This is a genomic window from Pseudomonas sp. 2725 (genome assembly GCF_050434585.1).
GTDB classification, from domain to species: Bacteria; Pseudomonadota; Gammaproteobacteria; order Pseudomonadales; family Pseudomonadaceae; genus Aquipseudomonas; species Aquipseudomonas jessenii.
The window spans coordinates 1-57,671 of sequence record NZ_JBNDIV010000008.1 but is presented as its reverse complement, the minus strand read 5'-3'; the positions used below and the strand labels follow the sequence as shown (position 1 = coordinate 57,671).

The following is a 57,671-nucleotide window of genomic DNA, read 5'->3' as shown; positions in this document are numbered from 1 at the left end:
ATTCGCTGTGTGGGGGCGATCAAGATGCGCAGTGTTTTCGTGCACCCTGACGCGAGCCTGGATCTGCCCGCCGAAACCCGGGCGGTGAGTGTTTCCGCGTTGCTGAGCGAGCTGATCAAGGTCTCGGTCGATTTCGACTTCGCCTGCAATCCGGACTCGCGGGAAGCCCGGGTGCTGCGGCTGATCCTGGATGAACTGACGATCCTGCCGACCTTGCCATTGAACCTGCCGCAGCCCGCCGACCAACGTATCAACCTGATCTGTAGTGCGTTGCAGCGTGACCCTGGGGATGGCTCGACGTTGTCGGACTGGAGCGCCCGGTTGAGCCTCGACGCCAAAACCATCCAGCGCAGGTTTCGCAAGGAAACCGGCATGACTTTCGGCCAATGGCGCCAGCAAGCGCGACTGCTGTTGGCGCTGGAACGGATAGCCGTCGGGGAGAAGATCATCGACATCGCCGGGGAGCTGGGATACGACAGCCCAAGCGCATTCACGACCATGTTCAAGAAGCAGTTCGGCAAGACGCCGAGCGATTTTTTCAAGTGAGGCGGCCGCCCGTGGGACGGCCGCTTGATGCCTGAATCAGGTCAGGATCCTTGCGGTGTTTCACCTCGTGCCAACCGGGCATTGATGTCTTCGATGACCGCCGGCAGATCGACGATGGTGTCGATCAGGTAGTGCGGGCGGGAGCCTTCGAACATCCTGACGATGCGGGCCCGCTCACTGTCCAGCCTGTCGGAGGGCAGGGCCTTGTATTGCTCGTAGGTCAAGCCCAGGGCGTTGCCGGAACAGGTCAGCGCCACCGTCCACATCCCGGCGGCACGGCCTTCGAGGATGCCGGGCCAGGTGTCGTCGACCTTGACACAGGCAGCGACATCGCTGATTCCCAGGGCAATCACGTTGGCCAAGGCCTGGGCCGGGTAGGGGCGGCCGTTCGGCACCTCGTCGGTGGCCACCACATGGTCTGCCACGTAGCCATTGTGCCGCGCCAGCTCGACCACTTTTTCCATGACCACGGCCGGGTAACCGGAGCAGGAACCGATTTTCAGGCCCTTGTCGCGCAAGGCATCGATGGTGTTCAGCGCGCCGGGAATCAGGGCCGAGTGCAGGGCGATTTTCTCGATCTGCAGTGGCATGAACCGCTCGTACAGTGCGGTGACATCATCATCGGTTGGCAGGCGGTCAAACACGGCACGGTAGCGTTCGGCGATCTGCGGTTGATTGCACAGGGTGCGGATGTGATCCCACTTGCCCATGCCCATCGGGCCTCGCGCTTCCTCCAGCGAGACGGCGACGCCGAACTCGGCGAAGGCTTCGACGAAAATCTGCGTGGGGGCGAAGGAGCCGAAATCGACGACGGTGCCGGCCCAGTCCAGAACCACGGCTTGCAGTTGGGTCGGTTGTTGGTAGTTCATGGTGTTTCTCCATTTTTTGTTGTGGGCAGGCCGTCCCTCCTGTCACCAGGAAGTAGGCCTATGGATTGCTCAAGGGTGAGACGAAATCAGGTGGCCGGTATCGGGCTCGAGTCGAACAGCTCCGCGATCATTGGGCGGTTTCGGCGAATGCCCAGGCAGCACAGGTGGTAGTCGATGGAAAACGGGTGATTGACGAAGGTGATCGGTTTGGTGCCTGGGGTTTCGGCGTACTCGACGGCCGAGACGAAACCGATGCCGATGCCCTTGGCGATGGCATGCACGATGGCTTCGCGGCTGTTCAACTGCATGACGCAGTTCAGTGCAACGCCCAGGTGCTTGCAGCTTTCCTCCACCAGTTGACGAGTGCGGGAGCTTTTTTCGCGCAGCACCCATTTCTCCTCGCTGATCTGCTCGACATGCACTTCTTTCTGCCGGGCCCATGGATGGTCGTCACGCACCACGGCAATGATCGGGTAACGCCGGTAAAGCTGCGTGTCAAAGCGTTGGTCGAATTCGGACAACGCCAGGATCGCCACATCGATATCGAAGTTGAACAGACGATCCAGGGTCTCTTTTTCCGGGGAGAACGAGGTTTCCAGCTCGATGTCCGGGTGCCGTTGCATCAGTTCGTAGGTCAGGTTCATGGCAATCGGCGGCGACACCGCGCCGAGGCGCAGCATGCCGGTCTTGCGTTGCTTGAAACTTTGCAGCAATTGCACGGCTTCATCCTCCTGGCCGAACAGGCCCTGGGTGATCGCGTAGAGCTGGTGCCCGGCGGCACTCATTTCGATAAAGCGGCCGCGGCGATGGAACAGCTCCACGGAAAACTTCTTTTCCAGGGCATTGACCTGCTCACTGACCGTGGGCTGGCCGACGCTCAAATACTCAGCGGCGAGGGTGAAGCTGCCGGTCTTCGCCACGGCATGAAATGAACGTAGCCACTTGTGGTACTGGTACATAGACGATCCTGTTCCTGAGCCGCTGTCTTCGATTCAATCTGCCTGGTCGGGCGATCAACGCCTGATGAACAACGCTACCGACGCGCTGCACAGGCAGGCGCTGGTGACCACGATGAAAATCAGCGAGGTGTTGCCGGTACTGTCGAGCATACTGCCGATCAGCGGTTCCGCCAGGCCGGCGAACAGGTAGGACGAGAAGTTCATCACCCCGGTCGCGGTGCCGGCGCGCTTGGCGCCCACCAGGTCCGGGCACAGCGCCCAGAAGCTGGAAGCGGGGCCGTACACGAAGAAACCGCAGAGGAACAAGGCCACAAGGCCGGTTGCGCTGTGGGGGGCAAGGGTCCACATCCACATACTGGTCGCCGCGCCGAGGAACATGTAGAGCATGATCGCCAGGTAGCGTTTGGAGCCGAACAGCTTGTCCGAGATCCAGCCGTTGCTCAGCGCACCGATGGCCATGCCGACGGGAAGGGCCACGGTGATCCATTTCGGATCGATCATGCTGTCGCCGCTTTTCCAGTTGGCACCCAGGAAGTGCACCGGCACCCAGACAATCAAACCGTAGCGGGCGGCGTTCTGGAAACCCAGGGACACGGCGGCGATGATCAGGCGGAAGTTTTTCAGCACAGCCTTGTAACGCTGCGCGGAGGTTTCGACTTCGCCCTGGGCCACTTCATGGCTTTTGTCCTCGGCATTGGCCACACCGGTGTCGGCAGGCGGCTCGAAACCCAGGTCTTGCGGACGCTCGCGGGCTACCAGGTAAAAGATGATGCCGCCCGCCAGCATGAGCAACACGGGCAGGCGGAAGATCCAGCGCCACTCCAGTTGCATCACTTCCAGCACGACGATCGAGGTCACGTAGGAAAGCACTGACGCGCAGCCGGCCGCGAACACATAGAAGCCATAGACCTTGCCGCGTTCGCCCGCGCTCCACCAGTTGGAGATCAGCCGACTGCCCGGTGCCCAGCCCAATGCCTGGAAGTAGCCATTGATCCCCCAGGGCAGGATCAGCCCGGCGAAACCGCTGGCGAAACTGGTCACCCAGTTGGCGCCGCAGGACAGTACGGCGCCCAGGGTCATGATGCGCCGGCCACCGAATTTGTCGGCGAGGTTGCCGTTGATGGCCTGGCCAATGGCGTAGGCCCAGAGCATCGCGGCCGAAACCCAGCCGAGGGTTTCCTTGGTCAGGCCGAATTCGGCCTGGATACCCGGGATGGCGAAACCGAAGGTCTGGCGTCCGGTGTAGAAAAACAGATAGCAAAACATCGCTGCCAGCAGCATCCGCCACTGGGCGACGCGAAACGATGCGGTGTGTACGGCGAGACCTGGCATGGTTTGGGCCCGATTCATGATCTTTTCCTTATTCTTGTTCGGTCCCTGCGAGTTGCATCGCAGGGTGCACTCTTTTTCAGGTGCAGCAGGAAATCGTCGCGGCTCGTTACGCCGCTGGCAGTGTAGTGTCTTTGGGGGCTGGCGAGCCCTAGGCCGCTCGTGAGCCGATGAAGTTCTTGCCGCGTGCGCCCTGCAGGGCGAAATCGATCATGGTTTGGGCCTCTTCGGCCGTTACGCCGTAGTCGGCGAACTCGGTTTTCACATCCAGGCTGTGCAGGAAGGCGCGCAATCGGGCCTGGGCTTGATCCAGGTCTGGCCCGAAAACCCGTTGCAGGGTCTTGTCGCGCGTTGCGTCGTGGCCCCAGGCAAGGCCCAGCACCAGTGGCAAGGTAAAGGAGCAGGCGATGCCGTGGGGCAGGCCGTAGCGCAAGGTCATCTCATAGGAAATGGAGTGGGCCAATGCAGTCTTGGTGTTGGAGAACGCCATGCCGGCCTTGAGGGCGGCGAGGGCCATCCGTGAACGCAGTTCCTGGCTGGACAGGTCACGCCGCAGCAAGGGCAGGCATTCGAGGATGTCCTCGATGGCAGAGATGGCGAAGGTGTCGGAAAGCGGGTTGGCGTTGATGTTCCAGATCGATTCCAGTGCGTGGGACAAGGCATCCAGGCCTGTGGACACGGTGACGCTGGCCGGCACGGTGAGCATCAATTGCGGATCGATGATGGCGACACTGGGCCAGGTGCAGTCCAGGTGCAGCGAGTACTTCTTGTGGTTGGCGGCATCCCAGATCGTCGCCCAGGGCGTGACTTCACTGCCGGTGCCTGCCGTGGTCGGAGCCGCGATCAGCTGTTTACCGCGAACCGGAACGAAGGGTTTGCCGCTTGCCAGCAATGCCAGCAGCTCATCGAAGCGGCCTGACTCGGTGCCGACAATCAGCGCCTTGGCGGTGTCGATCGCACTGCCGCCACCGACGGCAATCACCGCATGGCAATCTCCGGCCTCTTGCCAGAAGCGTTCATAGGTTGCGCGAAGTTGCGCGACATCGGGATTGGGCTGGACATCTTCGATCACGTAGACCAGGCGTTCGCCCAGCAACGCTTGAAGGCGGTCCACCAGCCCCAGACCACGGGCTTCGGGAAAGGTCACGACGGCAACGTTCTGGTGTTCGGTGATGGTGGCAAGCTCTTGCAGGCTGCCCCAGCCGAAACGGGTATCCACTGGGTTGTGAAATCGGGCGGTCATGGCGGGTCCTTGGTTTTTGTTGTTGGAAGTGACGCCATGCTCGCGGTCCACGGACCACTGCACAAATCGATAATTCGCAGGTTTGAATCGGCTGGGCCGATAACGGCGGATATGAAGGACGTGGCTGACGCTTCGCTTTCAATCGCTGTAAAGAAACTACCTACCGCCCTGCGGCAATCACCATGAGTGATGGTGATTACCTCAATATTCCGCCTGCGGGGGCTGCCCTAGGCTGTGTGGTTTTGGCAAACCGGTGGGCGGAGTTGTTATGCGTTTGTTTGAACTGATCACTTTTACCGTGCGGGTGCGCACGGTTGCGCAAGCGTTGGCGCAGATCGAAGCGGCGCTGGACGACCCGAAAGTCGGCGGCACGTTGATAGGCTGCTGGGCTTCGGAGATCGGCCAGTTGAACCAGATTGCCGTGTTGCGTGGCTACGCCGACGAACAGCTGAGGCAAGCCGAGCGCGAGCGTTTCCTGCTGGGGGGTGGGGCGTTTGGCATCAACGAGTTCATCTGCGATCTGCGCATCGAAAACTACACGCTGTTTCCCTTCCTCGAACCCTTGAGCGCAGGCCAGTACGGTCCGTTCTATGAACTGCGCGTCTACGACCTGATCAGCAGCGGCTTGCAGCCCACCCTCGACGGCTGGAGCAAAGCCATCGAAGCGCGAACCGCCGAACAGTATTCACCGGTGTACGCGGCGTTTTATGCCACTGACGGTTCGCTGCCGCGCTATTTGCACATCTGGCCGTGGACCACTTTGGAACAGCGCCTGCAAGTACGCACCCAAGCGGTTGCCGACGGCGTCTGGCCGCCGGAAAACTCCGGCCCGCAACTGGGTGACATGCGCTCGACGATCTACCTGCCCGCGAAGTTCTCGCCCTTGCAATGACCCGGGCTCGGCGCGACCGGGGTCCTCAGAAACGATCCAGCCTGTACGGCGCAGTCGCCGGCAGGCTGTAGGGCAGGGCTCCAGTCAAGGGCGAGGCCATTTGCGCGATCATTTCCGCCGTGACCGCCGCCTGGGTCAACCCCAGATGCTGATGACCGAAGGCGAGCAGGACCTTGCCGTCGCACACCCGGTCGATGATCGGCAGGGAGTCGGGCAAGGACGGCCGGAAACCCATCCACGGCGTGGCGGCTTCGGCACTCAGGTCGCGTTTGAACAGGCCTTTGCTCAGGCGGTGCAACTGCCAGGCGCGTTCCATGGTCGGTGGGCAGTCGAGACCGGCGAACTCGACGGTGCCTGCCAGGCGCAGCCCATCGGCCATCGGCGTCATGATGAACTTGCGCTCCAGTGAGGTGACGGCAAACGGCAAGCGTTCGTGCTCGTGGGGCAGCATCAGGTGATAGCCGCGCTCGGTGTCCAGCGGTACCTTCTTGCCGGTCAATGCAGCGGTGAGTTTGGCGGAATGGGCGCCACAGGCAACCAGCACGTGTCGACTGCTGACGCGTCCTTGATTGGTGATCAACGACACGCCGCTTTCATTCAATTGCCCACCCTCGACCCGCTGCTTGAGAAACTGCACGCCGCTGCTTTTGGCCGCGTGCACCAGTTCGCCGACCACCTGGAAGGGATCGAGAAAATGCCCGGTGCGCGGGAAGAACAAGCCGCCCCGGAGCTGCTCGCTGAGTTGCGGCGCCGCATCGCGTACCGCCTTGGCCCGCCAGAAATCCACCGGCACTTGCTGCTGGCGCATGCGCGCCTGTAGCGCTTCGATGGCCTGTTGCGAGTCGGCGCGCTCGAACACCAGCAACGAGCCGTCTTCCTTGAGCAACCCGGGGCGGTCGATAGTCTCCAGCAACCGGTGCCAGGCCCCCAGGCTGCTTTCATTGAGCGCGCGGATGCCGGCCACGGTGCGCTGGAACGGCGCCGGTCGCAGGTTGAGCAACAGGCGTGCGAACCAGGGCAGGGCCCGGGGCATGTATTTCCAATCCAGGCGCAGCGGGCCCATCGGGTCCATGAGCATGGCGGGCAGGCGTTTGAGGATCGACAGGTCGGCGATGGGGAACACCTGCTCGGTGGCCAGGTGCCCGGCATTGCCGAACGAGGCGCCACGACCGGGCTCCTGCTGATCGATGACCACCACCCGCCGGCCCTGGCGCGCCAGGCGCAGGGCGCAGGCGACGCCGATGATCCCGGCGCCGATCACGGCAACGTCCGCCACTGCATTGGGGCTGTTGAAAAGGGAGTCGTTGGACATGGCCTAGGCTTCTCTCTGGCCGTCGAGCAGGCGACGCAACTGCAATGGGTTACCGTGCTTGAGCGCGGCCGGCAACAAGGCGTCCGGGAAGTCCTGATAGCAGACCGGACGCAGGAAACGCAGGATGGCGGCGGTGCCGACCGAGGTGGTGCGCGCATCGGACGTCGCCGGGAACGGGCCGCCATGGACCATGGCATCGCACACCTCGACCCCGGTCGGCCAGCCATTGACCAACAGGCGCCCGGCCTTGCGCTCCAGAGTCGGCAGCAATGCCCTGGCGCTCTCCACGTCGGCATCGTCCAGGTGCAGGGTGGCAGTCAGTTGGCCCTCCAGGTGTTCGATGACCTGGCGGATTTCCTCGTCGCTGGCACATTGCACGATCAGCGAAGCGGCGCCGAACATTTCTGCCTGCAAGGCCGGGTCGGTGAGAAACTCGCTGGCCTGGGTGACGAACAGATGGGCCTGGCACTGGTTAGGCGTTTCGCCCCTCAGGCCGACGGCCACTGTGTCAGCGTGGGCATGCTCGAGCAGCGCACCGACGCCGGCCTCGTAGGCGTTGAAAATGCCGGGGGTGAGCATGGTCTGTGCCGGGTTGCGCTGGATCAGTTGCGCGGCCGACTGGATGAAGCGCTCAAGGGCCGGGCCTTGGCGGGCAATCACCAGGCCGGGGTTGGTGCAGAACTGGCCGGCGCCCTGGGTGAGGGAGGCGACGAAGCCTTGCGCCAGCGCTTCGGCTCGCGATTGCAGGGCCGCCGGGAACAGCAATACCGGATTGATCGAGCTCATTTCCGCGTACACCGGGATCGGTTCGGGACGCGCCTGGGCCGCCTTGCACAAGGCGATGCCACCGCTGCGCGAGCCGGTAAAGCCCACGGCCTTGATGCGCGGGTCGGTGACCAGGGCGATGCCCACTTCGCGGCCGGAGCCGAACAATAGCGAAAACACGCCTTCATGCAACCCGCAGAGTTTGACCGCACGGGCCAGCGCCCGGCCCACCAGCTCACTGGTGCCGGGGTGCGCGCCATGGGCCTTGACGATCACCGGGCAACCGGCGGCCAGCGCCGAAGCGGTGTCACCGCCGGCCACCGAGAAAGCCAGGGGAAAGTTGCTGGCGCCGAACACTGCCACCGGACCCAGCGGCACCTGACGCTGACGCAGGTCCGGGCGGGGCAGGGGCTGGCGTTCCGGCAGTGCGCTGTCGACCCGTACATCCAGCCATTCGCCAGCGCGTACGGTGCGGGCAAAGGTGCGCAGTTGCTGGCAGGTGCGGCCGCGTTCACCCTGGATACGCGGGCGTGGCAGGCCAGTCTCGGCCACGGCGCGGTCGATCAACGCATCGCCGAGGGCTTCGATTTCGCTGGCGATGGTTTCGAGGAATTCGGCGCGGGCGTCCAGGGACGTTTCGCGATAGCTGTCCAGGGCAGTCCACGCCAGGACGCAGGCTTGTTCGACGTGTTCGCCGCTGCCACCGAGATAGGCCGGTTCAAGAGGTAGATCCGTGGCGGGATCGATGCCGCGGATCGCTTTGCGGTTGCCGGCGATGGCCTGCTGGCCGATCAACATGTTGCCTGTCAGAGTCATGGTCTTTCCTGAAACAAAGAGGGGGGGGCGTTGCGAAAAAAACGCCGTACCGCCGTGGGCGAAAATAAAGGCGGCGCACCTTGGCACGCCGCTGTACAGGCTGAATGTCAGGCGAAGTCCTGTTCGGCCGACCACTGCTCGTACCACTGGCGGAACAGCGCGTACTGGTTCTCGGCATAACGACGCTGGGCATCGCTGAGCGCATCGGTCTCGTTGAAGTGCAGGGTGTATTCCTTGTCGCCATTGAGCACCATCAGGTGCTTGTAGTAGAGCACCAGGTCGCAACCCTCATCGAAGGACGACAGCACCGCCAGTGCCGATTCCAGTTCCCGTGCCTGGCGACGTGCCTTGGCATCGCCCTTGGCCGCTTGTTTGCTCAAGGCCACCAGGCGCAACACTTCGCGCGGCAGCGCGTTGCCGATGCCGGTGATGGCGCCGGTGGCGTTGCAGTTGACGAAACCATGAACCACCTGGGTGTCGACACCGACCATCAGGGTCACGTCATCGTCCTTGGAGGTGATGTGTTCGGCGGCGTAGCGCAGGTCGGCGGCACCGCCGAACTCCTTGAAGCCGATCAGGTTCGGGTACTCGCGGCGCAGTTCGAAGAACAGGTCGGCGCGGGTGGCGAAGCCGTAGTAAGGGCTGTTGTAGATCACCGCCGGCAAACCCGGGGCGGCTTTGAGGATCGCGGCGAAGTGGGCTTTTTGCGCGGTGGCCGAAGCGCCGCGAGACAGCACGCGCGGAATGACCATCAAGCCATGGGCGCCGACTTTGGCCGCGTGTGCCGCATGGGAAACCGCTTCGCGGCTGTTGACCGCACCGGTGCCGACGATGGTCGGAACGCCGGCGGCCACCAGGCGCGCCACGCCTTCCTGACGCTCGGCTTCGGTCAGCAGCGGCCAGTCGCCCATGGAACCGCAATACACCACCGCGCTCATGCCAATGTCGATCAGCTCGCGACCCTTGGCTACCAGCGCGTCGAAGTCCGGCTTGCGCTCGGCGGTGCATGGGGTCATCAGTGCAGGGATGCAGCCAGTGAAAATGTTGTCGCTCATTTTGTTGTCACTCCTTGAGGCGTTCATTCAGATTTGGTCAGGGAAAAGGCGTGGGGCTCAAATGCCCCACGCAAAGGGGTCCTGTTCGTCGATCAGCAAGGTGCTGTCGGCGGTCATGTAGGCGCGGCCGGTGATGAAAGGGATGATGTGTTCGCCTTCCCATTCGTAGCTGCCGACAAATTGGCTGGCGGTGATGCTGGCCTGGACCCAGCGTTCGCCGGCGGCCAGTGTTCCGTCAGCCGCCAGGCACGCTAGTTTTGCGCTGGTACCGGTCCCGCAGGGTGAGCGGTCGTAGGCCTTGCCCGGGCACATGACAAAGTTGCGGCTGTCGGCGTGATCGTCGTCGGCAAACAGTTCGATGTGGTCGATCAGCGCGTCGTCTTCACCGTGGATGCCCTGGGCCTCGAGGGCCTTGAGCATTGCCCAGGTGTACTCGGTGAGGAACTCGACGTTGTCCATCTGCAAGGCCTGACCGTGATCGGACACCAGGAAAAACCAGTTGCCGCCCCAGGCGATGTCGCCGTACACGCGGCCATGTCCTGGTACTTCGACCGGCACCTGTTGGCGGTAGCGGTGGGCGGGCACGTTGCGCAGGGTGACGTTGCCGTCCTCATGCAGCGTGGCGCTGACCGGGCCGACCGGCGTATCGATCTTGTGCTCGCCGGGCTGGATATGCCCCAGGTAATGCAGCGAGTTGACCAGGCCGATGGTGCCGTGACCGCACATGCCGAGGTAGCCGGCGTTGTTGAAGAAGATCACGCCACAAGTGGCATCCGGCGACACCGGTTCGCAATACAGCGCACCCACCAGCACATCGTTGCCACGGGGCTCCAGCAGGCAGGCGCGACGCCATTGGTCATGCTGCTCGCGCAGGGCATCGCGCTTCTCGGCCATGGTCCGGCCGGGCAACTGGGGCAGGCCCGACATCACCAGGCGAGTCGGCTCGCCGCCGGTGTGGGAATCAATGACATGTACTTTTTTCATAAACCTTTCCATTCAGAGGAACACACAGGCTTTGCTGGCCTGAATTTCAGCGAGAGGTCTGGGCGGATACACCGATCGGACGCTGGCCTGCGGTCGTGCCGGTGTGAACAGGATCGGCTTGGCTTTCACCGTCCTCGTCTTCCAGGCGAACCAGATGCGCCGGCACCCCGGTGGCCGCACCCCAGTAGTAGATGCCCATCGCGCAGGCCGCCACGACCACTGTGTCGAAGGGATGGGTGAGTACGCCCATGCCGCCGAAGCTGCCGAGCCAGGACAGCACGATAGTCACGGCGTAGAAGCCGATCAGCCATGCCGAAGAGCGCACTTGTTGGGCCAGGCTCAGGTGTTGGGTTGGCACGAAACGTCCGCACAGCAGGTACACCACGAACATCAGGATTTGCAGGCCGAGCAACCAGGACACGGTGCTCCAGCCAGACCAGTAGACGATCAGCGCGGCGATGATGAACGACACCGGGCCGAGGACACCCATGCGCTTGACCTTGAACGGGCGCGGCATGTCGGGTGCATTGCGGCGCAGGGCAGCCACGGACACTGGGGCCACGGCGTAGCTCAATACCAGCGCGGCGGAGACCACGTTGATCAGCGCTTCCCACGAAGGGAAAGGCAAGGTCCAGAACACCGACAGGGCAAAGGTCAGCCACAGCGCCGGACGCGGGATGCCGGACTTTTCGTCAATGCGCGTGAAGACCTTGAAGAAGGTGCCGGTCTGCGCCCAGCCGTAGATCACTCGCGGTGTTGCGTTCATGTAGATGTTGCCGCAACCGCTGGGGGAGATCACCGCGTCGGCCACCACCAGATAAGCCAGCCAGCCCACACCCAATGCCAGGGCGATGTCGCGGTAGGGCAGGGCCAGTTCCTTGGCCACGCCGGCCCAACCGTTGGCGAGCATTTCGGTAGGCACGCCGCCGAGGAATGCTACTTGCAACAACACATAGATGGCGGTGGACAGCAGTACGGAGAGGATCAGTGCAATCGGGATGGTGCGTTGTGGATTCTTCACTTCGCTGGCCACCGAGATGATCGGTGTCAGCCCCAGGTAGGCGAAGATAATGCCGCCGGCGGACACCGCCATCTCGACACCTGACAGCCCGAACGGCATGAAGCCCTGGGACTGGAAATTCTCTGGTTTGAAGAAGGTGAACAGCACGCCGATCACCAGCAGCGGCACGATGAACTTGAACATGCTGATCAAGTTGTTGGCCTTGGCGAACGTTTTCACGCTGTAGTAGTTGAGCATGAAGAACAGGCACAGCAGGCCGAACTGGACCAGCCAGCCAATCGCCGTTGGATTGCTGGAACCGGCCTGGGTCAATGCGGGAAACCACGCAGCGGCATACTGGCGCGCGGCGACCACCTCGATGGCCACCAGGCTGGAAAACGCGATCAGCGTGATGAAGCCCATCAGGTAACCCAGCAACGGGCCGTGGGAGTAAACCGGGTAGCGAACCACACCGCCGGCACGGGGCAGCGCTGCGCCGAGTTCACAGTAGACGATGCCCAGCAGCAGCACCGCAAAACCGCCCAGCAGCCAGGAAAAGATCCCCGCCGGCCCCGCGATGGCGGACACGTGACTGGCTGCGAACAACCAGCCGGAACCGAAGATGGCCCCCAGTCCGATAAACGTAAGGTCTATCAACGAAAGTTGTTTTTTGAACTTGCCTTGGCCTGACATGGCATCGCCTTCTTGTGAGTTATTGGATAGGCAGGTGTGCACTTCAAGACGCCCGGGTCGGTTTTGCCGAGGAGGGCGGTGGCCATAGAGTGAACTTGGCGGCGTGCCCGCGATTGATGTTTTCCTTGGGTGTCGATGACGAAATCAGCACAATGGGAAATGTCTGATTTTTGCGAGGGACCGGTTGATGACTCAGGATGCGTTTGCGCTGTTGTGCCAGGGCGACGACTCGAATCGCCCCGAATCCATCGAGCAACTGCTGGCAGGTGTCGCGCTTTTGCTGCCCATGCTGGATGTCATTCCGAATGCGGCGATCTTTATCAAGGATGTCCAGGCGCGCTATGTCATGGCCAACCGCACGCTGGTGCAACGCTGTGGCTTGAAGCAGCTCCAGCCGCTATTGGGAAAAACCAGCGCCGAGGTGTTCCCGGAGCAACTGGGGCCTGGTTACACCGAGCAGGACCGGCGGGTGCTGGAGCAGGGGCTGGTGCTGGAAGACCAGCTGGAGTTGCACCTGTACGGCAGCCGGGAACCCGGCTGGTGCCTGACCCATAAGCGCCCCTTGTATAACCGCCGCAATGAAATCATCGGTCTGGCGGGCATCTCGGTCGACCTGCAATCGGCCAGTGACACGCACCCGGCGTACCAGCGCCTGGCGGCAGTGGACGAGCACATTCGCGCGCATTTCAACCGTCGCGTCACCCTGGGCGAGTTGACGCGCATCGCCGGTATTTCCGTGGCGCAACTGGAACGCTACTGCAAGCGCGTGTTTCACCTGACGCCACGGCAGATGATCCAGAAGGTTCGCCTGGAACACGCGCATCGACTGCTCCACACCGATATGCCGATCACCGAGGTCGCCCTGCAATGCGGCTATACCGACCACAGTGCGTTCACCCGGCAGTTCAAGGCATTGACCGGTTTCACCCCGCGCCAGTACCGGCAGGCCACCGGTCACCAGCAGCCGTCCGGTCTGGATTAGCGACGCGCCGCCAATGGCCCTGTAAACTGGCCGCGCAAAAGGCGCCTGCCTCACCACCTCAAGCAAGAGAGTCCTCATGGCAAACCACGACCTGACCTTCACCCCTGATCCCGATGCGGATTCGATTTCCTCCGACGTTGTCGGTTTCGGCGGTGTGCTGGTCTCCACCCAGATCCCCACCCGCGCCGACGGCAGCCTGGAACTGGGCGACATCACCCTGCAAAGCGAATGCACCCTGCAAGCGCTGAAGGTCGCGCTGGAGCGAGCCGGCAGTTCCATGGACCGCGTGATGCACCTGACCATCTACCTCACCGACATGGCCGACCGCGCCGCGTTCAACGAAGTCTACAAGCGCTACTTCGCCAAGCCATGGCCAGTGCGCGCTGCTGTCGGGGTTGCCTCGTTGGCGGTCGAAGGCATGCGCGTGGAAGTGACCGCGATGGCGGCCAAGGCCTGACCGCAGCAACACACAAAACCTTGTGGGAGCAACTGTCTTCACCATGCCGCTCGTCACCTCCATTCGGTGCCGGCCTCTTCGCGGGCAAGCCCGCTCCCACAGGGGGTGTTGGGCATGGGCTGGATTTGTGACCGATGCCAAACAAATGTGGGAGATTCTATGTTGCAGGGCAACCCTGCAACTTCAGGCAGGGTTGATGCGCTCCGGCGGTCGCCACCCCCCCGCCTGCCACAATCCTGTCCACTGCCTGGGTCGCCGCGACCATGCCGAACGGCGCCGTTACCATCATCACCGCGCCAAAGCCGCTGGCGCAGTCGAGCTTCGCGCCGTCAAATCTGAGCGCTGACTTGCCATTGAAGGTGTCTTCAATAACGTGATCACCGCTATGACGTCGTGGTGCGAATTTTTTCGACTTCATTGTTGATAGTGCTCACATTTTAATACGGTGAGTCAAAAAAACGAGCACTCGTCGAAATCTTTTAAACACCGTAAGCTCTTGAAGCAGATTATAGATTTTTAATTTTTTAAAGCGCGCGCAAATCATCGGGGATTAATCCCACTATCACGTAGGAACAAACCCACATCCGTATGGGACGTTTCGTGGCGCCATTCGATTGCAAAATAAAATCCACCGAGTATTAATAACTCACTTGCACAAAGATATCGCTAGTGCTGAGTTCACCCATAAGTGCAACTCAGTAAATAGCAGAAGCAAAGGTAATCCTGGAAATGGCTTCCAGGTTTGGTGCAACACGCACCTCGACCAAACTGAATGGTTGTCCCTAATGAAGCAGATGTCCTTCGCAGATGCCGAGCATAGCGAAAATGTCGAATCATTGTATGGAACGACGATTTTGCACCAGTTTACAGGGCCGTCATCAAAAAAAGGTGGGTGCTTCAAGCGTCATCCACTGCTTGTTTTTCATCGACTTGAAGGGGCCATGAAAGATATGGAGTCCAAAGAAGAAACACGAGTAGGAAATGTCCTGGCTGGGTGGAATCATTTATCGATTGTCGGCCCAGTGCATATTAAAAATGCTTCCGGTGCGCGCGTTCAAGTCGCCACAGGGGAGTGGTACGACGATTATATAATGGGGTGGGGTTCGTGTCTTTTAGGGCACGACAGCACCATCATCAAAGAATCTATAACTCGTTCCTTATCACAAGGCTTTCTTCAACAATACGAAACGGATAAACATAGACTATTGAGTGAAAAGTTCTGCGCTGTTGTGCCATGCGCGGAGAAATTGCGTTTGGTAAATTCTGGCCTTGAAGCCACCATGTATGCCACTCGCATAGCCCGCGCTGTGACCGGCAAACGTATGATTCTTAAGTTCGAGGGGCACTTCCATGGTCTCAATGACTCTCTGACGTGGAATATCGATTCATCTCCACGCTCAGGTAAAGTGCTGGCCAGTGGCGAGTTGGAGCGGCTGTCAGGGACTGTCGGCATTCCTGATGAATACGGCATGCTGACTGTTCCGATTCCATGGAACGATACGCACGCCGTACAGAAGGCGTTTGAGCAATACAAGGGGGATGTAGCTGGAATCATTCTCGAACCTGTGGCTTTGAATATCGGCTGCATAAGACCGGACGAGGGATTCCTACAGGAGCTACGCGCACTTACGAGTCAACATGGCGCTTTACTGATCTTTGATGAAGTGTTGACCGGGTTTCGTGCCAACCTCGGCGGAGCTCAGAAAGACTTCGGTGTCGTCCCGGACATCGCCACCTATGGTAAAGCGTTTGGATGCGGCATGCCTATCGCCGGAATTGCCGGTAAAGCTGAATACATGGACATCATCGCGCCCCGAGGGCCTGTTCAGGTTAGCGGCACTAATACGGGGCGTTATCTCTCGGTGTCGGCTGCTCTGGCTATTATCGAGCACTTGGCGGACGGTGCTGTATTTCGATACATCACGGCGTTGGAGTCTCAGTTAAAAAAGGGTCTGTGGGATGTTTTCGACAAGCACGGAATACCCTGCTATCTCGACAGTTATGGCGGACGGATCGGCGTTCATATTGGCGCATACGAGCGCCCTCGCACAATGAAGGAAATCGAAAAACTATATCCAGTAGAGTTTGCAAAAAAATTATTCTACATGTTGTCCAATGAATACCGCCTGTACGGTTTCCTTATGCCTCTTAGTTATTGTCCAGAGCCCGTTACTTTGTCGGCCGCCCATACCCCCAGGATGATCGAGGATGCCTGTGAGCGCCTCGATTCTGCACTGAAGAGGTTGAGGTTTTCATGAGTAGTGAATATAAAAAAAATATTTGTATCCGCCCCTTCAATGAATCAGATATACCGGAAATGTTAAATTTAGTTGATCAAATCGTTTCGCTAGAGGATTTGACGAAATCTGCATGCATCCAATTTGCCAGCGAACTCACGGATACTACCCATGAAGGAATTCGCTTTGTCGCGATCGCGGATGGAATAGTCGTCGGAACTATGGGGTGCGCACTCGGCCCGATTCCATCCAAGCAGGCACTCTGGGCAGACTGGTTGATCGTTGATAGCGACTATCGACGTGATGGGATCGCCTCGTTGTTGTATTCGAAAATCGAAAGTTACGCCTTTGAACGTGGCAAGCGCTATTTATGCCTAGACATCGGAAATATAGATAAAGAGCGTGCGGCATATAAGTTTCACCTGAGTAATGGCTTTCAGGTTGTCGGGCAGTTGCCTGATTATTGGGGTGACTGCGAGCACTTGAACATAATGGCGAAATTTCTCCCTTCAAGGAAATGAAACTGTCATGGGCGTTCTAACTAATATCGCTGAGTTGCAGGACGTCGTGAGGCACTGCCGCATCAATGGTCTCGTCGTTGGACTTTGCCACGGTTGCTTTGACATAGTCCACCTTGGTCATATTTATCACCTCAAACGCGCCAGAACTATGGTCGACCGCTTGTTTGTGTCAGTTACGGCTGACAACTTTGTCAACAAGGGGCCAGATCGACCGGTTTTTCCTGACTGTAAACGGGCTGAGTTTCTTGCCTCCATCCGCTATTGCGATCATGTGATTGTCAACAATATGCCGACCGCCGAGTACATCATCAAAGCCTTACGACCTGATGTGTACTTCAAGGGGGCGGACTATAGCGACGGCTCTGACGTGAGACTACAGGCGGAAAAAGCTTTGGTTGAAAGTGTGGGCGGACGTATGGTCCTGACCGACAACAGGATATTCGATTCGACCTCGCGGATTGCGCGATTAATTATGTCAAAAAAAGTATGCAGCAGGGAGATTGAATAATGTCGACTCTTATATTAATAGATCTTGACGGGACACTGCTCAATACACCGCACTTCGAAGCCTGGCGCAATACCGCTTTCAAAATTGGAGGCATAGAACTGATCCATGAAGAGTACATCGATCATATTGCTGGGCGTCCCCGCATGGAAGGGGCTTCACGTCTCTTGGAGTTGAAAAGAGACGCTCAAGACCAAGGCGAGTTCCACTCATTGAATGCCAGTGAGTTGGCCGACTACAAGCAGAAGGAATTCCAGCGCCTGTGCGTCGGAACTGAACTTTTTAGCGACGCATTACACCTGTTGCAGCGCATTGACGACGCCCGATTGACGGTCATTTTCTATACGGCTTCGCAGAACGCATCCGACTTGTTCGATATTACCTTGCGTCAGTCGGCGTTATCGCTCAAACAAGCCAAGACAGTTTTTCAGCAATCAGCCAATCAAACGCGGGGAGAGTTGTTTCAGCAGTTGATCGGTACGCGGCCTGCGAAAGATATCCATCTTATCGACGATAGTCCGTACGCAGTTGATCTCGCGTGCAGCCTTGGAGTCCATGCTTGGCAGATTCGCCGTAACCAACGTGAACCTAGGGCCCGCGACCCACGTGTTTCAATACTCTCATCACTCGATGAGTTTATGTTGCCAAAGTAATCAACCAAGGGCGGGGTAGATATGAGTAATGCATCGATTGTTCTTGTAACAGGCGGGGCGGGCTACATCGGTTCCCGATTGGTTCCCAAACTGCTGGCCGCAGGTTATCGAGTCAGGGTCTTGGACGCGCTGTTCTTCTCCAATGGGCTTGAGTTGTTCATGAGTCACCCTCGCCTGGAATTCATCAAGGGTGATATCCGTGACAACTCCATCATGGATAAGGTGTTGCAGGACGCCAGTACCATTATCCATCTTGCTGCGGTGGCCAATGACCCGAGTTTCAATTTGGCCCCTGAACTGGGCCAGTCAATCAATATCGATTGCCTGCCCCATTTAATCGGTAGCGCAAAGCGTCTGGGGTGCCAGCGTTTCATTTACGCCTCGTCTGCGAGCGTGTACGGGATCAATGCAGAACCCTTCGTCGATGAGAACCAAGCCTGCGTTCCGATCACTGACTACAACCGATTCAAGGCGCAAGGAGAGAAGATACTCTTCGACTTGACCGATTCAACCTTCCAGACCGTAGCCGTTAGAGCCGCCACGGTCTGCGGTTGGTCACCTCGGCAACGGCTTGACCTTACGGTGAATATCCTGACTGCCAGCGCGCTTGCACGTGGTGAAATCACCGTGTTTGGAGGCAACCAGTTCCGGCCAAATGTCCATATCGGCGATCTCACCCGACTCTATACGATGCTCGTCCAGCGAGAGTCTCTGAGTTCGGTCAGTGGAACTGCCATCAACGTCGGTTATGAAAACCATACGGTCACCGATATCGCAAACCAGGTAAAAGATATCGTCGACAAGTACTTCTCAACTAACGTACCGATCACCACCATCGCCAGTGATGATGTCCGCTCATACCGCCTGGATTCGCGCAGGGTCCAGCAGCAACTCGGGTTCGAATTCATCTATTCGATCCGGGATGCCGTTCTGGAGATATGCGAGCAATGGCAGTCGGGGAAATTCATAGACAGCGATGATGTGCTCTCGGACACCCGCTACCACAATGTTCGAAGTATGCAGCACAACGATTGGTCCTTCGAGCCTTGCGGAGAAACTTCGTCGTGCTAAGTATTTCTTATGGAAATCAGGCAGAGGAGATCGTCGAGGTCAGCTCGAGATCTTCCGCTTTTGTAGCCTGCGTGGCGACCTTAGCCAATGCTCATATAGGGGTGCGTCCCTACGTACCCCAGTCATCGGCGCGAACGAAACGCACACAGTTGTTGGTGGGAGACACCTATGTTACCGGGCTCGGGGTGTCACGGGAGATAGTTTCACTGCCGGCACCGAGGATTATCCGACTCTATGATGTCGATACTGGTGAGCGCGCCCGTCACATGCCGGACACTTCGACCGTTGTCTTGTCGCTCGACAAGGCGACCGTCATCAGTACCGAACGGGTACGGGTTGGGGGCATCGAATACAAGTTGACGGTAAGGCAATTCATCAATGCGCCTGAAGTTACCGCCGTTTCAACCTACATAGGGTTGTACCGGGTCGGCGGTCGGGGAAAACCGCATCGGGTGCGCTTGGACTTTGGCATGGACGACTCGGCACTGAATGAATACCTGGGTGCCTCTGCTTGGTTGACTGCCCGTCACTACAATATCAAACAGAGTTTCAGCGACGACGGTGACTTAAGTGTAATAGTGGAGACGCGAGAGCAGCGACTGAGCTATAGCCTTCGTTTCGAAAGATCCCAACCGGCCGCCAGCTCCGTTATTTACTGGGATGAACAGGACAGTGGCTGCGTCGCCTCGATAACTTTTGATTTTTCAACAATCGAGCACCAGCAACTTTCCGTGCACTGGAAATTAGCACAAGATTCTTTTAATTCGATTTCTGCGTTTTTTTCCTCTGGTACCGATCCGGCTGGTATCGAAAGCGCACACCAGAAAAGGTGGAATACGCTTTGGGATGACCATGAAGTCATCATCAACTCAAGAGGCAGTCCTGCGGAACTCGGTATGAAGTATGCCGTTTTCCAGCTTTTGCAAAATGGAGTCGGCTCGAAGAGCAATGGCCGAGGTGTGATTTCACCAGCACGAGGACTAACTAGCACTTATCACTCTGGTGCCACGTTTTTCGATACTGAACTGCATAAATGTATTTTCTGGATCTGGAACGACCCCGAGATTGCAAAAGCCTTGATCGACTACCGCTACTATTTCATACAGCAGGCGCGGTTGTTCGCCCAAGTCAATGGCTTCGCCGGGGCTCGTTATCCTGAAGCATCCAACGACATGGGCACCGAAAACGGCCCCCATTACGTGCTGTCCTACCCCGATCCGGAACTGAGACGAGAATGGAGTGCTCGGGAGGTACTGCATATCTCAGCGGATGTTTGCTATGCCCTGAATAAATACTGGGAAGCCACTGGTGACAATGAGTATATGGAGTCACGGGGGTACCAAATCATTGTTGAAAGTGCCAGGTTCGCGGCGTCAGTTTTCAACTGGTCAGAGCATAAGCAAGCTTATGTTCTGAGGTCGGTGATGGGGCCGGACGAATACCATTATCATGTGGATAACAGTTTCTTTACAAACTACATGCTCAGATGGTGCATCAGGCTTGCCCTTTCAATGGTAGGGCGTCGTGGTTTTCCGCCGGTGTTAGCGGCGGAAATCGAGGAGTGGCGCACCCTGGCGGATAACGTCTACCTGCCCTGGATGATAGTGGCGGGTGTTTCGATCCCTGAGGAATTCGAGGGTTATGCTTCGCTTCCTGACACTTGCCTCAGAATGGATAAGAAACGTGGCCCACAGTTTGTCGATGAAGCTGAACGGGAAAAGGCCGAAAAGTTGCAAAACTTCGATTCACGTTTGATAAAGCAAGCGGACATAGTTTTGCTCATGTCACTATTTCCCGAGCACTTTACAGACATCGTTAAACGCACCGCATTTAACTATTATGAACCGCGTACGGTGCATGAGTCTTCGCTGAGCTATGGCCCCCATGCAGTGGTGGCCGCGCATTTGGGGGAGACGGAAACTTGTGCCGACTTCATGCTACGTGCGAGTCGCTACAACCTGGACTTCACCCCCGTGACCGAATACAGCAACGGACTGCATCTTTCCGCCTATGCTGGTGCCTGGCAAGGACTTGTCGAGGGATTGGCCGGCGTTGATGTGAAAGATGGGCGATTGTCCTTCCGGCCGCAACTACCTACCCATTGGGACTCCTGCCATTTTACCCTTTACTTTCGTGGACAGCGGCTCAAGGTCTCGATCCTCGGTCGAGGAGAACTCGAAGTCCGGAGAGGGGGATTGAAGCTCGCTACGCGCTTAAACCAGGACGCAAGCATAGGTCTCAAGGAGGATTACATATGATCTCCATTGCCGATCGCTTATCACCTTATGCCGAAGCGCTGAGCGTCTCGTCTTTTCGCAAGTTGCTCATTGGCCAAAGTCTCTCGATGGCCGGCGACGCTATTTGTCTGGCCGCACTGCCAATTGCGCTTATCCGGACCGGCTACGGAGGAGAAGTATTCGGTTTTGTTATGGCGGCAGTCGGGGTAGGGAGCGTGATCGGAGCCCTGGTCGGAGGTTTGCTGGCGGATCGAAAGTCGCCGAAGCAAGTACTGATTTACACCGACACGGCGAGGGGTTTTGCGCAACTGGCTGCGGTGGCGCTGATCGTCTTCGGTGCGCCCTGGTGGTGGCTGGTCTTTGTCTATCTGATATTTGGCATCGGCATAGGGGTTTCCCGTCCGTGCGCTCAGGTACTACTCGTCAATTTGCTGCCCAAGCAAGCACTGGTGGCGGGCAATGGTGCGATGAACTTTGTCGACAACCTGGTCGCTGTGCTGTTTCCCGCGACGCTGGGTGTATTCATCATTTTCTGGGATCCGGTCTGGGGCATATTGATCGATGGTCTGACATTCTTCTGCGCCGCCGTTTATACGGCGATGTTGCCCAATATGAAGCCCCATGAGTTCGAGGAGGAGTTTTCGATCCGAGAAGCGGTCAATGGCATTGCTATCGTTACCGGCAACTCCACGCTTTTACTGGGCTTCGCGGCCACCCTCGTGGTGAACGTATTGTGTTTCCCGATTTTCCTGGTCGTAGCGCCCTATGCGATCAGCGATCGATTCAACGAAGAAATGTGGGGAGTGTGTCTGGCCGCCTCGGGATTCGGTGCGTGCATTGGATCAATCATCACGGTGCTTGTTTCCGGACATAAACGACTGATTGGACTTGCAGTGACCTGCGGTTTGTTCCTGGCTGGCGCGATGGCCCTTCTCGGCATGGGAAGCTCGTCCTGGATGGCGATACTGGGGGCGACCCTGGTAGGTATTGTCGAAGCGTCCTGGTTGACTGGTTGGGCCACGGCGATGCAGACACTTTCTCCCGAGAAGGACCTTGGCAAAGTGGTGGCAGTCGATACGTTCTTTACCAGTGGCGTGCACCCCTTCATTTATCTCGGTAGCGGAATCGTCGGCGGGATGGTCGGTTATTCCCAGACCCTTTCCCTCACGGCAATTCTCAGTGCCGTAGGCACACTGTTAATTGTTCTGGTGTCCTTTACGCTCATGCCAAGGAGTGCTCAAAATGATCAAATGCAATAATGTGCAAGAGCAGGCCCAAGATCTTTCAGCTCTGATTCTCCAACGTTGGCAGGAGCTTTTAGCGACGGGAGACTTTGTGCTTGGCGAGGAGGTCGCGAAGTTCGAAGCATGGATGTCCGGGCGATGTAACAGAGCCCATGCCATTTCCCTCAACTCAGGCACCGACGCTTTGCTTCTGGCGCTGCGGGCTCTTGAAATAGGGCCAGGCGATGAAGTCATCACCTGCGCAAATACCTTCGTCGCGACGGTGGGGGCAATAGTTGCCGCAGGCGCCAAACCCGTTCTGGCAGATGTGGGCGATGATGAGCTCATCAGCGTCGATACCATCGAACCTCTCATGAATGCCCGGACAAAGGCAGTCATACCGGTTTACCTGCGCGGCCGACCATTGAACATTGACGCGATAATTGACTTGTGTCGTTCTCGCGGTGTGGCGGTAATAGAAGACTGCGCCCAAGCTATCGGCACTACCCTTGACGGGCATCAAGTGGGCACTCGTGGCGATGCATCAGCCTTCTCCATGCATCCGCTGAAGACACTCGGTGGCTTGGGAGATGGTGGGGTTCTGGTGACGACCCATCCAAAGATTGCCGAATATGCCAGGAGGGCACGTAATCACGGGTTGGAAACGCGCAATGAATCAGTGTTGTTCGGAATCAATTCGCGCCTCGATTCGTTGCAGGCGTCAGCCCTCAACATCAAGGCCCAGTATTTAGACCAATGGTTGAAGCGGCGACGGGAAATCGCTGCTTTCTATGATCAGGCCCTTAGCGAGACAGCGACGACAGTAGACCTTGGTGGTGGCAAGCCCGGCGGGTCTTACTATCACTATGTGGTGCAGTCGAAGCACCGAGACAGGTTACAAAGCTATCTAGCTGAAAATGATATCCAGGCGGCTATTCATTATCCAACACCTATTCATTGGCAAGAAGCCTGGTTGAAGAGTCAAGCTCAGGTTGTTTTGCCTAATACCGAGCGCTTGTCCCGAGAAATGCTCACTCTTCCTTGCCACCATCATTTGACAGACAGTGACGTTGAAAAAATCGTAGGTGCGATTAAGCGCTTTGAGCTCATGGAAAGCCAGTGACCTGGAGCGGTTCTTCGAAGCGCTGGATCAGGCGCTGGAGTTACTGCGATGTACTTGCCTGCCGATGTCGTCACGGAGCTGGAGGATTTGGCGGGGTGGTTCAATCAGTTGGGGCTGGGACGTTAGTTGTCCCAGTCGCGAAGTAATGGTTTGAATGCCGTGCTGCAGCGGATGTGTGAGTTGTCTATGTCCCTGTAGGAGCCTGCTCGCGATGACGGCATGTCAGTCGACATCAATTCTGAATGTCCTGCCGCTATCGCGAGCACCCCCCTCCCACAGGGATTCAGGCAGGTCAGATCTACCCAAGGCCACCACCCGGCAGCATACGGGTGCCGGTCAGGCGTTTCGCCGCTACAATGCACGCCTCGACCGTGACAAGCCTGACTAAAAAAACTATGTCTTTGCCCAAACATCACCTGGAATTGCTCAGCCCTGCCCGCGATGTCGCCATCGCCCGCGAGGCCATCCTGCATGGCGCCGATGCCATCTACATCGGTGGCCCGAGCTTCGGCGCCCGCCACAATGCCTGCAACGAAGTGAGTGATATCGCCCAATTGGTGGAGTTCGCCCGTCGTTACCACGCCCGGGTGTTCACCACCATCAATACCATCCTGCACGACAACGAACTGGAACCGGCCCGCAAGCTGATCCATCAGTTGTACGACGCCGGCGTCGATGCGCTGATCGTCCAGGACCTGGGGGTGATGGAGCTGGACATTCCGCCGATCGAGCTGCACGCCAGTACCCAGACTGACATCCGCACCCTGGAGCGGGCGAAGTTCCTCGATCAGGCCGGTTTCTCGCAACTGGTGCTGGCCCGCGAGCTGAATCTCCAGGAGATCCGCGCCATCGCCGACGAAACCGACGCAGCCATCGAGTTCTTTATCCATGGTGCGTTGTGCGTGGCGTTTTCCGGCCAGTGCAACATTTCCCACGCGCAAACCGGGCGCAGCGCCAACCGTGGCGACTGCTCCCAGGCCTGCCGTCTGCCGTACACCCTCAAGGACGAAAAGGGTGGGGTGATCGCCTACGAAAAGCACCTGCTGTCGATGAAGGACAACAACCAGAGCGCCAACATCCGCGCCCTGGTCGAGGCCGGCGTGCGCTCGTTCAAGATCGAAGGCCGCTACAAGGACATGGGCTATGTGAAAAACATCACCGCCTACTATCGTCAGCGCCTCGACGCCGTACTCGAAGACCGCCCGGACCTGGCCCGTGCCTCCAGCGGCCGCACCGCGCACTTCTTCCTGCCCGACCCGGAAAAAACCTTCCACCGTGGCAGCACCGATTACTTCGTCACTGACCGCAAGATCGACATTGGCGCCTTTGATTCGCCGACCTTCACCGGTCTGCCGGTGGGTGTGGTCGAAAAGGTCGCCAAGCGCGACATGCAGGTTGTCACGCACGAGCCACTGTCCAACGGCGACGGCCTCAATGTGCTGGTCAAGCGGGAAGTGGTGGGTTTCCGCGCCAACATCGCCGAACCCAAAGGCGAATTCGAGGAGGACGGCGAGAAGCGTTATCGCTATCGCGTCGAGCCCAACGAGATGCCGGAGGGGATGTACAAGCTGCGCCCCAATCATCCGCTGAATCGCAACCTTGATCACAACTGGCAACAGGCGCTGCAAAAGACCTCCGCCGAGCGTCGAATTGCCCTGAACTGGGTCGCTTGCCTGCGTGAAGAGCAACTGGAACTGACCGCTACCAGCGAAGAGGGCATCAGCGCCAGCGTCACCCTGTCCGGCCCGTTCGGCGCCGCCAACAAGCCGGAACAGGCGCTGGAGCAATTGCAGGATCTGCTCGGCCAACTGGGTACCACGCAGTACCACGCCATCGACATCAAGCTGGACGCGCCGCAGGCGTACTTCATCCCCAACTCGCAGCTCAAGGCCTTGCGCCGTGAAGTGATCGACGCCTTGACCGAAGCGCGGATCGCCGCCCACCCGCGTGGCAGCCGTAAGGCCGAGACCACGCCGCCGCCGGTGTACCCGGAGTCGCACCTGTCCTTCCTGGCCAACGTCTACAACCAGAAGGCCCGCGACTTCTATCACCGCCACGGCGTCAAGCTGATCGACGCGGCCTACGAGGCCCACGAGGAAACCGGCGAGGTGCCGGTGATGATCACCAAGCACTGCCTGCGTTTCTCCTTCAACCTGTGCCCGAAACAGGCCAAGGGCGTGACTGGCGTGCGCACCAAGGTTGCACCGATGCAGCTGATACACGGCGATGAGGTACTGACGTTGAAGTTCGACTGCAAGCCTTGTGAAATGCACATCATCGGCAAGATGAAGGGCCACATCCTCAACCTGCCGCAACCGGGCAGCGTGGTGGGGCACATCAGCCCCGAAGATCTGCTCAAGACCATCCCGCGCGCGCCGCACTGAGTGACTGGTGAGTGCGCTGCAACGGCGCGCTCACCTGTTCCAGCCGAAACCCCTTTTGCTGAATTCCAGACGCTGACGATAAACCTGGAGCTGGCGGTCGACACTATTTACAGGTATCGGCGACGGCCTTTTCAGCACGTTTGAATTCCTGTTTGACGTCGGTCGGGATGCGTTGCCTTTTCAGTTCCTGACCGAGGAAGGGTTGTTCGCCTCGGGACTGGACCTCAGCCTCCTCGGCCGTTATCTGCGCCTCGATGGCAGCGGCGTGCTTGTCGATGACGGCATCGACCTCGGCTTCATTCCTGGCGGTATCGAGTGCCAGGACCAACTGGCCGGCCTCGGCTTTTTCGGCTTCGGCATAGGCTTCGACCGTCAACCCGGAGGCCAAGGCTCGCGCTTGGGTTTCCAGGTCATTCAGGTGCTCCCGAGCGGCCTTGCAGACCGCTTCCTGTCGCTGGTTCTGGATGTGTTCCCAGGTGTTCAACCCATAAACCGCGGTCCCGAGTACCAGAAGGGTTGCAGCGGCCCCCATTAATTTGCCTTTCACTTTTGGCGCCCTCAAATGGCAAGGGAAGGGTGTTGCATAAACGATTCCCGATTCAATTCGAGTAAAGAAAAGCGTAGCAGAGCTGTTCGGGCTGAATGTGCGCCGATAAATCCCCGAGATCCGGCTCAACACTAAGCGCCTGTTTTAATGAACAATTTTTTTTGTTTGGGCTTCCCAGACGAGGAAAAAGTTGGTAAATTTGCGCCCACTCTTGCAGCGACCCTCAGGGAACCAGCCGCGAGAGCAGGCAACAGGTCTTGTTGCCACTCAAGAAAGCGAGTGCCAGGCACTCATCGCAACAGATACAGGGGCGTCGCCAAGCGGTAAGGCAGCAGGTTTTGATCCTGCCATGCGTTGGTTCGAATCCAGCCGCCCCTGCCATTTTTTTATTCCTGCATAATCAGATAACACTCGACCGACGGTTATTATTCGTCGACTCGTCGATTCGTTGGTTTTTGCCTCCCGTTCCCCGTTCCCCGGTCGCGCTGGCGTCACTACCGAAAGCGCTCCGGGATGGCCTCGGCAAACGGGTACCAGGAAAAATACGGCCTTGCCTCGTCGATGACCCGCTTGACCGAGGACCTTTGGGTCAACCTGTCGAAATAAGCACTCAAGTGGCGATGGTCACCGGGAAAGGGGACGAGGGTGCTGGCGTAGAACAGTGCCGGGGCGGCGGCACAGTCGGCCATGCTGAACGCGGGGCTGGCGACCCAGGTTCTTGCCGCCAGCTGACGTTCAAGCATGCCGTACGCCGTCATTAGCGCGGCGCGTTCGCGGGTCAGGTCGCCGTTTGCGGCATTGATTCTGTCAGCGACGATCTTCTGCATCGGCACCTGGATGTGCAGGTCGAAAAAACGATCCCACAGACGCACCTCCAGCGCGGTTTCCCAGTCGTCCGGAACCAGATGCACCTGGCCGGGATGAAGCCGGTCCAGGTACTCAATGATCACACTCGACTCCGGCACATCCTTTTGCCGGGCGTGATCGCGCAGCACCGGAAACTTGCCGATCGGCCACAGCGCTTGAAGCTCGGCCCGGTCAGCCTCGTTACCCAGGTCTATGACCCTTTTTTCAAACTCGATTCCCAGTTCATAGAGAGCGATCAGCGCTTTGTGGCAGAACGACGAGAGCGGATGGAAATAAAGAGTCAGTGACATCCTGCAATTCCTCGGTGAGATGGAAGCCACCTGATTATCCGTCGCTATCGGCCAATGCGCGAGGTGCTCCGCCCTGATGCCCGGCGCCTGCTGTTCGGGTTAGAGTACAAGTCTTCTGGCCTGAACATCAGGCATGCCACGTTTAGGGTCATATCGCCATGCACCAGATCGGACTCATTGTTTACCCCGGCTTCCAGGTTCTGGGCCTGGCCATGTGTGCCGCCTTCGAGTTGGCCAATAGCGCCGGCGACGAGCCGTTGTACCGCATTGCATTGCTGTCCGAGCCGGGTGGCCTGGTGCAAACGTCCGCCGGTTTTGCAGTGCAGACCGAAGCGTTTGACCAGCGCGCGTTCGATACGCTACTGGTCCTGGGCGACAACCTGATCCGCCCGACCACGCCGGGCATGTTGGAGTTTCTGCGCCGCGCCAGCCACGGCACCAGGCGTCTGGGTTCGATTTGCACGGGGGCGATTGCCTTGGCCCAGGCCGGTTTGCTTGATGGTCGGCGGGCGACCACCCACTGGGCGCATGTGTCGGCCTTTCGCAAGGCGTACCCGAACGTGAAGGTCGAGGAAGACCGGATCTTCATCAACGACGGCAACGTCTGGACGGCTGCCGGCATGAGCGCATGCGTCGATCTGGCGCTGGCCCTGGTGGAGAGCGATCTGGGCGTCGACGTTGCACGCAAGGTAGCGCGGCAATTGGTGGTGTATCACCGGCGTTCCGGCGGGCAGTCGCAGTTTTCGGTGATGCTGGAGCTGGCCCCCAAGACCGATCGCATACAGGCCGCGCTGAATTACGCCAAGCAGAATCTCAAGTCCGCGCTGTCGGTCGAGGAGCTGGCCAGTGCGGCCAATCTCAGCCCTCGGCAATTCAGCCGGGTGTTTCATGCCGAAACCGGCCAGTCTCCGGCCAAGGCCATCGAAAACCTGCGGGTGGAGTCGGCCCGGTTGATGATGGAAACCGGACGGCACTCTATCGATGCGGTAGCGACGGACACCGGCTTTGGTGACCGGGAGCGGATGCGCCGCGCTTTTATTCGTGCGTTCGGGCAGCCGCCGCAGGTGATTCAGCGTGCCAGTCGGGGCTGAATCGTGATGTCCTGAAAGGTGGTGTATACGACATTCAGGCCTTAATATTATTTGCGTAATATTTAACTCGTTGAAACCTTTTCCTCAATGAGATCACCGCCATGACCCTCGTCAAAGCCGCCGCCGTACAAATCAGCCCTGTTCTTTACAGCCGAGAAGGCACCGTCGACAAAGTGGTGCAGAAGATTCTCGAACTCGGCGAGCAGGGTGTGCAATTCGCCGTATTCCCGGAAACCGTGGTGCCGTACTACCCGTACTTTTCCTACGTGCAGTCGCCATTCGAAATGGCCGCCGAACACCTCAAGCTGCTGGACCAGGCGGTCACCGTGCCTTCGCACGCCACCGATGCCATCGGCGCTGCGGCCAGGCAAGCGGGGATGGTCGTGTCCATCGGCGTCAACGAGCGCGATGGTGGCACGTTGTACAACACGCAGTTGCTGTTCGATGCCGACGGCTCGCTGATCCAGCGTCGCCGCAAGATTTCCCCGACCTACCACGAGCGCATGATCTGGGGCATGGGCGACGGCTCAGGCCTGCGGGCCGTCGACAGCGCGGTAGGGCGCATCGGGCAACTGGCCTGCTGGGAGCATTTCAACCCGCTGGCCCGTTATGCCTTGATGGCCGATGGCGAACAGATCCATGCGGCCATGTACCCGGGGTCGTTTGCAGGTCCGCTGTTCGCCTCGCAAATGGAAGTCAGCATTCGTCAGCATGCTCTGGAGGCTGCGTGCTTTGTGGTCAACTCCACGGCGTGGCTGTACCCCGAGCAACAGGAGCAGATCATGGCCGACACCGGTTGCGCCATCGGTCCGATCTCCGGCGGTTGCTACACCGCGATCATCAGCCCGGATGGCTCGGTGCTGGGTTCGTTGCATGAAGGTGAGGGCGAGGTGATCGCCGACCTCGACATGGGCCTGATCGACAAGCGCAAGCGCATGATGGATTCCCGTGGACACTACAGCCGCCCGGAACTGCTGAGCCTGCTGATTGACCGCACGCCGCAATCCCATGTGCATGAGCGCAGCGCGCATCCAAAGCTGGCGGAACAGACCGGGCTGGAAGAGGTGATGGGTTAGTTCCGGGGAAAAAAACAGGGGACTTTATGGAAGTCCCCTTTTTGTTTGTCGGCGTTGCAGCTGTCGTTTCAGCGTCGCCAGAAGCAACGCGCCAGCAGCGCATCGATACCGAGCTTGCCGCCACCCGACAGCAACAGCGGCGTGAGGGCCACAAGATAGATCAAAGGCAGCTTGAAGTTGCCGTAACCCTTGTTGCTGATGGCATAGCCTTGGGCGAGTTCACTGAGAGTGTGCCAGTCGGCGGGCCAATGGACGGCGGCGGTTGCGACGAGGGTCACCACCATCAGGCTCAGCGCCGAAAAACGTGTGCCCAGGCCCACCAGCAAGGTCAGGGCGAAGATCAGTTCGGCCCACATCGACAGTTCCCAGTTCAGCGTCGCTGGAAGGTGGTCGAACGGAAACGGGAAGCGCTCCTGGATATCGGCGAACCAGTTCTGGCCGTTGAATTTTTCCAGGCCGGACTCGAAAAATTCCCAGGCGAGGAACACCCGCAGCGCCAGGGGGGCAACCCAGTGGCTGGCACGGTCGAGGTTCAGGTGCAGGCCTTTGACGGCCGAAGAAACGGAAGTGTTCATGGGCGTAGTTCTCTTTCAGGTCTGGGCGGCGGGGCAACGGCATACCCCCGAGAGTTGAGCGCTTTGATCGGCTTGGCCAATCGACAGGCGTATTTCATCAAAGGGGTGTATCTGCGGTGTGTCGTTGTGGCGGGGTTTTGAGTGCGGGGTGTGTCTGGGGGGGGGCTGTATACACTGAGATACGTAAACGGCCATCGCTTACCCCCTGTGGGAGCGAGCAGGCTCGCTCCCACAGGGAAATTGCTATACATTTTCTGGCCGCCCCCTGCATGGTGAAACCGCTTCATGTCTCTTGCGCTCGAACGTCTAGTCGCTGGCACGCCAATCCCTTTCGCCGGTAATCGTGTCACTGTCGTCAGCCCCGAACTGGCGCAACGCTTCCAGCCCGGTGACCACCTGCTGGTGGAGCAGGTCAGCGGCGAGTTGCTGCTGATCCCCGTGGCGGACCAGCAAGCGGCCAACGTCGCGATCGAGCGCGCCCAGGCGGCATTCACCGCGCTGTCGGCAGTGTCCGATCAAGCCATCAGCGCCTTCTTCGACCTGTTTGCCCAACGCCTGGAAACCGCGCAGTGCTGGGCCTTGATCGAAGCTGCCAACCTGGCCGACATCGAGCGGGCCAAGGCGCGCGGTCGCTCGACCACCCGGTTGCTGGCCGATGAGCGTATGCGTCGCGACATGATCGCCGGCCTGCGCGCCTGGCGCGATGCACCGGCCAGTCGTGGCAAGGTGATCAGTTGCGTCAAACACGATGGCTGGAAAGTCGAGCAAGTGGTCTCGCCGCTGGGCATCGTCGCGTTCGTCTTCGAAGGCCGGCCGAATGTGTTTGCCGACGCGGCCGGTGTGTTGCGCACCGGCAACACCGCCGTGCTGCGCATTGGCAGTGATGCGTTGGGCACCGCCCAGGCGATCGTCACCCATGCACTGAACCCTGCGCTGAGCGACGCCGGTTTGCCGGCCGGTGCCGTGTCGCTGGTGGAAAGTGTCAACCACGCCGCCGGTTGGGCGATGTTCGCTGACCGGCGCCTGTCATTGGCAGTGGCCCGTGGTTCGGGTCGCGCCGTCAGCCAGTTGGGGAGCATCGCGCAGCAGGCTGGCACGGCGGTCAGCCTGCACGGCACCGGTGGCGCCTGGTTGATCGCCAACACCGATGCCGACGCCCCGCGCTTTGCCGCCGTGGTGCGCAACTCCCTGGACCGCAAGGTCTGCAACACCCTGAACGTCTGCCTGATTCACCGCGACCGCGCCGCTGAACTGGTGCCGCTGTTCCTCGACGCACTCAAGCAGGCCGGCACCGCACGGGGCCAGGGCTGCAAGCTGCATATCGTTGAAGGCAGCGAGTCGCACCTGCCGCAAGACTGGCTGGCTGCAACGGTCCAGGTATACCGTGCCGAAGGCTATCAGAGCGAGGCGCAGGCCGAGCCGTTGCCGGAAGATCAATTGGGCCGTGAATGGGAGTGGGAAGAAACCCCGGAAATCAGCTTGAAGATCGTCGACAACCTGGACGATGCCATTACCTTGTTCAATCGCTACAGCCCGCAATTCACCGTGTCATTGATCAGTGAAAGTGCCGAGGCTCAGGAGCGTTTCTACAACGCGGTCAACGCGCCTTTTGTCGGCAACGGCATCACCCGTTGGGTCGACGGCCAGTACGCGTTGAACAAGCCGGAACTGGGGCTTTCGAACTGGGAGAGCGGGCGCCTGTTTGCTCGCAGTGCGATTCTCTCGGGTGATGGAGTGTTTACCATTCGTAGTCGCATGACCCAGTTCGATCTGGGCGTCAAACGCTGAGATGGCGGAACTTGTGACCGCTGCAAGCCCGCTCCCACAGTTTATTTTTATTCCAACATAAAAAAGCCTGCTCCTTATCGGGAGCAGGCCTTGTTTATCAATAAGTCAGTAATGACTCATCTTAATCAGTAGAACCGGTCAATCACCCGAACTTCGTTCTGGTTCTGCATCGAGGCCCAGGCCTGTTTCAGGGTTTGCAGAACATTACCGATGAAGTCCTTGTCGGCCGCGGCCTTCTTGCCGACATAGCCCTGGCCGCGACGGTACATCTTCAGTCGGGCGAGCAGGTTCTGGTTGTTCTGGTCGAACTCTGCTTCATGGGCGTGCGGCGACAGGCAGTCGATATGAACCTGGCCACACTTGCTGATCCAGAGAATATGGTTGTCGTGGCTGTCTTTCTTTGCAGCGAAGATACGAGCCAGTTCATCGATAGTTGGTTGATTGTTCAGATTCATCATAAAGCCCCTTGACCAATTGGTGATCTTTCAAAGTTGATTCGCTAATACAGGTAGCCCATCGGTTAGTTGATCCCTGGCACCGAAACCAGGACGTCAGCGTTCGACCGCCTTATCGGGCGGGGTCCTGCGTCTGTTGCATGTAGTCGTGTTGAATAACTGCTACGCAATAGCGTCACAACGAAGAGAAGCGGCGAAAACCTTAAGGCCACTGCCGACATTTTCAGGGTCGGCCACAAGCTTCATGAGGATTGCTCGCCAAGACTTCTCGCCCTTGTACTGGACGTTCAGGCCAGGTCAGCTTCTTCAATCTGCCTTGTGGGCAGCGTGTATCCGGGAAAAACAGCTCGGCGGTCAGACGAGCTTGCTCAAACGTGTTGCCTGTACTCCCGATCGGGGAGACGTCTGCATCATGCAAGGGCAAATCGGAGGCGTCAACGGTTTTGTAGTGAATATTTTTAGTCACTACATATTGTCGGACAAAGCTGTTGGGAATTAGCGGGTGGAGTCGAAGGTGTGTCGGTCAGGACGACAAAGGCGGACACTCAAAGCGGTAAAAAGTGCAGGGATAGCGGTCAACCACCTGCTGATGCAAGGTGAGCCCGGCAACGTTGAGCCCCAGCATCACGGCGGCCCAGAACAGGCGCGCCGGCTGATTCGCCTCGATGTGGAAAATCTGCCATTGACCGGGGAACCGACTCAAGAGGGTGGAAACGACAAATCGCGCGACACCCCGGCCACGAAAGCGTCGACTGACAAACAGATAGCCGATGTTGTAGTCGGCACCGGATAGATGGACCTGGTTATCCACGGTCACGAAGCCGGCCAGTTCACCGTCGACCTTGATCAGGAAGGGTCGGGTAGCCGGGTTTCGCCAGTAGTCGGGCATGGGCAGGATGTTGAAGAAACCGTATTCGCCGAGTTTTAGCGGTAACCATTCGCTGAAGTCGTAGGTATAGAACTGCATCAGGTTCTCGATGGTTTCCAGTTCATCGCGTTGGGCGGCGTGCAGTTCTATCGAAGGCATAGGGGTTGGCTCCAGTTACGCCGGGGCAGGTACACCCTTCATTATGGTTGGCCGCAAGGTTCGGTGTCGGGTTCAGGTTTTGCTTGCCGGCTTTGCCCCGCGCCTGGTACCACTCGATGGTTTGCGCGGGGCGCTCTTGCGCTTTTTCTTCCACGGAGTTGCGGCGCGCCCGCCGGGCGGTGGACCGCTGATGGTCAGGCTCAGGCCGGCACAGCGACTGACCTGCTTGCTCATCCACGCCGCCTGTTTGGTGACGAACTCCTCCAGGCTCATTTCCCCGCTTTGCACCATGTCCAGCGCCTGCTCCCAGATCGCCGTGGTGCCCGGATCGGCGATGGCCCGGGGTACGGCGTCGATCAGGCTGAACGCGGCCGGCGTGGCGGCCAGGGCCTTGCCGTTCTTGACCAGATAACCACGGTCGAGCAGGCCCTGAATGATCGACGCACGCGTCGCTTCGGTGCCGATGCCGGTGGTGTCCTTGAGCTTTTGCTTGAGCAGCGGGTCTTGCACCAGTTTGGCGACATTCTTCATGGCCTTGATCAGGTCGCCTTCCGTAAACGGCTTTGGCGGTTGCGTCCAGAGGTCCTTGAATTGCACGCCGGCCACTGCGCAGTCGATGCCTTCGGCCAGGTTGGGCAGAGTCTGCGGTGCCGGGGTTTCGCGCCCCTTGGCCGGAGCCAGTGCTTCGGGCAGGGCGCGTTTCCAGCCCGGCTCGATGATCTGCTTGCCGACAGCGCGCAAGGCCTCGCCGGCGCAGTCGAAATCGGCCTGGGTGCGGTCGTATTCGTGATTGGGCAGGAACTGCGCCAGGTATCGGGCGCGGATCAGGGTGTAGACCGCACGCTGTTTGCCCGCCAGACGTTCGAGGTTCTTCGCCGCAGCCGTGGGGATGATGCCGTGGTGCGCGCTGACCTTGGCATCGTTCCAGGCCCGTGAGCGCCGTTGCGGATCAAGGTGATCGTGCAAGGCGTTCAACGCCGGATCGGCCTGACGCAATGCCGCCAGAATGGCCGACGCCTCGCTGTGCTGACTCAGGGGCAAGTAGCCGCAATCACTGCGCGGATAGGTAATGACTTTGTGGGTCTCGTACAGCGCCTGGGCAATGTCGAGGGTTTCCTGGGCGCCGAGGCCGAGTTTCTTTGAGCAGACCTCCTGCAGGGTACCCAGGTCGAACGGCAGCGGGGCCACTTCGCGCATCCGTTCGGTGCGCAGATTGATCACCCGCGCACTGGCCGCGCCGCTCATGGCGGCCGCAGCTTGTTGCGCCAATGCCTGATTCAGACAGCGGTCCTGGTCGTCGCAAAGCTCGGATGCCGCGCGCCATTGCGCCGTGAACGCGGTGCCGTTGTGCAGCAGTTGCACGTCGATGGCCCAATAGGGGACGGGCACAAAGTCGGCGATACTGCGATCGCGATCCACCACCAGGCGCAAGGTCGGGGTTTGCACCCGGCCGACCGGCAACACACCTTGATAGCCAGACTGGCGCCCCAGCAGGGTGAACAGCCGACTCATGTTCATGCCGATCAGCCAGTCGGCCCGGGAACGCCCCAGGGCCGAGTGATAGAGGCTGAAGGTCTCGTTCCCTGGTTTGAGGGCCGCGAGGGCCTTGCGGATGGACGCATCGTCCAGCGCCGACAACCAGAGCCGGCGGATCGGCCCGCGATAGCGGCAATGCTCCACCAGTTCCCGGGCGATCATCTCGCCCTCGCGGTCGGCGTCCGTGGCAATGATCAGTTCGGACGCTTCACCGAGCAGGCGCTTGACCGCCTTGTACTGGCTGGCGGTGCGCGGCTTGACGGTCATTTTCCATTTTTCGGGAATGATCGGCAGGTCGGCCAGCACCCAGCGCTTGTAGCGCGCGTCGTAGGCATCCGGCGGTGCGGTTTCCAGCAGGTGGCCGATGCACCAGGTCACCGTGACGTCCGTTCCCAGCCAGCAGCCATCGCCCCGGCGTTTGGCGCCGAGGACCGCCGCAATGTCTTTGGCCTGGGAAGGTTTTTCACAGAGGTACAGCCGCATAACCACCATCGTCGATCAATGTGCCGGAGATGCACAGAATGGCGCTTGATGAACGATGGAGCAATCTTTATCTGTATGGATGTACAGGTTTGTGTGTCGCTCCCGTTCGGCTGCGAAGCAGTCGCGAGGGTAAAACTTGGGTTATACCTGATAAATCGTGGTTTCAGGTTTTGGGGCTGCTGCGCAGCCCATCGCGGGCAAGCCACGCTGCCACATCGATTTGCAGGTCCATTACCGTCATGAGGAATGTTTTCCATGAAAAGCTCCGGTCCTAGCCCTGTCATCACCATCGCCGAGCAGCCTGGCTGTCTGTTGGTAAAATTTCACGGCATTCAAGTGGCCGCCTCGGCGCGGGCCCTGGTGCTGCTGGAGGCCAACTACCCGCCGGTGTACTACGTGCCGCGAGAGGACATCGACGAGAAGTATTTCGCTCGCACCGACCACACCAGTTATTGCCCCTACAAGGGCGATGCCAGCTATTTCAGCCTGCAGGTGCCGGGGCATGAAAGCGCCAACGCGGTGTGGAGTTACGAAAACCCCAAGATATCTGTCGAACAGATTCGAGAGTACGTGGCGTTCTACCCGGATCAAGTGAAGTTCGAGCTGCTTGATGCCGAGGTTTGATTGTCGTTTTCAAGCGATAAGACAGTCACGATTCAACGGTTATCCCCCAGATCGGCAAATTCCGGAATGTCCTTCTGCTCACTTGGACATTCTGGATTGCCCCCCATGGCTATTGCCAATCAGCTGTTACAAATATGACAATGCGAGTAATTATCACTCGCGAATTATTCCACTCTCATGTCCGCCAACGATTTATCCCTGCGCAGCGCCGTCAACGACCTGTATTGCGACCATCACGGTTGGCTCCATGGCTGGCTGCGCAAGCGTCTGGGGAACGCGTTCGATGCCGCGGACCTGGCGCAGGACACCTTTGTCCGGGTGATCAAGGCACGCAGCGCACTGGAGATCCGCGAGCCGCGGCCTTATCTGTCGATGATCGCCAAGGGGTTGTTGATTGATCTGTTTCGCCGCCGCTCGCTGGAGCAATCCTATCTTGAAGCGTTGGCCGCCACTCCCGAACGGCAACAGCCATCGCTGGAGGAACAGGCGATTTTGCTGCAAGCACTGATGGAGATTGATCGGTTGCTGCAAGGACTGGGGCCGAAGATCAAGCAGAGTTTCATCCTCTCGCAGTTCGATGGCCTGACCTACCCACAAATCGCCGAGCGCCTGGGCGTCAGCGTGCGTACGGTAAACAACCACATGGCCAAGGCCATGGAGCATTGCTGTCTGATGCAAATCCAGTTGCAGCTCGCATGAGCCTGTCGCCCGCCGAACTGAAAGCGATCAGCAGCGCCGCGCAGTGGTATGCGCGGCTTCACTCCGGTGTTGCAACGGATGCCGATCAGGTGGCCTGGCGCGCCTGGCTGGCGGCTGATCCTGGGCATCACCAGGCCTGGCAGCGCATGACCGAGGTCGGTGAGCAGATGGCTCGGGTTCCGGGTGCACTGGCTGCGCCGGCCTTGCGCGGAGCCGATCGGTCCCGTCGCCAGGTGCTGCGCAGCGTGCTGGTGCTGGCGTCGGCGGGCTCCCTCGGGTGGTTGGGCTGGCGCAGTGAGGTAACCCGGGACCTGTTCGCCGACTACCGCACGGCCATCGGCGAGCGCCGGGAATTTCGCCTGGCCGATGGCAGCTCGCTGCTGCTCAACACCCAGACGTCGGTCAATCTGCGTTTCGATGGCCGGCAGCGGGTGCTGGAGTTGCTGGCGGGGGAAATTCTCGTTTCGACCGCCGTCGACCCTGCGCAGCGGCCGTTCAAGGTTGTCACTCGAGATGGCGAGGTCCGGGCGTTGGGCACGCGGTTTATCGTCCGCTCCCAGGGACGCGGCAGCGAAGTGGCGGTGCTGGAAAAGGCCGTAGAGGTGAGCGTGTCACCATCGAAGGCACGGCTGGAGGCTGGTCAACGCATGGCCTTCGGTCCTGCCGGGTTGGGTGCAATGCAATCGAGCGATGCCTCGGTCGGGGCGTGGCGCCAGGGCAGCATTATCGCGATCAACCGCCCCTTGGCCGAGTTGCTGGCCGATCTTTCGCGCTATCGCAGGGGTGTTCTGCGCTGCGATTCGAGCATCGCCGACCTGAAGGTTTCCGGTTCTTTTCCGATTGACGACACAGACGTGGCGCTAGCAGCGCTGGAGAGTGGTTTGTCGTTGCGTGTCACCCGCTACAGCCGCTATTGGGTCAATGTTTCCGGTGGTGCTACGGGTTAATCCGCGACGCCGATAAAAATAATTTCTGCACCATTGCACTATTCATGCGCATCGTTCGGCTCATCCCCCAATGAGTTTTTATTGATCGTTTGGGGGAGGGTAAGCATGTTTCGGGTGTACCAGTCTGGTCGTCTGGCGACCGCGGTGAAGTTCGGATTATTGGCGGCTACGACAACCGGTTTATGGTCTGCTGCAACGTACGCCGCGCCGGTGCCGGCGCAACAACAGCGTTCGGTTCAATCCTTCGATATCGCCGGCGGCAGCCTGACTGAAGTGCTCAGTCGTTTTGCCAGCGCGGCAGGCGCGGCCATTTCGTTCGATGCGCGGCAGACCGACGGTTTCAGTTCCCCCGGGCTGAAAGGCTCTTTCGGTGTCAGTGAAGGCTTTGCACGCATACTCGGTGGCAGCGGCCTGCAAGCCGAGCCCCAGGGCAACGGTACTTACATCCTGCGGGCGGCGCCTGTGTCCGGTTCGGCGCTGGAACTGGGCGCCACCAACATCAATGGGCAGGAGCTGGGCGCGACGACCGAGAACAGCGGGTCGTACACCACCGGAGCGATCACTATCGGCAAAGGCGAACACTCCCTGCGGGAAACACCGCAATCGGTGACGGTGATGACCCGCAAGATGCTCGATGACCAGAACCTCAACACCATCGATCAAGTGATGGAGAAGACCCCGGGTATCACCGTCTACGACTCGACCATGGGCGGCAAATACTTTTACTCGCGCGGTTTCCGCATGTCCGGCCAGTACCAGTACGACGGCGTGCCACTGGACATGGGCAACCTCTACGTTCAGGCCGACAGTTTCAGCGGGGACATGGCGTATTACGACCGGGTAGAAATCCTGCGCGGTGCCGCCGGCATGATGAAAGGCGCGGGCGGCACGGCGGGCGGTGTGAACTTCGTGCGCAAACGCGGGCAAGCGACGCCTCACACCGAGATCACCTTGTCGGGCGGCAGTTACGACAACTATCGCGCACAGGTCGACACCGGCGGCCCACTGAACGATTCGGGCACCCTGCGCGGCCGCGCCGTGATTGCGCAGCAGAGCCGGCATTACTTTGTCGACGATGCCAGTCGCAAGGACCAGGTGTATTACGGCGCGCTCGATGTCGACTTGAGCCCGGACACCACGCTCGGGGTGGGCCTGGCCTATGAAGATGTCGACGCCAACCCGTGCTGGGGCGGGTTGCCGCGCTACAAGGATGGCAGCGACCTCAAGCTTAGTCGTTCAACCTGCCTCGATCCGTCGTGGAACACCTGGCGCAGTAAACGCACAACGGTCTTCAGCGATCTCAAACACCAGATCAACGAAGACTGGGCATTGAAAGTCGCCAGCGTTTACACAAAAAACACCCAGGACATCAAATACGCGTTCGCCTCCGGGGCGGTAACGCCTGGCGTGGATACCACCGGTGTGCTGGGCAGCATGTACGACTACGATCAAGTCGATTACGGCCTCGATGCCTACGTGGATGGCAAGTTCGATGGGTTCGGCCTGCAACACGAACTGGTGGTGGGTTTCAATGCCAGTCGTTCGAACAAGGACGACTTCTACTCGGTGGCGTTTCTGCCGCAACGGCAAAATGTGTTCAATCCCGACAAACATATTCCGGAGCCGGACGACAGTTTCTTCATCGACAACTCGTCCCGTGGCGGTCCGGTCGATAGCGTGACCAAACAGAAGGGGGCTTACTCGACCTTGCGCCTGAAACTGGCGGAACCGTTGACCTTCGTCATTGGCAGCCGCGTCAGCTGGTACAGCTCCGATACCGATTCGGTGTTCATCAGTTCGGGTACGTCTGAACACGCCAGCACCAAGGAAACGGGGCAGGTCACACCTTTTGCCGGGCTGTTGCTTGACCTCAATGAAAACCTCACGGCCTATACCAGCTATGCGGAAATCTTCACGCCCCAGGGTAACTTGCGGGCCGAAGACGGCTCGACCCTCAAGCCTCTGGTGGGCCAGAGCTATGAACTGGGGATCAAGGGGGCGTGGTTCGACGGTCGCTTGAACAGCTCTTTCAATCTGTTTCGCACGATCCAGAAAGACCAGGCGCAAACCGACTACAACTCGTCTTGCCCATCCTCTGACGGCTATTGCTACGTCAATGCCGGCAAGGTCCGGGCCCAGGGCTTCGAGGCGGAAATCAGCGGTGAAGTCATTGAGCGATTGCAATTGCTGGCGGGTTACACCTACACCCAGACCAAGACCCTGGATGACATCGACACGAGTCTGAACGGCGCTGCGTTCAACAGCTATGTGCCTCGGCATGTATTGCGCATGTGGGGCGACTACACCCTGAGCGGGTCTCTTGAAAGGTTCAGCATTGGTGCCGGCGTCAACGCGCAGAGCGATAACTTTCGGGTTTCACCCAACAGTGCAAAAAAGATCAGCCAGTCGGGTTATGCCGTCTGGAACGGTCGCATAGGCTATCGCATCGACGACACCTGGTCTGTTGCGCTCAACGGCAACAACCTGTTCGACAAGCGTTACTACGCCACCATTGGTACCGAGACGTTTGGTAATTACTACGGTGATCCACGCAACTTCATGGTATCGGTCAAGGCCCGTTTCTGACGCTGCAAAACCCCTGCAGGAGCGAACCTGCTCGCGATGGTCGTTAACGAAAACGCGTGTTTAGTGGTTAAACGCGGCGCTTTCGAGTCCATCGCGAGCAGGCTCGCTCCTACAATGACAGGTCAGGTCAGTTTTTATCGAGATCGACGTTGCGCGTCTCACGCAGGCAAATCATCCCCACCACCAGGCTCACCCCGGTGATCACCACCGGATACCACAGCCCGTAGAAGATATCCCCGGTGTACACCACCAACGCGAACGACACGGTCGGCAGGAAGCCGCCGAACCAGCCGTTGCCGATGTGGTAGGGCAGGGACATCGAGGTGTAGCGGATGCGGGTCGGGAACAGTTCGACCATCAACGCCGCCAGCGGGCCGTAGCACATCGCGGAGATGATGATCAGCGCGACGATCAGCGCCACGATCATCGGCTTGTTGATCTGCTGCATGTCCGCCTGTTGCGGGTAACCGGCGAGGGTCACGGCACCGCGCAGGGCGGCTTCGTCGAACCCGTCGATCTTCACGTCACCGACGCTCACCTGCACGTCACTGCCGGTCGGTGCGACAGCACTCTGGTACGGCAGGCCCTGCTTGACCAGGAAGGTCTTGACCTTGTCGCACGGGCTGTCGAATTTCGCCTTGCCCACCGGGTCGAACTGGAAGGTGCAGGTGGCCGGGTCGGCCATCACGGTGATCGGTGCCTGGCGGCTGGCCTGGTCGATGGCCGGGTTGGCGTAGTGGGCCAGGGTCTTGAAGATCGGGAAGTACAGGGCGGTGGCCAGCAGCAGGCCGATCATCAGCACCGGTTTACGCCCGACCTTGTCCGACAGCCAGCCAAAGAAAATGAAGAAGGGGGCGCCGATGGTCACGCTGACGATCAGCAAACCGTTGGCCACGGCCGGGTCCATTTTCAGGAACTGGGTGAGGAAGAACAGCACATAGAATTGCGCGGCGTAGAAGGTCACCGCTTGCCCGGCATTGATGCTGAACAGGGCGATCAACACCACCTTGAGGTTTTCCCACTTGCCGAAGGAGTCGCGAATCGGCTGTTTGCACAACTTGCCTTCTTCTTTCATTTTCACGAAGGCCGGCGATTCATGCAGGCTCAGGCGAATCCAGGTCGAGATGCCCAGCAGCACGATGGAAAACAGGAACGGAATGCGCCAGCCCCAGACTTCGAACTGATCGCCGGTGAAGTAACGACAGCCCAGCACCACCAGCAGCGACAGCAGCAGGCCCAGGGTCGCGGTGGATTGAATCCAGCTGGTGTGGAAGCCGCGCTTGCCGATGGGCGCGTGCTCGGCGACGTAGGTCGCGGCGCCGCCGTATTCACCACCCAGGGCCAGGCCCTGGAGCATGCGCAGCACCACCAGGATGATCGGCGCGGCGATGCCGATGCTGGCGTAGGTCGGCAGCAGCCCGACGCAGAACGTCGCCAGGCCCATGAGGACGATGGTGGCGAGGAAGGTGTACTTGCGCCCGATCATGTCCCCCAACCGACCGAACACCAGCGCGCCGAACGGCCGCACGATGAAGCCGGCGGCGAAGGCCATCAACGCAAAGATAAACGCCGTGGTGTCGTTGACCCCGGCGAAAAACTGCTTGCTGATCACCGCCGCGAGGGCGCCATAGAGGAAAAAGTCATACCACTCGAAGACCGTCCCGAGGGACGAGGCAAAGATGACTTTCTGGGTTTCCTGACTGGTGCCCGCGCTGCGCACGGCTTCCAGGGTTTGAACGTTCTCTGACATACCGGTATCCCTCACAGTGATTGTTTTTGTTGTTCCACTGGTGTTGCGTGTTCCATTTCAGGGGTAATGCTCAGTGTCCGTGAATCTAATGCGATCCTTGTGGGAGCGGGCTTGCTCGCGAAAGCGGTGGATCATTCACATTGATGTTGAATGACACGACGCCTTCGCGAGCAAGCCCGCTCCCACAGGTGATGTGTTTACAACAGGGTTGAGGATCAATTGTGCAGCCTTTTCGGCAATCATCAGCGTCGGCGAGCAGGTGTTACCGGAAGTGATGCGCGGCATGATCGAGGCATCGGCAATGCGCAGGCCGGGAATGCCATGGACCTTGAGTTGCGCATCGACCACGGCGTCGGCGTCATTGCCCATGCGGCAGGTGCCCACCGGATGGAAAATCGTGGTGCCGATCCGCGCGGCGGCTTCGTGCAACTGTTCTTCGCTTTGCAGGCTGTCGCCGGGCAGGTACTCCACCGGATTGAAGGCACGCAGGGCCGGGGCGGCGACGATACGCCGGGTCAGGCGAATGGCGTCGGCGGCGACCCGCAGGTCTTGCGGGTGGCTCAGGTAATTGGGTTGGATCAGCGGGGCTTCTTGCGGATCGGCCGAGCGGATTTCCACCCGGCCACGGCTTTGCGGACGTAGATCGCAGACCGACGCGGTGAACGCCGGGAAGGCATGCAACGGTTCGCCAAAGCGTTCCAGCGACAGCGGCTGCACGTGGTATTCGAGGTTGGCTGAAGTCTGCTCCGGCCCCGAGCGGGCAAAGGCGCCCAACTGGCTCGGCGCCATGGACAGCGGGCCGCTGCGGTCATACAGGTAGCGCAGGCCCATGCCCATCTTGCCCCACAGGCTGCCGGCGATCTGGTTCAGGGTGCGGGCATTTTCCAGCTTGTAGATCAGCCGCAGTTGCAGGTGATCTTGCAGGTTGCCACCGACGCCGGGTAACTCATGGGCGACGCCAATGCCCAGCCGCTCAAGCAGTGGACGCGGGCCGATGCCGGAGCGTTGCAGGATGCTGGGCGAACCGACCGAGCCGGCACACAGGACGATCTCCTTGCGCGCCTTGAAGGTTTTTGCCTGGCCTTGCCAGCGGGCGCTGACCGCCGAGGCACGGCCATTGTCCAGCAACACGCGGTCGACTTCGATACCGGTCAGCACGGTGAGATTGGGACGTTGGCCAATGGGTTTGAGAAAGGCCTTGGACGCGTTCCAGCGGATGCCGGCCTTCTGATTGACCTGGAAATAACCGCAACCTTCGTTATCGCCCTGGTTGAAGTCATCGATGCTGGCGATGCCGCTTTGCTCGGCGGCACTGCGGAACGCATCGAGAATCGGCCATGACAGGCGCTGGCGTTCGACCCGCCATTCGCCCGCGGCGCCGTGAAACTCGGCGGCGCCGGCAAAGTGATTTTCACTCTGCTTGAACAGTGGCAATACGTCTCGCCAGCTCCAGCCGGGATTGCCGTCGGCGGCCCAGCCGTCGTAGTCGCCTGCCTGGCCGCGCATGTAGATCATGCCGTTGATCGAGGAGCAGCCCCCCAGCACCTTGCCGCGCGGGTAGCTCAGGGCGCGACCTTGCAGGCCCGGTTGCGCTTCGGTCTTGAAGCACCAGTCGGTGCGCGGGTTGCCGATGCAGAACAGGTAACCCACGGGGATGTGAATCCACGCATAGTTGTCGCGGCCGCCGGCCTCGAGCAGCAACACGCGATGTTGCGCATCGGCCGACAATCGATTGGCCAGCAGACACCCGGCCGGCCCGGCCCCGACCACGATGTAATCGAATTCATCTAGGGAAGCCTGCATCCCTGACCTCGTGTTGTTGTTCTTGTTGTCTGTCATCCTAGTTGTTAGCTTTCGTCAAAAGAATGTTAGTTTTTGCGCAGCTGCTGTGCGTTTTTAAGCAGCATCCCGAACGGCAACGAACAAGGACGATTCATGTTCGACTGGAATGACCTGCGGTTTTTTCTCGAATTGCAGCGCAGCGGGCGTTTGCTGACGGCTGCCCGTCGCTTGAACACCACCCATGCCACCGTGGCGCGGCACATCGAGGCCATCGAAAAAAGCCTCGGTACGGCGCTGTTCGTCCAGCATGCCCAGGGTTACGAGATGACCCCGGCCGGCGAGGCGTTGCTTAAACACGCCGAGGCGATGGAGAACGTGGCGCTGCTGGCACAGGAGGAAATCACCCAATCCACCGCGCCACTGGGCAAGATCCGCGTCGGCGTGACGGAGGGGCTGGGCATCATGTTCCTGGCCAGTCGCATGAACGGCTTGTTCGAACGCTATCCGGGGCTGGAGGTGGAACTGGTGGCGGTGCCGCGTTTTGTCAGCATCCTCAACCGCGAGGCGGAAATCAGCATCCACCTCGAACGCCCGGCCGCCTACATGCTGGTCACCCGCAAACTCACCGACTATCGCCTGGCGTTGTATGCCAGCCAGGACTATCTCGATCGTTCGCCGCCGTTACGCAGTCGGGAGGACCTGGGGCGTCATGCGTGGATTGGCTATGTCGATGATTTGCTGTTCAGCCAGGAACTGATGTTCCTCAACAGCTTCTGCCGCAACCCACGGGTGGTGTTTCACAGCACCAGCGTGATCGCCCAGCAACAGGCGGCGCGCTCAGGCCTGGGGATCGCCGTGCTGCCGTGCTATATGGCCAGCGCCGACCCGGACCTGGTGCCGCTGCTGCCGGACGAAAGCATCCAGCGCAGCTACTGGATCAGCACCCGCCGGGAGCTGCACAAATCGGTGCGGCTGCGGGTGCTTTGGGATTATGTGGTGGAGTTGTGTGAGCGGGAGCAAGGGTTGTTGCTCGGGCCAACCTCCTACGGTGCCTGAACGGACGCGATCGCGAGCAAGCTCGCTCCCACAGGGTGCTGTGTTGTCACACATTTTGCGAACGAAGCTAAACCAATGTGGGAGCGAGCTTGCTCGCGATGGCGGCAGCACATCCAATATCCATCTTGGGGCTCAAGCAAGAATCTCGAACGCCGTGCTGGCCAGCCGTTCACCATTGACCATGATGTGCACCGCATGGCACCCCGCATAATGCCGGCGGGTGGTGAGTTCCTTGATCTGCTGACCACGGCTGACGGCTTCGACGGCGTTGCCCGGCAGCGTCAGCGCCTTGAGCTTGAACACCTTCGCCGAGGTGCTGCCGTTAGCCTTGACGTAATCGATGGCGTAGTCGATTACCAGGCGCTGGCTGCTTTGAACGGTGGATTTGACGGCAAACGACAGGGTGATTTTTTCTCCGAGGCCAATCACCGGCGGTTCGACTTTTACATCAACGATCTCGACTTCAGGCTTGCCGCCCGCGCCGATGATCGCCAGTGCCCGCCGGTTGCCCTGTTTGATCAGGCTGCGCAGGGCGTGTTTGGCGATCCATGCGGTGTGCCGGTTGTCCAGCGACCAGCCTTCGATCAGGTCCAGCACCCAGTCGGGATGATCCTTGGTGATGTCGTTGAGGTGGTTGGCCACGGATTTGCGTACGTACAGGCTCGTGTCGGCCTTGAGGTTGTCGAGGATGTTCGCGGCCAGTGTCGGATCGGCCTGGATGGGCTCCAGCCGGAATGACCAGGGCAGGCGTGGCCGGCATCCTTCACTGGCCAGGCGCCGCACATGCTCGTTGTCATCCAGCGACCAGGCATGCATCAGCTTGAGCGAGCGCTCGAGGTCACTGCGCAGAAAGTGACGGATTGCGAACTCCGAAGAGCCAAAAGCGGTGAAGTACTTCAGCGCGTCCATCGACTGATCGAACGCATGGGCGCCGTAGCTGGCGACAAAGTGCGGCAGGCACATGCTGACGAAGCCGCTGTTCAGGCGCGGGGCGAGGGCGCGCAGTACCTGCAGCGACGCTTCATAGTCCAGCGGCAACACCGCGTGCAGGCATTCGCTGACCCGGGCCATGCGTTGCATGACACTGAGGTCTGCCAGCCCGGATCGGGCCAGCTTCAGGAAACGTCTGGCCTCGAATTCCGGATACACCGCCGTTATTTCGGTGGCGATGTGCTGGAGACGCTCGCTGTTGAAGATTTCCTTGAGGGCGGGGGCAGGTTGGTCAGTCATGGTGGATTCCTTTGAAATGATTGTTTATCCAATGCACCGCGTTATCGTTCTTCGCGAGCAAGCCCGCTCCCACAAGGGGGCTCTGTCAGGCTCAATATTTGTGAACACCCAAGATCCAATGTGGGAGCGGGCTTGCTCCGGGCGGCGTTCCGACGAAGGGGCCCTCAAATCCACCTCAATTCTTGCCCGCTTGCTCTTGCAGGTGATCCGACTCGAATAACCTGGCCAGTTCCGCCCGCGCTTCCTGCGCCGTCTGCATCACTTTCACCGCGTCGTCATACACCGCATGCTGGGCTTCGAGCACCACTTCGTCGTGCTGCTTGAAGCGCTTGATCCGCGCATCCGCCTGAGCCTGGGTCAATCCCAGCCCGATCAGGGTTTGCCGGCTCATTTCCAGGCTCGAGTAAAAGGTTTCGCGCACGGCGTGTGCGCCGACGTCCATCAGCCGGTGCACATGCTGACGGTTACGGGCGCGGGCGATGATTTTCATATGCGGATAGAGCTTGCGCACCAGCTCGGCGGTCTTGATGTTGGTGTCCGGGTCGTCGGTGGCGATCACGAAGAACTCGGCTTCCCCGACCTTGGCCGCGTTGAGGATTTCCGGGCGCATCGGGTCGCCGTAGAACACCGGCACGCCACCAAAACTGCGGGACAGTTCGATGGTTTCCACCGAGGTGTCGAGGGCCACGAACTTGATGTTCTGCGCGCGCAGAATCCGCGCAACGATCTGGCCCATGCGCCCCATGCCGGCGATCACCACCCGTGGCGCGTCGGCGTCGATTTCGCGGAACTTCTCCGGCACTTCCACCGGTTGCACTTTCGGGCTGACCAACCGTGCGCAGAGCAGCAGCAACAAGGGTGTCACGGCCATGGACAGGGTGATGGTCAGCACCAGCAAGTCATACAGTTCTGCCGCGAACAGCCCATGATCTCGCCCGATCTTGAACACCACAAAGGCAAATTCACCACCGGCCGCCAGCACGATACCCAGGCGGATCGCGCTGACGTTCTTCAAGCCTCCGGCCAATCGACCGACAATAAACAGCAGCGGCAGTTTGATCGCGATCAGCAACAGGGTCAGGCCCAGCACAGCCATCGGCATGCTCAGCAGCAAACTCAGGTTCGCCCCCATGCCGACACTGATGAAAAACAGCCCGAGTAACAGGCCCTTGAACGGTTCGATCTGGGCTTCCAGTTCATGGCGATACTCGGAGTCCGCCAGCAACAGGCCGGCGAGGAAGGCGCCCAGGGCCATGGAAATCCCGACCAGTTCCATCAGCCATGCTGTGCCAATCACCACCAGCAACGCCGTGGCGGTGGAGACCTCTGGCAACGCGGTTTTGCTCACCACGCGAAACACCGGTCGCAGCAGATAGCGCCCACCGATCACCACGACGGCGATGCTGGCCAGCACTTGCAGGCCGTGGTTCAGATTTTCGCTGACGGTGGTGCTGTGATCGCCACCGGCCAGCAACGGCACCATGGCGATCAAGGGGATCGCGGCGATGTCCTGAAACAACAGAATCGCGAACGCCAGCCGCCCGTGGGGGCTGGTCAGTTCCTTGCGTTCAGCCAGGCTTTGCAGGCCGAACGCCGTGGACGACAGCGCCAGGCCCAGACCCAGGACGATCGCGGTGTTCAATGGCTGGCCAAACAGCCACAGCGCCACCACGCCGATCACCGAGCCCGTCAGCAGCACTTGGGCCAAGCCCACGCCGAACACTGATTTGCGCATCACCCACAAGCGTCGCGGTGACAGTTCCAGGCCGATGATGAACAGCAGCAACACCACGCCGAGTTCGGAAATGTTCGCGACGCTTTGCGGGTTGTCGATCAGGCCCAGCACCGACGGGCCGATGATCACCCCGGCAAACAGATAACCCAGAACCGCCCCCAGTTGCAGGCGCTTGGCTAATGGAACGATGAGTACGGCCGCCATCAGAAATACGACAGCGGCTTGTAGCAGGTTGCCTTCATGGGGCATGGGCGAAACTCCAGGACTCGGGACAGCGGGGGGCGTCAAGGATAAAGGCTGGGTTCCGTGAAGATCCACTGCGGCAGTGGTCTGTCACGCAGATTGATGGCGAATCTTGCCGGTCTCGCAGGAGATGGGTGGGGTAGATCGGGTTTTCGATCAATCTGGAAGGAATCGGCTCAGTCGCCTGTGGAAAGCCCATGCTTGTGTGCGTAGGCGTACAGATCTACGCGATTCGTCAGGCCCAGCTTGCTGTAGATCGATGTCAAATGGTTGCGCAGCGTGTGTTCGCTGATGTGCAGTTTCTCGGCCACCAACTTGCCAGGGGCAGAGGGGTCGCGGGCCAGCGATGCAATGGTTTGCTGCTCGCGGCGCGTTAGCTTGGCGATTTTTTGTTGCTCCGGGTCTATATCGCGCTCGACTTTCTTGCGCGCCAGTTCAAGGAAGATACGGCTGGTCGCATTGCGGTCAATCCAGAGCTCGCCGTCATGCACTTTTTCTATGGCTTTGAGCAATGTCGATGCGGATGCCGACTCCCGCTTATCCACCACGCCACGTGCGCCCGCCAGCACCGCACTGTCATGCAGCGTCACGTCGCTCGACCCTGTCACGACCAGAATCCTGGCTTTGGTCTGTCTGTGCAATTCGGCCAGTGACTCGATACAGTCCTCGCTGTCCAGGTCCAGCACCACCACATCCGGCGCGTATTGGTGCAGCGAAAGCAGGTATTGCGCCACCGACGCCACCGAACCCGCCAGCGCCAACCTTGGTTGAGCGCTTTCCACCAGACGCTCAAGGCCCCAGGCCACGAGCGGTAGAGCGACTAACAGGACTTGAATTGGCATTCGGGTCGCTGCCTCTTTAGGCGGGTTGTGTTAGCTGATCATGATAGCAATCGTTGCAGCCTGTAGCTTTTTTCTATAGCGCTTCAGTCCCCCCCTCCCATGACATTTGTCCCATAAAACACTGTTTTCATGGGTGATTGACTCCCAGAAAAAAAGGGATAGCGCACTCATGTAATAAACAGCGGCCGTTTTTAGACTGCAGTCATGAGAGACGCACACCGAATTGAGCCCCGTGAACAAGTCACCCTGTCGCTGCAACTGATCGGCGGGGGCCAGGGTGTCATCCGTGACATCAGCGCCTCCGGTTTGTATTTCGAAACCGATAGCGAGCAGCAGGTGGGTAGCTTGATTGACTTCGAGATTGAACTCGACACGCCCGGCGGCCCCATGAAGTTCAAGGCGCAAGGACAAATCGTGCGCATTGAACCGCTGGGCGGCAGGGCCGGGGTGGGCGTGAAGCTACTGGCCAGCCGGCTGGTACCGGTGGAGTGAAGTGTTCGTGGGTTGAGGAAGAATCGGCTTGCGGCTGTTGGTGGCCCACAGCGGTTTTTTGCTCAGGGTGACATTCTTGGGAGAAAGACATGGCTAGCACTACAACTACAAGCGGCGGAACCGTTACCTCGTTTTCCAACACGCCGCAGGCGAAGGATGATGTCCTTAACACCACTGAAAATCTGCTGGGGGTCATGTATTGGGACGTCATGTCCAATGACCTTGGCGGCAACGCGAAGACACTCTGGTCACTCGACAACGCGGACAGTTTTTCTACTGCCACCAAGGCTTATGCTCCGGCCGACCTCCTGACCCAGGATACGGCGAGGGCTGAGGCGACGAGTTCTGACACCAGTAAGAATGGTGCAAAGATCTGGATCACCTCGGACGGGAAGGTCGGCTACGACGCCGCTACTTTCTCCTCTGCTTTCAAGGCACAACTCCAGGCGCTTGCTGTTGGCGAGCTCCTGACGGACAGCTTTACCTATGCGATGCGCCTCGGCAACGGAACGCTCAGTTGGGCCACCGCGACGGTGCAGTTTTCGGGCGTGAATGATGGTGTGACGATCAGCCTCGGCGAGCAGGCCGGCACGGTAACCGAAGACGCCGACACCACTGCGAGCACGACCGACTCGCTGACGGCCAGCGGCACGATTGTCTTTAACGACGTCGACCTCAATGACACGCACATGGCGACGTTCGCGCCGGCGGGGGGCAACGCTACTCATCTTGGTACGTTCATGCTCTCGCCGGTAAGCGAAGCTGCGAACGCGGCCAACGGTTCTGTGCAATGGACGTACAACCTGGACAATGCGGCGGCGCAGTACCTGGCCCAGGGACAGACAGTAACCGAAACTTACCTGGTCACCATCAGCGATGGTCAGGGTTCGTCGGTAACGCAGAATGTGACCATCACTATCACCGGCACCAACGACGCGCCGACGGTGACGGCGGCAGAAATCGAAAGCGGGGCGGTGACCGAAGACGGCACCACGGTGGCCAGCGGCAGCTTCGCCTTCGGCGACGTAGACCTGGCCGATGACGCACATGTGGCCAGCGTGAGCGCGCCGTCCGGTGCGCTGGGTACGCTGGTGGCCATTGTCAGCGACGAGAGCACGGGCGACGCGGCGGGCAGCGTGGGCTGGACCTATACGCTGAACAACAACGCGGCGCAGTACCTGGCCGAGGGCCAGACCAAGACCGAAGTGTTCACGGTGACGCTGACCGACGACTTTGGGGCGACGGTGACCAAGGATGTGACGATCACCCTGACCGGCAGCAACGATGCGCCAGTGCTCAGTTTCGTGACGGGCAATGATGCCGGTGCGGTGCAGGAAGACACCGCGCTCACTGTGAATGGCCAGTTCAGTTCGACCGACATCGATCACGATGCCACGGCGACCTGGAGCATTGCGGGTACGGATACGGGCATCTACGGCTCGATCGCCGTGGACAACACCGGCAAGTGGATTTACACGCTGGCCAATGGCACCAATGGTGTCGCCAGTGCGGTTCAGTCGCTGAAGGTTGGCGAGAGTCATGATGACGTGTTTACGGTGCAAGTCAGAGACGGCCTGGGTGGCGTGGACACCCAGTTGGTGACCGTCACCATTACCGGCAGCAACGACGCGCCAGTGCTCAGTTTCGCGACCGGCAACGATGTTGGCACCGTGAAGGAAGACACTACCCTTAGCGTCGGCGGCCAGTTCAGCTCGACCGACATCGATCACAATGCCACGACCAGCTGGACCATCAATGGCTCGCCAACTGGAACCTACGGCTCGATCGCGGTCGACAGCAGCGGCCAGTGGACGTACACCCTGGCCAACGGCACCGATGGCGTTGCCAGTGCGGTGCAGTCACTGAAGGCGGGCGAGAGTCACAACGAAGTGTTCAGCGTGCAGGTCAGCGACGGCCTCGGCGGCGTCGACACCCAGCTGGTGACCATCACCGTCACCGGCAGCAATGACGCGCCAGTGCTCAGTTTCGCGACGGGCCATGATGCCGGCGCGGTGCAGGAAGACACCACGCTCAGCGTCAGCGGCCAGTTCAGTTCGGCCGACATCGATCACGATGCCACCGCCACTTGGAGTATTGCCGGGTCAAATACCGGCTCCTACGGCTCGATTGCCGTGGACAACTCCGGCCAGTGGACCTACACCCTGGCCAACGGCACCGATGGTGTCGCCAGTGCGGTGCAGTCGCTGAAGGCGGGCGAGAGTCACAACGAAGTGTTCAGCGTGCAGGTCAGCGACGGCCTCGGCGGCGTCGACACCCAGCTGGTGACCGTCACCGTCACCGGCAGCAACGACGCCGCCGTGCTGTCCTCGGCCAGCGTTACGCTAAGCGAAACCAATGCTCCGCTGACCACCGGCGGCAGCCTGACCATTAGCGATATCGACAGCCCGGAAAGCTTCCAGGCGCAAACCAACACCGCCGGCAGCTACGGCCAGTTCTCCATCGGCACCGGCGGTGCCTGGACCTACGTCGCCGACTCCGCGCACAACGAGTTCGCCGCCGGCACCACCTACACCGACACCTTCGCGGTGAGCAGTGCCGACGGCACCCTCACTTCGGTCACGGTGCATATCCTCGGCACCAACGATGCGGCCGTGCTGTCCGCCGACATCGCCAACCTCACCGAGACCAATGCCGCCGTCGACATTTCCACCGCCGGCACCCTGACCATCAGCGACGTCGACAGCGCCGCAACCTTCGTCGCGCAAACCAACACCGCCGGCAGCTACGGTCAGTTCTCCATCGGCACCGGCGGTGCCTGGACCTACGTCGCCAGCTCCGCCCACAACGAGTTCGCCGCCGGTACCACCTACACCGACAGCTTCGCGGTGAGCAGTGCCGATGGCACCCTCACTTCGGTCACCGTGAATATCGCCGGCAGCAACGACTCACCGACGATCACTTCCAACGGTGGTGGTGCGACGGCTTCGATCAACGTGGCGGAGAACACCACGGCGGTCACGACGGTGGCGGCGACTGATGCCGATCTGCCGGCGCAGACGCTGAGCTACTCGCTGCTGAATACGGCCGGGACGGACTTCAGCAAGTTCTCGATCAGTTCAAGCGGGGTGCTGACGTTCAACTCAGCGCCCGATTTCGAGAATGCCCAGGATGTCGGTGGTACTGACGGCGACAATGCCTACGTTGTGGACGTTCAGGTGTCCGACGGCAATGGCGGAATCGACACGCAGACGATTACGGTGAACGTGCAGAACGTCGTTGAGACGCCAGTTGATACCGTGGCGCCAACGGTGATAGTGACAGGGACTGCCTTAGGGAGTTCGACGGGTTCAACGTCGACGGTCACATTCCAGTTCAGTGAGACGGTGAGCGGTTTCAACCTGTCTGATGTAGCAGTGACGACAACGAGCGGAACGCCCCGCGGAACCTGGAGTAACTTCACGCAGGTAGACGGTGATACCTACACGGCAATGCTGACCAGAACGCTGGGCGGTAGCATAAAAGTCGACGTTGTCGCGAACAGCTACACCGATCTGGCGGGCAATCCTGGTGCGGCCGGGAGCAGTGCAAACCTTCCGGCAGGCGTTGCCGGCGAACCCATCAATCTGGCCCTCAACGTTCCACTGGCCGATATTAGCGGCCCCGTGACGGTGACCATCAGCGGTGTTCCTTCGGGGTGGGTGTTCAATGCAGGAACCGACAATGGCGATGGCACCTGGACCGTGCAGACCAGCGATCCCGGCGCATTGACGGTGACAACTCCAAGCGACTTCGCCGGTGCGTTGGTGCTCGATGTCAACATGTACTGGAGCAACAGCGACGGCAGCACCGCAAGCGCCTACGTGTTCAACAACGTCGAAATCTATGCCCCAGGCGCACCGATCTTCGCCTTGTCCACCGACGACAACCTGACCGGCTCGTCCGGTGCCGACACCTTCGTGTTCGCCAGGCCGATCGGCAACAATGTCATTTACAGCTTCGATGCGGCGGCGGACAAGATCGACTTGATCGGCTTTACGGGCGTTAACGATTTTGCGGATGTGAGTATCGTCAATGACGCGAACGGCAATGCGGTGCTCAGCATCAGCGCCGACCAGACGATCACGGTCAACGGCGGGGATGCGGCGGCGTTGAGCGGGGCCAACTTACTGTTCGATGTGGACCCGGTCACGACCAATACGGGCACCCTCACCATTGCCGACGGCGCGATCATGCCGTTCGGTGGCAGCATCCATAACAGCGGCACCATCGAGCTCGGCTCCACCGGCAACGAGACCAGCCTTGAGATTCTGTTCCGTGGCGCGACCTTGACCGGTGGCGGCCAGGTGCTGCTATCTGACAATGCGCAAAACGTGATTTTCGGCGGCAGCGCCGACACGGTGCTCACCAATGCCGACAACACCATCTCGGGTGCCGGTCAGTTGGGGGCGGGGCAGATGATGGTGGTCAACTCAGGCCTGATTCATGCCAGCGGCGTCAATGCGCTGGTGATCGATACCGGTAACAGCGCCGTCACCAACACGGGGGTGCTGCAAGCCAGCGGCAGCGGCGGATTGGTGATTGAAAGTGCGCTGGTCAACAGCGGTAGCCTATGGGCGAACGATGGCAATATCACCATCCACGGAGATGCCCAAGGCGCGGGAAGCGCGACTATCAGCGGTTCGGCGATGCTGGAATTCGGTGCTGCCTCCGATCAGCATGTGACGTTTGACAGCGGCGCGGCAGGCACGCTGAAGCTTGATGTGTCGACGGCGTTCAGTGGCAGCGTCAGCGGTTTCACCGCGGGTGACACGCTGGACTTTGGCGATGTTGCGTTCGGCGCCAATACGCAGATCACTTATGCAGCGAATGACACCGGCACCGGTGGCCTGCTGATCGTGAACGACGGCGCGCATGCGGCGCAGGTCACGCTGAATGGCCAATACGCGGCGGCGGGTTTGCAGGCGAACGCCGAGGGCAGCGGCAGTGAACTGGCCTACGATGCAGCGGCGGCAAACCACAGGATGCTGGGCGGCCTGGCCAACGACACTCTGGTCGGCGGTGCGGGTGACGATCTGTTCCTCGGCGGGCTGGGCAACGACACGCTCAACGGCGGCTTCGGCAACGATACCTTCGCGTTTGCTGCCGCAGGCTTCGGCAACGACTTGATCCAGGACTTCGACGTCAATCCGGCCGCAGGGCAGGACCTGCTCAATATCGCGGGGCTGGGGATCAGCAGCGAGACGTTCGCTGCCAACGTGAGCATTGCGGCTGACGGGGCGGACACGCTGATCGGGATCGGAGTGGACTCTATTCGCCTTGTCGGTGTCAGCAGTGCAGGTATCGATCAGGCGGACTTTATCCTGGCGGTATGATGCTTTTGCTACTGGCCGAACGTTGCTACGCGGTTGCAGGCCCCATCGCGGATAAATCCACGATGGGGCCTGTGCGAGGTATTCTCAAGAGCCTCGATTTTGGTTGACTGACTTCCTCAGCACGTGAGGCGGTCATCTCATCGAAGTCAGCAAACGGGTTTCGATACCCATCTCACTCTACGTGCACTGGTTCTGGATAGATGCTCATGTTGACTGGCTTGAATCATTTGACGTTGGCGGTTGTGAACCTCTCTCGCAGTATTGAGTTTTATGTGGCTCTACCCGGCTTTAGATTGGCTGCCCGCTGGGAGACGGGGGCCTATCTTTCCCTCGGTGATCTCTGGCTTTGTCTGTCTCTCGATGAGAGCCGTCTGGCGGAAAAACAGCCTGATTACACCCACTATGCGTTTTCGGTGGGGCAGGAAGATTTTGAAGAAGTCACCGCTTACTTGCGGGTTCGTAACGTTGTTGAGTGGAAATCCAATTCGAGCGAAGGTAACTCGTTTTATTTTTCTGATCCCGATGGACATCGCCTGGAAGTGCATGTGGGCAGCCTGGCTTCAAGGCTTGAGCAATGCCGGCGCCAGCCGTATGCAGGTATGGAGTTCTTTGACTGACCGTTTTCGTCTGATCACTTTGAAGAAATAGCTCTGCTATCTGGCCTGCGGCAAAGTATCTGTATTGGCCATCAGGGAAGCACGTAGCATGATCGGACAGTTATCGAGTGGGCAGGAGCGACTGTTTTACTCGTTCAACCTTGAAGAACACATCCCCGCCAATCACCTTCTTTCTGGAGAATTGACAGCCAGGTAAGTTGTCAGTTTTTTAGCAAGAGGGCCTCAATGAGGCCCTCATCGCCAACGCCTGGTTGTACTCAGTTCGCCTTTATCGGCACCGTTACGGTTTTGCCGAAGGCCGATTTGATGGTCGCCGTCGGGCTAGGCGACGGGCCGCTGCCGGCGGTCGTCACCGCTATGTTCCAGCGCGCGCCTGTCGGTGTCTGCGTCAGGATGGCGGCGCCAAGGTTCACCGTACCGGTTGTGGTGGTGGCCGTTGCCGTGATGGTATTGCCCGTGCCACGGGAGGTGGTGCCGGACAGGACCCAATACCAGCGGCTGTTGCTGCGGGCGGTGACGGTGGCGCTGGTGACGATCAGGCTCTCGTTGATCGCTGCCGAGACCGCCACGGATACCGTCGCCGGTGCCGACTCGGCGCCCTTGGCATCGGCGGCCCTATAGGTAAAGGTCGCGGTGAACGGCGCGGGGACCGTGGCCGGTGGTGTGTAGGTCACACGCAGGCCATCGGTGCTGACCACGCCCTTGCCGGAGTCCGGCTGCTCCAGACCCACCACTTTAAGTGGCACGTTACCGTCAGGGTCGCTGTCGTTGGCCAGCACGTTGATGATCACCGGTTGGCCGGTGTTACTGATGGCGCTGTCGGGGTTGGCGACCGGGTTTTGGTTATCGGGGTCCTCGACACGTGTATCGCCAGTGCGGAAGGTCGGCAGCGCGGCGGAGTTGACGTAGGTGACGCCGTCCCAGCCGGGCAGGGGGGTTGGCATCAACTGGAACTGGCCGGGGTGCTCGACATCCCAGCGCAGCAGCATGGAGGTGTCCTCGTGCTGGGTGTTGTGGCAGTGCTCCATGTAGGTCCCGGCGAATTCACGGAAGCGGATCGCCATTTCCACGTCCTGCGAGCTGTCGATGCCCTCGCCGATGCGATAGATGTCCTTGCGTGCCCATTTTTCCCATTCCGGCGGTGCCTTGCCGTCGCGGTTGAGGACGATCCCTTCTTCGAAGTGCACGTGCACCGGGTGGTTCCAGCCGTTGCCGCCATTCCTGATTCTCCACACTTCCAGGGTGCCGTCGCCGGAGAACCCGGCAGGGGTCGGACCGTTGGCCAGTTGCGGAGCGGCACTGATCACTCGAGGGTCCATCTGGAAGCCTAAACCGCCGTCGGTCTTGATCGTCCAGGGGGCTTCGTCGGTGCCATCGGAGCGGCCGAAGATGAACTCGCGATGGCGCGCCAGTTTCAGTTTTGCCTGCACCGTCAGGTCGTCACGGTTGAGGGTCAGCGGAAGCATGGTTTTACCCATCGCCTTGCCCGGCTTGGCGGGTTCGTAGTCGGCGGGGTTCATGCTCACGTCCTGGCCGGCATAAGGCTGTACCAGCATCTGCAGGAACTTGCCGACCACCGGGTCGCCGGCGTCCCATTCCAGCCCTTTGCTGCCCAGCTTGAGCACCGCCTTGTACTTGCCGGACAGGACATCGGCCAGGCTCGGCGGCAAACTCTCCGGCCCCTTGCCGTCGTGGTGCTCCATCAGGTTGACGAAATACAGCTTGTCGCCGGTGCTGATCCCGTGTTTCGCGAAGTTGACGATGATGTCGTAACGCTCGGCGATGCCCATGGTGGGCAGGATGGCGTTGTGGTCCTGCAGGTCGCCGTCAGCGTCCAGGTCCATGCTGCCGTCGAACGGTACGGCGTGTTCCATGAGGTTGCCGTCGTTGGCGATCAAGTGGAACGGCACGCGGGTATAGGACAGGCCGGAACCTGTCGGGCCGGGGAATTCGCCACCGGTGCCGACGATTTCACGCACCAGCGCGATCCTGAAGTAGCGCGACACCGAGCCGTTGAGGATGCGGAAACGATAGCTGCGCGCCCGCACGTTCAGGCGCGGCTGGTACTGCCAGTTGACCAGGAGCTGGTCGCCGAGAAAACCATCGGTGTTGAACGGGTTGAACCACAGCTGGCCATTGGCGTC

At 59.7% G+C, this 57,671-nt stretch carries 45 protein-coding genes, 1 tRNA gene and 2 pseudogenes (1 of these 48 running past the window's edge); 26 read left to right on the top strand and 22 right to left on the bottom strand.

The window, feature by feature from the left end; translation table 11 throughout:
* Window positions 1-546: the 3' portion of an AraC family transcriptional regulator gene (locus ABIE16_RS22420; protein ID WP_429521963.1), read on the top strand. It extends 228 nt beyond the left edge of the window; 546 of the gene's 774 nt are visible here — the last part of the coding sequence; its start codon lies beyond the left edge, outside the window; the stop codon is at window positions 544-546.
* Between the two features lie 41 nt (window positions 547-587).
* On the opposite strand, the gene phnX is transcribed toward ABIE16_RS22420, so the two are convergent.
* From phnX to psrA, 4 genes are all read right to left on the bottom strand, one after another.
* Entirely contained in the window at window positions 588-1,415 is an 828-nt protein-coding gene (phnX, locus tag ABIE16_RS22415; RefSeq protein ID WP_102675516.1) for a phosphonoacetaldehyde hydrolase, read from the bottom strand.
* Between the two features lie 86 nt (window positions 1,416-1,501).
* Window positions 1,502-2,374, bottom strand: a complete 873-nt coding sequence (locus tag ABIE16_RS22410) for a LysR substrate-binding domain-containing protein (RefSeq protein ID WP_056727874.1) — start codon at window positions 2,372-2,374, stop codon at window positions 1,502-1,504.
* A gap of 54 nt (window positions 2,375-2,428) precedes the next feature.
* Complete coding sequence (locus ABIE16_RS22405; protein ID WP_349736191.1) at window positions 2,429-3,724, bottom strand: MFS transporter; 1,296 nt, start codon at window positions 3,722-3,724, stop codon at window positions 2,429-2,431.
* Window positions 3,725-3,854: 130 nt separating this feature from the next.
* Entirely contained in the window at window positions 3,855-4,946 is a 1,092-nt protein-coding gene (gene psrA, locus ABIE16_RS22400) for an iron-containing alcohol dehydrogenase PsrA (protein ID WP_429521962.1), read from the bottom strand.
* A gap of 268 nt (window positions 4,947-5,214) precedes the next feature.
* Here psrA and ABIE16_RS22395 point away from each other — a divergent pair, with 268 nt between their 5' ends.
* A complete protein-coding gene (locus ABIE16_RS22395; protein ID WP_429521961.1) occupies window positions 5,215-5,838 on the top strand; it encodes an NIPSNAP family protein in 624 nt (207 codons plus the stop codon).
* Between the two features lie 25 nt (window positions 5,839-5,863).
* On the opposite strand, the gene ABIE16_RS22390 is transcribed toward ABIE16_RS22395, so the two are convergent.
* The 5 genes from ABIE16_RS22390 to ABIE16_RS22370 form a co-directional block, all read right to left on the bottom strand.
* Window positions 5,864-7,150, bottom strand: coding sequence for an FAD-dependent oxidoreductase (locus tag ABIE16_RS22390; protein WP_429521960.1), 1,287 nt, complete (start codon window positions 7,148-7,150; stop codon window positions 5,864-5,866).
* A gap of 3 nt (window positions 7,151-7,153) precedes the next feature.
* Window positions 7,154-8,731, bottom strand: a complete 1,578-nt coding sequence (locus ABIE16_RS22385) for an aldehyde dehydrogenase (NADP(+)) (protein ID WP_429521959.1) — start codon at window positions 8,729-8,731, stop codon at window positions 7,154-7,156.
* Between the two features lie 107 nt (window positions 8,732-8,838).
* Window positions 8,839-9,786 carry a dihydrodipicolinate synthase family protein gene (locus ABIE16_RS22380; protein ID WP_340317648.1) on the bottom strand — a complete coding sequence of 316 codons (948 nt, stop codon included), beginning with the start codon at window positions 9,784-9,786 and terminating at the stop codon, window positions 8,839-8,841.
* A gap of 57 nt (window positions 9,787-9,843) precedes the next feature.
* Complete coding sequence (locus ABIE16_RS22375) at window positions 9,844-10,770, bottom strand: 4-hydroxyproline epimerase (protein WP_429521958.1); 927 nt, start codon at window positions 10,768-10,770, stop codon at window positions 9,844-9,846.
* 46 nt (window positions 10,771-10,816) lie between these two features.
* Entirely contained in the window at window positions 10,817-12,463 is a 1,647-nt protein-coding gene (locus ABIE16_RS22370) for an APC family permease (RefSeq protein ID WP_057715246.1), read from the bottom strand.
* 187 nt (window positions 12,464-12,650) lie between these two features.
* Here ABIE16_RS22370 and ABIE16_RS22365 point away from each other — a divergent pair, with 187 nt between their 5' ends.
* Both ABIE16_RS22365 and ABIE16_RS22360 read left to right on the top strand, forming a co-directional pair.
* Window positions 12,651-13,445: an AraC family transcriptional regulator gene (locus tag ABIE16_RS22365; protein WP_159389786.1), complete on the top strand. Its 795-nt coding sequence runs from the start codon at window positions 12,651-12,653 to the stop codon at window positions 13,443-13,445.
* A 76-nt stretch (window positions 13,446-13,521) separates the two neighbouring features.
* Complete coding sequence (locus ABIE16_RS22360) at window positions 13,522-13,902, top strand: RidA family protein (RefSeq protein WP_008021538.1); 381 nt, start codon at window positions 13,522-13,524, stop codon at window positions 13,900-13,902.
* Between the two features lie 157 nt (window positions 13,903-14,059).
* On the opposite strand, the pseudogene ABIE16_RS22355 reads toward ABIE16_RS22360, so the two are convergent.
* Window positions 14,060-14,233 (bottom strand): annotated as a pseudogene (locus ABIE16_RS22355) (hypothetical protein); the annotation flags it as partial.
* A gap of 454 nt (window positions 14,234-14,687) precedes the next feature.
* Between ABIE16_RS22355 and ABIE16_RS22350 the strand changes: the two are divergent.
* From ABIE16_RS22350 to ABIE16_RS22305, 10 genes and pseudogenes are all read left to right on the top strand, one after another.
* Window positions 14,688-16,160 carry an aspartate aminotransferase family protein gene (locus ABIE16_RS22350; protein ID WP_429521957.1) on the top strand — a complete coding sequence of 491 codons (1,473 nt, stop codon included), beginning with the start codon at window positions 14,688-14,690 and terminating at the stop codon, window positions 16,158-16,160.
* Window positions 16,157-16,660 carry an N-acetyltransferase family protein gene (locus tag ABIE16_RS22345; protein ID WP_429521956.1) on the top strand — a complete coding sequence of 168 codons (504 nt, stop codon included), beginning with the start codon at window positions 16,157-16,159 and terminating at the stop codon, window positions 16,658-16,660. The genes ABIE16_RS22350 and ABIE16_RS22345 overlap by 4 nt, the downstream gene beginning before the upstream one ends.
* A gap of 7 nt (window positions 16,661-16,667) precedes the next feature.
* On the top strand, window positions 16,668-17,168 hold the full coding sequence (locus ABIE16_RS22340; RefSeq protein WP_340317660.1) for an adenylyltransferase/cytidyltransferase family protein: 501 nt from the start codon (window positions 16,668-16,670) through the stop codon (window positions 17,166-17,168).
* Window positions 17,168-17,818 (top strand): HAD family hydrolase, encoded by a 651-nt coding sequence (locus tag ABIE16_RS22335; protein WP_340317662.1) that lies wholly within the window; start codon window positions 17,168-17,170, stop codon window positions 17,816-17,818. Before ABIE16_RS22340 ends, ABIE16_RS22335 begins: the two co-directional genes overlap by 1 nt.
* A gap of 21 nt (window positions 17,819-17,839) precedes the next feature.
* Window positions 17,840-18,889: an NAD-dependent epimerase/dehydratase family protein gene (locus tag ABIE16_RS22330; protein ID WP_429521955.1), complete on the top strand. Its 1,050-nt coding sequence runs from the start codon at window positions 17,840-17,842 to the stop codon at window positions 18,887-18,889.
* Window positions 18,883-21,147 (top strand): glycosyl hydrolase family 65 protein, encoded by a 2,265-nt coding sequence (locus tag ABIE16_RS22325; protein WP_429521954.1) that lies wholly within the window; start codon window positions 18,883-18,885, stop codon window positions 21,145-21,147. Before ABIE16_RS22330 ends, ABIE16_RS22325 begins: the two co-directional genes overlap by 7 nt.
* Window positions 21,144-22,385, top strand: a complete 1,242-nt coding sequence (locus ABIE16_RS22320; protein WP_340317668.1) for an MFS transporter — start codon at window positions 21,144-21,146, stop codon at window positions 22,383-22,385. The genes ABIE16_RS22325 and ABIE16_RS22320 overlap by 4 nt, the downstream gene beginning before the upstream one ends.
* Window positions 22,369-23,472, top strand: coding sequence for a DegT/DnrJ/EryC1/StrS family aminotransferase (locus tag ABIE16_RS22315; protein WP_429521953.1), 1,104 nt, complete (start codon window positions 22,369-22,371; stop codon window positions 23,470-23,472). The genes ABIE16_RS22320 and ABIE16_RS22315 overlap by 17 nt, the downstream gene beginning before the upstream one ends.
* 84 nt (window positions 23,473-23,556) lie before the next feature.
* Window positions 23,557-23,670, top strand: a pseudogene (locus ABIE16_RS22310) (SufE family protein); the annotation flags it as partial.
* 197 nt (window positions 23,671-23,867) lie between these two features.
* Window positions 23,868-25,856 carry a peptidase U32 family protein gene (locus ABIE16_RS22305; protein ID WP_429521952.1) on the top strand — a complete coding sequence of 663 codons (1,989 nt, stop codon included), beginning with the start codon at window positions 23,868-23,870 and terminating at the stop codon, window positions 25,854-25,856.
* 103 nt (window positions 25,857-25,959) lie between these two features.
* Here the strand turns inward: ABIE16_RS22305 and ABIE16_RS22300 are convergent, their stop codons facing one another.
* Entirely contained in the window at window positions 25,960-26,388 is a 429-nt protein-coding gene (locus ABIE16_RS22300) for a hypothetical protein (protein WP_057715243.1), read from the bottom strand.
* 321 nt (window positions 26,389-26,709) lie between these two features.
* Between ABIE16_RS22300 and ABIE16_RS22295 the strand changes: the two genes are divergently transcribed.
* Window positions 26,710-26,784: transfer RNA gene (locus ABIE16_RS22295), tRNA-Gln, on the top strand.
* Between the two features lie 113 nt (window positions 26,785-26,897).
* Here ABIE16_RS22295 and ABIE16_RS22290 read toward each other — a convergent pair.
* On the bottom strand, window positions 26,898-27,560 hold the full coding sequence (locus tag ABIE16_RS22290) for a glutathione S-transferase family protein (protein ID WP_218498282.1): 663 nt from the start codon (window positions 27,558-27,560) through the stop codon (window positions 26,898-26,900).
* A 158-nt stretch (window positions 27,561-27,718) separates the two neighbouring features.
* On the opposite strand from ABIE16_RS22290, the gene ABIE16_RS22285 reads away from it, so the two are divergent.
* On the top strand, window positions 27,719-28,651 hold the full coding sequence (locus ABIE16_RS22285; protein WP_429521951.1) for a GlxA family transcriptional regulator: 933 nt from the start codon (window positions 27,719-27,721) through the stop codon (window positions 28,649-28,651).
* A gap of 101 nt (window positions 28,652-28,752) precedes the next feature.
* On the top strand, window positions 28,753-29,727 hold the full coding sequence (locus ABIE16_RS22280; protein ID WP_429521950.1) for a nitrilase-related carbon-nitrogen hydrolase: 975 nt from the start codon (window positions 28,753-28,755) through the stop codon (window positions 29,725-29,727).
* Between the two features lie 68 nt (window positions 29,728-29,795).
* Here the strand turns inward: ABIE16_RS22280 and ABIE16_RS22275 are convergent, their stop codons facing one another.
* Entirely contained in the window at window positions 29,796-30,302 is a 507-nt protein-coding gene (locus ABIE16_RS22275) for an HvfX family Cu-binding RiPP maturation protein (RefSeq protein WP_429521949.1), read from the bottom strand.
* 285 nt (window positions 30,303-30,587) lie between these two features.
* On the opposite strand from ABIE16_RS22275, the gene ABIE16_RS22270 reads away from it, so the two are divergent.
* Entirely contained in the window at window positions 30,588-32,090 is a 1,503-nt protein-coding gene (locus tag ABIE16_RS22270; RefSeq protein ID WP_429521948.1) for an aldehyde dehydrogenase family protein, read from the top strand.
* A gap of 125 nt (window positions 32,091-32,215) precedes the next feature.
* Here the strand turns inward: ABIE16_RS22270 and ABIE16_RS22265 are convergent, their stop codons facing one another.
* From ABIE16_RS22265 to ABIE16_RS22255, 3 genes are all read right to left on the bottom strand, one after another.
* Window positions 32,216-32,545 (bottom strand): hypothetical protein, encoded by a 330-nt coding sequence (locus ABIE16_RS22265; RefSeq protein WP_032829393.1) that lies wholly within the window; start codon window positions 32,543-32,545, stop codon window positions 32,216-32,218.
* Between the two features lie 523 nt (window positions 32,546-33,068).
* A complete protein-coding gene (locus ABIE16_RS22260) occupies window positions 33,069-33,572 on the bottom strand; it encodes a GNAT family N-acetyltransferase (RefSeq protein ID WP_429521947.1) in 504 nt (167 codons plus the stop codon).
* Window positions 33,573-33,644: 72 nt separating this feature from the next.
* Complete coding sequence (locus ABIE16_RS22255) at window positions 33,645-35,591, bottom strand: DNA topoisomerase III (protein WP_429521946.1); 1,947 nt, start codon at window positions 35,589-35,591, stop codon at window positions 33,645-33,647.
* Window positions 35,592-35,846: 255 nt separating this feature from the next.
* Between ABIE16_RS22255 and ABIE16_RS22250 the strand changes: the two genes are divergently transcribed.
* From ABIE16_RS22250 to ABIE16_RS22235, 4 genes are all read left to right on the top strand, one after another.
* Entirely contained in the window at window positions 35,847-36,215 is a 369-nt protein-coding gene (locus tag ABIE16_RS22250; RefSeq protein ID WP_090454941.1) for a DUF427 domain-containing protein, read from the top strand.
* A gap of 177 nt (window positions 36,216-36,392) precedes the next feature.
* Window positions 36,393-36,914: a sigma-70 family RNA polymerase sigma factor gene (locus ABIE16_RS22245; protein WP_057715235.1), complete on the top strand. Its 522-nt coding sequence runs from the start codon at window positions 36,393-36,395 to the stop codon at window positions 36,912-36,914.
* Entirely contained in the window at window positions 36,911-37,861 is a 951-nt protein-coding gene (locus ABIE16_RS22240; protein ID WP_349736208.1) for a FecR domain-containing protein, read from the top strand. Before ABIE16_RS22245 ends, ABIE16_RS22240 begins: the two co-directional genes overlap by 4 nt.
* A gap of 105 nt (window positions 37,862-37,966) precedes the next feature.
* On the top strand, window positions 37,967-40,447 hold the full coding sequence (locus ABIE16_RS22235; RefSeq protein WP_429521945.1) for a TonB-dependent siderophore receptor: 2,481 nt from the start codon (window positions 37,967-37,969) through the stop codon (window positions 40,445-40,447).
* Between the two features lie 127 nt (window positions 40,448-40,574).
* Here ABIE16_RS22235 and ABIE16_RS22230 read toward each other — a convergent pair whose 3' ends face one another.
* Both ABIE16_RS22230 and ABIE16_RS22225 read right to left on the bottom strand, forming a co-directional pair.
* Complete coding sequence (locus ABIE16_RS22230; protein ID WP_429521944.1) at window positions 40,575-42,197, bottom strand: MFS transporter; 1,623 nt, start codon at window positions 42,195-42,197, stop codon at window positions 40,575-40,577.
* A 135-nt stretch (window positions 42,198-42,332) separates the two neighbouring features.
* Window positions 42,333-44,000 carry a GMC family oxidoreductase gene (locus ABIE16_RS22225; protein ID WP_429521943.1) on the bottom strand — a complete coding sequence of 556 codons (1,668 nt, stop codon included), beginning with the start codon at window positions 43,998-44,000 and terminating at the stop codon, window positions 42,333-42,335.
* A 132-nt stretch (window positions 44,001-44,132) separates the two neighbouring features.
* On the opposite strand from ABIE16_RS22225, the gene ABIE16_RS22220 reads away from it, so the two are divergent.
* Entirely contained in the window at window positions 44,133-45,035 is a 903-nt protein-coding gene (locus ABIE16_RS22220) for a LysR family transcriptional regulator (RefSeq protein WP_429521942.1), read from the top strand.
* Between the two features lie 132 nt (window positions 45,036-45,167).
* Here ABIE16_RS22220 and ABIE16_RS22215 read toward each other — a convergent pair whose 3' ends face one another.
* From ABIE16_RS22215 to ABIE16_RS22205, 3 genes are all read right to left on the bottom strand, one after another.
* Window positions 45,168-46,265 (bottom strand): DNA alkylation repair protein, encoded by a 1,098-nt coding sequence (locus tag ABIE16_RS22215; protein ID WP_429521941.1) that lies wholly within the window; start codon window positions 46,263-46,265, stop codon window positions 45,168-45,170.
* 175 nt (window positions 46,266-46,440) lie between these two features.
* Window positions 46,441-48,249, bottom strand: a complete 1,809-nt coding sequence (locus tag ABIE16_RS22210) for a monovalent cation:proton antiporter-2 (CPA2) family protein (protein WP_429521940.1) — start codon at window positions 48,247-48,249, stop codon at window positions 46,441-46,443.
* 170 nt (window positions 48,250-48,419) lie between these two features.
* A complete protein-coding gene (locus tag ABIE16_RS22205; RefSeq protein WP_218498271.1) occupies window positions 48,420-49,085 on the bottom strand; it encodes a LuxR C-terminal-related transcriptional regulator in 666 nt (221 codons plus the stop codon).
* Window positions 49,086-49,289: 204 nt separating this feature from the next.
* On the opposite strand from ABIE16_RS22205, the gene ABIE16_RS22200 reads away from it, so the two are divergent.
* The 3 genes from ABIE16_RS22200 to fos all read left to right on the top strand — a co-directional run bounded on the left by ABIE16_RS22200 (window position 49,290) and on the right by fos (window position 55,527).
* Entirely contained in the window at window positions 49,290-49,577 is a 288-nt protein-coding gene (locus tag ABIE16_RS22200) for a PilZ domain-containing protein (RefSeq protein WP_057715226.1), read from the top strand.
* Between the two features lie 89 nt (window positions 49,578-49,666).
* A complete protein-coding gene (locus tag ABIE16_RS22195) occupies window positions 49,667-54,910 on the top strand; it encodes a beta strand repeat-containing protein (RefSeq protein WP_429521939.1) in 5,244 nt (1,747 codons plus the stop codon).
* Between the two features lie 206 nt (window positions 54,911-55,116).
* On the top strand, window positions 55,117-55,527 hold the full coding sequence (fos, locus tag ABIE16_RS22190) for a fosfomycin resistance glutathione transferase (RefSeq protein WP_429521938.1): 411 nt from the start codon (window positions 55,117-55,119) through the stop codon (window positions 55,525-55,527).
* A gap of 257 nt (window positions 55,528-55,784) precedes the next feature.
* On the opposite strand, the gene ABIE16_RS22185 is transcribed toward fos, so the two are convergent.
* Window positions 55,785-57,671 (bottom strand): Ig-like domain-containing protein (locus ABIE16_RS22185; protein WP_429521937.1); only part of this gene is annotated, 1,887 nt, incomplete at its 5' end.

Bases quoted from the DNA above. Each gene is read 5' to 3' on its own strand.
- phnX (WP_102675516.1), bottom strand. From the start codon at position 1,415: ATGAACTACCAACAACCGACCCAACTGCAAGCCGTGGTTCTGGACTGG.
- ABIE16_RS22410 (WP_056727874.1), bottom strand. From the start codon at position 2,374: ATGTACCAGTACCACAAGTGGCTACGTTCATTTCATGCCGTGGCGAAG.
- ABIE16_RS22405 (WP_349736191.1), bottom strand. From the start codon at position 3,724: ATGAATCGGGCCCAAACCATGCCAGGTCTCGCCGTACACACCGCATCG.
- psrA (WP_429521962.1), bottom strand. From the start codon at position 4,946: ATGACCGCCCGATTTCACAACCCAGTGGATACCCGTTTCGGCTGGGGC.
- ABIE16_RS22395 (WP_429521961.1), top strand. From the start codon at position 5,215: ATGCGTTTGTTTGAACTGATCACTTTTACCGTGCGGGTGCGCACGGTT.
- ABIE16_RS22390 (WP_429521960.1), bottom strand. From the start codon at position 7,150: ATGTCCAACGACTCCCTTTTCAACAGCCCCAATGCAGTGGCGGACGTT.
- ABIE16_RS22385 (WP_429521959.1), bottom strand. From the start codon at position 8,731: ATGACTCTGACAGGCAACATGTTGATCGGCCAGCAGGCCATCGCCGGC.
- ABIE16_RS22380 (WP_340317648.1), bottom strand. From the start codon at position 9,786: ATGAGCGACAACATTTTCACTGGCTGCATCCCTGCACTGATGACCCCA.
- ABIE16_RS22375 (WP_429521958.1), bottom strand. From the start codon at position 10,770: ATGAAAAAAGTACATGTCATTGATTCCCACACCGGCGGCGAGCCGACT.
- ABIE16_RS22370 (WP_057715246.1), bottom strand. From the start codon at position 12,463: ATGTCAGGCCAAGGCAAGTTCAAAAAACAACTTTCGTTGATAGACCTT.
- ABIE16_RS22365 (WP_159389786.1), top strand. From the start codon at position 12,651: ATGACTCAGGATGCGTTTGCGCTGTTGTGCCAGGGCGACGACTCGAAT.
- ABIE16_RS22360 (WP_008021538.1), top strand. From the start codon at position 13,522: ATGGCAAACCACGACCTGACCTTCACCCCTGATCCCGATGCGGATTCG.
- ABIE16_RS22350 (WP_429521957.1), top strand. From the start codon at position 14,688: ATGAAGCAGATGTCCTTCGCAGATGCCGAGCATAGCGAAAATGTCGAA.
- ABIE16_RS22345 (WP_429521956.1), top strand. From the start codon at position 16,157: ATGAGTAGTGAATATAAAAAAAATATTTGTATCCGCCCCTTCAATGAA.
- ABIE16_RS22340 (WP_340317660.1), top strand. From the start codon at position 16,668: ATGGGCGTTCTAACTAATATCGCTGAGTTGCAGGACGTCGTGAGGCAC.
- ABIE16_RS22335 (WP_340317662.1), top strand. From the start codon at position 17,168: ATGTCGACTCTTATATTAATAGATCTTGACGGGACACTGCTCAATACA.
- ABIE16_RS22330 (WP_429521955.1), top strand. From the start codon at position 17,840: ATGAGTAATGCATCGATTGTTCTTGTAACAGGCGGGGCGGGCTACATC.
- ABIE16_RS22320 (WP_340317668.1), top strand. From the start codon at position 21,144: ATGATCTCCATTGCCGATCGCTTATCACCTTATGCCGAAGCGCTGAGC.
- ABIE16_RS22315 (WP_429521953.1), top strand. From the start codon at position 22,369: ATGATCAAATGCAATAATGTGCAAGAGCAGGCCCAAGATCTTTCAGCT.
- ABIE16_RS22305 (WP_429521952.1), top strand. From the start codon at position 23,868: ATGTCTTTGCCCAAACATCACCTGGAATTGCTCAGCCCTGCCCGCGAT.
- ABIE16_RS22300 (WP_057715243.1), bottom strand. From the start codon at position 26,388: ATGGGGGCCGCTGCAACCCTTCTGGTACTCGGGACCGCGGTTTATGGG.
- ABIE16_RS22290 (WP_218498282.1), bottom strand. From the start codon at position 27,560: ATGTCACTGACTCTTTATTTCCATCCGCTCTCGTCGTTCTGCCACAAA.
- ABIE16_RS22285 (WP_429521951.1), top strand. From the start codon at position 27,719: ATGCACCAGATCGGACTCATTGTTTACCCCGGCTTCCAGGTTCTGGGC.
- ABIE16_RS22280 (WP_429521950.1), top strand. From the start codon at position 28,753: ATGACCCTCGTCAAAGCCGCCGCCGTACAAATCAGCCCTGTTCTTTAC.
- ABIE16_RS22275 (WP_429521949.1), bottom strand. From the start codon at position 30,302: ATGAACACTTCCGTTTCTTCGGCCGTCAAAGGCCTGCACCTGAACCTC.
- ABIE16_RS22270 (WP_429521948.1), top strand. From the start codon at position 30,588: ATGTCTCTTGCGCTCGAACGTCTAGTCGCTGGCACGCCAATCCCTTTC.
- ABIE16_RS22265 (WP_032829393.1), bottom strand. From the start codon at position 32,545: ATGAATCTGAACAATCAACCAACTATCGATGAACTGGCTCGTATCTTC.
- ABIE16_RS22260 (WP_429521947.1), bottom strand. From the start codon at position 33,572: ATGCCTTCGATAGAACTGCACGCCGCCCAACGCGATGAACTGGAAACC.
- ABIE16_RS22255 (WP_429521946.1), bottom strand. From the start codon at position 35,591: ATGCGGCTGTACCTCTGTGAAAAACCTTCCCAGGCCAAAGACATTGCG.
- ABIE16_RS22250 (WP_090454941.1), top strand. From the start codon at position 35,847: ATGAAAAGCTCCGGTCCTAGCCCTGTCATCACCATCGCCGAGCAGCCT.
- ABIE16_RS22245 (WP_057715235.1), top strand. From the start codon at position 36,393: ATGTCCGCCAACGATTTATCCCTGCGCAGCGCCGTCAACGACCTGTAT.
- ABIE16_RS22240 (WP_349736208.1), top strand. From the start codon at position 36,911: ATGAGCCTGTCGCCCGCCGAACTGAAAGCGATCAGCAGCGCCGCGCAG.
- ABIE16_RS22235 (WP_429521945.1), top strand. From the start codon at position 37,967: ATGTTTCGGGTGTACCAGTCTGGTCGTCTGGCGACCGCGGTGAAGTTC.
- ABIE16_RS22230 (WP_429521944.1), bottom strand. From the start codon at position 42,197: ATGTCAGAGAACGTTCAAACCCTGGAAGCCGTGCGCAGCGCGGGCACC.
- ABIE16_RS22225 (WP_429521943.1), bottom strand. From the start codon at position 44,000: ATGCAGGCTTCCCTAGATGAATTCGATTACATCGTGGTCGGGGCCGGG.
- ABIE16_RS22220 (WP_429521942.1), top strand. From the start codon at position 44,133: ATGTTCGACTGGAATGACCTGCGGTTTTTTCTCGAATTGCAGCGCAGC.
- ABIE16_RS22215 (WP_429521941.1), bottom strand. From the start codon at position 46,265: ATGACTGACCAACCTGCCCCCGCCCTCAAGGAAATCTTCAACAGCGAG.
- ABIE16_RS22210 (WP_429521940.1), bottom strand. From the start codon at position 48,249: ATGCCCCATGAAGGCAACCTGCTACAAGCCGCTGTCGTATTTCTGATG.
- ABIE16_RS22205 (WP_218498271.1), bottom strand. From the start codon at position 49,085: ATGCCAATTCAAGTCCTGTTAGTCGCTCTACCGCTCGTGGCCTGGGGC.
- ABIE16_RS22200 (WP_057715226.1), top strand. From the start codon at position 49,290: ATGAGAGACGCACACCGAATTGAGCCCCGTGAACAAGTCACCCTGTCG.
- ABIE16_RS22195 (WP_429521939.1), top strand. From the start codon at position 49,667: ATGGCTAGCACTACAACTACAAGCGGCGGAACCGTTACCTCGTTTTCC.
- fos (WP_429521938.1), top strand. From the start codon at position 55,117: ATGTTGACTGGCTTGAATCATTTGACGTTGGCGGTTGTGAACCTCTCT.